This window comes from Kitasatospora dryopteridis, assembly GCF_050749075.1.
Lineage (GTDB): Bacteria > Actinomycetota > Actinomycetes > Streptomycetales > Streptomycetaceae > Kitasatospora.
This window is the reverse complement of the sequence record NZ_CP192749.1, coordinates 6,164,209-6,220,469: the sequence shown is the minus strand read 5'-3', so window position 1 is coordinate 6,220,469 and position 56,261 is coordinate 6,164,209. Positions and strand designations below refer to the sequence as shown.

Genomic DNA, 56,261 nt, shown 5'->3' with positions numbered 1-56,261 from the left:
TCGGCTGCGCCGAGCGGGCCGTCCCGTACAAGTGCACCGCCGGGCTGCACCACGCCGTCCGGCACACCGACCCGGAGACCGGCTTCGAGCACCACGGCTTCCTCAACGTGCTGCTGGCCGCCGCCGCGGGCGACCGGGCGGGTGCCGTGGAGGCGCTGGACGAACGCTCGCCCGCCGTCCTCGTCTCCGCGCTCGACGCCCTGACGGCCGATCAGGTTTCCGCTGCACGGCGTTCGTTCACCTCCTTCGGCACCTGCAGCATCGCCGAACCCCTCGCCGACCTGGCCGACCTCGGCCTGCTCCGCCCACCCACGCTGGAGGACCGTTGACCTGGCTCGACATCCCGCAGGACTCCCCCTACGGCATCCACAACCTGCCGTACGGCGTGTTCAGCGCGAACGACCAGCCCGGCCGCCGCCGGATCGGCGTCCGGATCGGCGACCGCGTGCTGGACGCGGGCGCGGCCGCCCGCGGCGTCGGCGCGCCGTCGGCGCTGCTCGACGCCGACTCGCTCAACCCGCTGATGGCGGCCGGGCACCGCACCTGGCGCGAGGTGCGCGGCGCCCTCACCGAGTGGCTGACCGACGAGACCCACCGCCCGGCGGTCGGGCCCTGCCTGCTGCCGCTCGCCGAGGTCGAACTGCACCTGCCGTTCGAGGTCGCCGACTACGTCGACTTCTACGCCTCCGAGCACCACGCCACCAACCTGGGCCGCCTGTTCCGCCCCGGCTCGGAGCCGCTCACCCCCAACTGGAAGCACCTGCCGATCGGCTACCACGGCCGGGCCGGCACGGTGGTGGTCTCCGGCACCCCGGTCGTCCGCCCGAGCGGCCAGCGCAAGGCGCCCGCCGACGCGGCGCCGACCTTCGGCCCGTCCCGCCGGCTCGACATCGAGGCCGAGGTCGCCTTCGTGGTCGGCACCCCGAGCGAGCTCGGCACCGCCGTGCCGATGTCGGCCTTCCGCGAGCACGTCTTCGGCGTCTGCCTGCTCAACGACTGGTCCGCGCGCGACATCCAGGCCTGGGAGTACGTGCCGCTCGGCCCGTTCCTCGGCAAGTCCTTCGCCACCTCCGTCTCGCCGTGGGTCGTCCCGCTGGACGCCCTGGAGCACGCCCGGGTCGCCCCGCCGGCCCGCGACGTGGAACCGCTCGGCTACCTGGACGACCGCGGCGGCGAGCCCTGGGGCCTGGACATCGCCCTGGAGGTCGCGCTCAACGGCCACCCGGTCTCCCGGCCGCCGTTCGCCGCCATGTACTGGACGGCCGCCCAGCAGCTCGCCCACATGACGGTCAACGGCGCCTCGCTGCGCACCGGCGACCTGTACGCCTCCGGCACCGTCAGCGGCCCGGAGCCGGACACCCGCGGCGCGCTGATCGAGCTCACCTGGAACGGCGAGCACCCGATCAAGCTCCCCGACGGCACCACCCGCACCTTCCTGGAGGACGGCGACGAGGTGACCATCACCGCGACCGCACCCGGCGCCGAGGGCAGCCGGATCGGCTTCGGCGAGGTCACCGGCCGGATCCTGCCCTGACGGGCGGCCGCCGTTCCGCACGGTCCGCCGCTCAGGTGTGGACCGGGCAGAACGGCGGCCGGAACGGCCGCTTCGGCCCGTTCACCGGCCGCAGGTCGGCGTGCCACCGGCCGTCGATCGTGCCGCGGCGCAGCTCCACCAGCCGGTTGATTCCCCCGCCGACCTGGCTCCGGTAGGCGGCGACCACCGGGGCCTCCGGTCCGACCAGCGCGTCCACCGTCTCCTCCACGAAGCAGAGCGGGCAGCCGTAGGTCAGCACCACGGCGCCGGGCCGGACGCCCTGGAGCATGACGGCTCCGGTCGGCGCGACCGCCAGCACCATCTGCTCCGGCGCCGCCGACTCCCGGCCCGCCAGGCCGAGGACCTCCGCGCGCAGCTCCTCCGGGTCGGCGGGCCGGATCCGGCGGCCCACCGCGAAGGCCAGCCCCAGCTGCCCGACCGTCACCAGCAGCGCGACCACGGTCAGCACCACCAGCCAGCCCGGCCCGGCGCCCAGCCCCCGCCACAGGCCGAGCCCGGTCACCGCCAGGGCGGCCAGCAGGCCGAGCGGCGTCGTCCCCCGCCCGGCCAGGGCCCGCAGCACCAGTCCCACCAGGACCACCGTCACAACGACGTCCAGCACCGTCCCCACCGCTCCCCCTCCGGGCCTCGACCGGCCCGCCGCCGGTCACCCGTATCGTTTCCAGCGGCGCGGCATTCGAGACACGAGAGAAGAGCCCATGAGTACGGAGTTCCGGCGGGACGGCATGGCCGGGCGGATCGTCCTGGACCGGCCGAGGGCGCTCAACGCGCTCACCCACGGGATGCTCCTGGAGATCAGGGACGTGCTGCTGGCCTGGGCCGAGGACGACGCCGTCCGCACCGTGGTGCTCACCGGCGCCGGGGAGCGCGGGTTGTGCGCGGGCGCCGACATCCGGGCGCTGCACGACGAGGCACGGGCCGGCGGGGCCGGCGCCCGCGTCTTCTTCGCCGACGAGTACCGGCTGAACCACCTGATCTCCCGCTACCCCAAGCCGTACGTCGCCGTGATGGACGGCATCACCATGGGCGGCGGCGTCGGCCTCTCCGCGCACGGCTCCGTCCGGGTCGTCACCGAGCGGTCGAACGTCGCCATGCCGGAGACCAGGATCGGCCTGGTGCCCGACGTCGGCGGCAGCCGGCTGCTCGCCCTCGCCCCCGGCGAACTCGGCACCCACCTGGCGCTCACCTCCGGCTCGATGGGCCCCGGCGACGCCCTGCTCTGCGGCTTCGCCGACCACTTCGTGCCCAGCACCGCTCTGGACTCCTTCACCGCGGCCCTCGCCGACACCTCCCCCGAGGAGGCGCTCGCCGCCCACACCGCCGAGCCGCCCGCCGCCGCCCTCGCCGGCCGACGGGAGTGGATCGACCGCTGCTACGCCGCCGACACCGTCGAGGAGATCCTCGACCGGCTGGACACCGCCGACGAGGCGGGGGCCGCGGCCGCCGCCGCGGAGATCCGCAGCAAGTCGCCGACCGCCCTCAAGGCCACCCTCGCCGCACTGCGCCGCGCCCGCGGCCACCGCAGCCTCGGCGAGACCCTGGAGCAGGAGTACCTGGTCTCCTGCGCCGCCCTGGACTCGCACGACCTGGTCGAGGGCATCCGCGCCCAGGTGGTGGACAAGGACCGCAACCCGCAGTGGAAGCCGGCCGCGCTCGCCGACGTCACGGAGGAGGACGTGGCACGCTACTTCGCGCCGGCCGGCGACCCGCTCGGCCTGGCGAGACTGGCGCACCGACCGGCCGGTCGGAGATCGTATCCACCGTCAGGGTGCGCGCCGAGCCGCGGCGCCGCGAAGGGAGTCAACGACGATGACCGAGTACGAGACGATCCTGGTGGACCGCAAGGACCGCGTCGGGATCATCACGCTCAACCGGCCGAAGGCGCTCAACGCGCTGAACACCCAGGTGATGAAGGAGGTCGTGGCCGCCGCCACCGCCTTCGACCGCGACCCGGGGATCGGCTGTCTGATCATCACCGGCTCGGAGAAGGCCTTCGCGGCCGGCGCCGACATCAAGGAGATGCAGGACAACCGCTTCCCCGACGTCTACCTGGACGACTGGCTGGGCCCCTGGGACCGCCTGGGCGACCTGCGCAAGCCGGTCGTGGCCGCCGTCGCCGGCTACGCCCTGGGCGGCGGCTGCGAGCTGGCGATGCTCTGCGACATCCTGCTCGCCGCCGACACCGCGAAGTTCGGCCAGCCCGAGATCAAGCTCGGCGTCATCCCCGGCATCGGCGGCTCCCAGCGCCTCACCCGCGCCGTCGGCAAGGCCAAGGCCATGGAGCTGTGCCTCACCGGCCGCATGATGGACGCCGAGGAGGCCGAGCGGGCCGGCCTGGTCTCCCGCATCGTCCCCGCCGCCGACCTGATGTCGGAGGCGATGGCCGTCGCCGAGACCGTCGCCGCCATGTCGGCCCCGGCCGCCGTGATGATGAAGGAGAGCGTCAACCGCGCCTTCGAGACCACCCTCGCCGAGGGCGTCCGCTTCGAGCGCCGCATGTTCCACGCCGCCTTCGCCACCGCCGACCAGAAGGAAGGCATGGCCGCCTTCGCCGAGAAGCGCAAGCCGGACTTCCAGAACCGCTGACACCCCGCGGCCCGGCCCCGGAGCGCAGTCGTTGCGCCCGGGGCCGCTGCCTGCGACGATCGCACCCCGTACGAGACCAGGGGGGTCCGAGCATGTGGATGTTCTTCCGGCGGCGCAGGCGCGGCAAGGCGGCCCCGGCCGCGGCCCCCACGACTCCGGCGCCGGCCTCGTCCGGGACGTCCGTCCGCGCGGGCACCGGGGCCGGACCGGCCATCAGCCTGACCAAGCTTCAGGCCACCGCCCCCACCCTGGTCTCCCTCTACAAGACCGCCGGCGTCTCCCTGCGCAAGCAGGGCCTGGACGGCCGCCGCGCCGCCGTCTACCTGGTGCTCGACCACTCCGCCTCGATGAGCGGCCTCTACCGGGACGGCTCCGTGCAGCGCCTCGCCGAGCAGTCGCTGGCGCTCTCCGCCAACCTCGACGACGACGGCACGGTGCCCGTGGTGCTCTTCAACGACCGGGCGTACGAGCCGCAGGAGGTCGTGATCGGCCGCCACGAGGGCGCCGTGCAGCAGGTCCGGACGGCGGTCGGGGCGAAGTTCGGCGGCACCCGCTACGCACCGGCCATGCGGGCCGTCCTCGCGCACTACCGCGCGTGCGGGGCCACCGACCCGGCCTTCGTCGTCTTCCAGACGGACGGCGCGGCCTTCGACAAGAAGGACGTCGCCGCGCTGCTCCGGGAGAGCTCCGAGCTGCCCGTCTTCTGGCAGTTCCTGGGCTTCGGCGAGTACGACGCCAAGCACTTCGCCTTCCTCCGCTCGCTGGCCGGCCTGGACGGCCGGGCCACCCCGAACGCCGGGTTCTGCGCCACCGGCAAGAACCCCCGCTCGCTGGCCGACGACGCCCTGTACGGGCGGCTGCTGGCCGCCTACCCTGCCTGGCTGGAGGCTGCGCGGGCGGCCGGCATCACGGGCTGAGCTGCTCCTCCGCGGGTGGTTCCGGCTGCCGCGGCAGGCCGTTCCGGCCGTTCCGACCGGGCGGACCCGGCGCGGGCTCGGGCGCCGACGGCGGGCCGAGGCGGGCCAGGCCGCTGCGGGTGGCCGCCACCACGATCCGGTCCCCGGCCTCCAGCCGGTGGCCCCGATCGGCGAAGTTCCACTGCAGGTCGCCGGGGTGGCGGGCGAGGCGGACGGCGATCACCCGCACGCCGTCCGGCGCCTCGATGCTCCGCAGGTCCCGGCCGACCAGCCCGGAGGCGTCGTCCGCGACCAGCTCGGCGATCAGCAGCACATGGCGGTAGACCGACAGCGTGCCCAGCACCTCGCGGCCCATCAGCGCCGCCGCGAAGGCCGGTGCGGAGAGGTAGGACACCGAGCGGGAGGCGACGTTGCCGAGCGTCGCGTACACGTGGTGGGCGAAGTCGTCGTCGAAGAGCCGGACGACGATCCGCACGTCCGGACGGACGGCCCGGGCCTCCAGTGCGGCCTCCAGGTTGGCCGCGTCGTCACTGGTGACCGCCGCCAGGGCGCGGGCCCGGTGGATGCGGGCGCGGCGCAGCTGGCTCTCCAGCGGGGCGTCGCCGACCAGCACCGGGATGCCCAGGGCGCGGACGGCCGCGATGCCGCGGGCCTGCGGGTCGCGCTCCACGCAGACCACCGGCACCCCGGTCTCGTGCACCAGTGCGGCCACCCGGATGCCGACGCTGCCGAGGCCGACCACGACGACGTGCCCGCGCACGCCGGCCCCCGGGGCCCGCGGCACCCCGCGCCGTCCGCTGGCCAGCGCCTCGACCACGATCGCGGTGGCCACCGGCATGAAGGTGATCCCACAGAAGGTGATCACCACCTGCGCCAGCCTGGTCCACGGCCCGCCCTGCCCGGGGTCGTCCGGCTGGGCCGCCCCCGCGAGGTCGAGCAGGGCGAGGTAGAGCGTCCAGCCGAGGTCGCGGTGGGCCAGGTAGAGCACGGCGGTGCTCAGCAGGACGGCGGCCAGCGCGGTGCTCAGGACGAGCCGCATCCGGGCGCCGGTGACGTACCGCAGGGCGTCGAGCAGGGTCCAGCGCAGCCGGGAGGTCCAGGGGATGCGCAGCGGGGGTTCGGAGGCCAGCGCCTGCAGGGCGGCGAGGCCGCCCTGCTCCCCGGTCGGCGGGGGCGGGGCCGAGGGGTCCGCGCCGGGCGGGCCGTTGTCGCCGAATCTTCGGGCCAGCGCGATGAATTCGGCCGCCCGGCCGGCGGTCTCGGGCAGCAGGCGGAGCCGCGAGAGGTCCTGCCGGTCGATCCGGTCGGCGACCAGGCAGAGCCGCCCCTCGCCGATGTCCTCGTCGTACGCCACGTACAGGTAGCGTCCGCCGACGGGCACCGAGTTGGGGCGGCCGAGGACGCCGTTGGCGAAGGCGGGGGCGGCGGTCGCGGAGCCGGAGAGCGCCGCGCAGTTGGGCAGCAGCCGTTCGATGTGCTCGCCGAGCCGCTGGTTGAACATCCGCAGCACGATCCGGATGCCCGGGTTGGCGCCCTGTGCGGTGAGCGCGGCATGGATGTTCTGCTGGTCGTCGCCGTCCACCAGCGCGATGCCGAGCGCCCCGGCCACCCCGGCGGCCCGCAGCGCCTCCTCGGTCACCGACCCGTGCTCCAGCACCGCCGCCACCCCGGGCAGCCGCCCGATCCGCGGCCCGTGGTCCCGCGCCAGGTCCGGCACCACCGCGACCACCGGAACCTCGTAGTGCTCGGTCAGCTCCAGCACCAGCCGGTGCGCCAGCGCATTCCCCCCGCACACGATGTAGTGCCCGCGGTGTCCGTCCCCTGTCATACCGATGAAGCGTATGCGCCCCACCCGTCCACCGGGCGGCGGAAAGGTGTCTGACGCGTGATCAGTTGTGGCCTGCGCCACGGGTGCTCGGCCGTCAGCCGTGCTCAGGCGGTGGCGGTGATGCCGGAGACCAAGAGAAGGAGGAGGGCGGAGACGGCGGTCATGCGGCGGGCGGCGGTGGGGGTGGAGCCGAGGGAGCTGCGGGCGCGGCCGGCGGCGAGGGCGACGGCGGTGTAGACGGCGGCGCAGCTGAGGACGTTGAGGGCACCGAGGGTGAGGACCTGGCCGGCGACGGGGAGGGCGGCGTCGGGGTCGACGAACTGCGGGACGAGGGAGAGGTAGAGCAGCAGGCCCTTGGGGTTGAGCAGGGCGGTGAGCACGCTCTGCCGCAGGACGGCGCGGGCGGGCTGGGGCCGGGCCTCGGGGAGGCGGCCGCCGTCGCGGCGCAGCGAGAGGAGCATGGTGACGGCGAGGACGGCGAGGTAGGCGGCGCCGGCCCAGCGGAGGGTGGGGAGGGCGGCGGGGACGGCGCGCAGGGCGGCGGCGAGGCCGGCGGCGGAGAGCAGGGTGTGGACGGCGTAGCCGGCGCAGACACCGGCCACGGCGAGCAGGGCGGTGCGGCGGCCCTGGCCGAGCCCGCGGGCGGCGATGAGCAGCCAGTCGGGCCCGGGGGTGCAGACCAGGAGGAGGTCGACCCCCAGAAAGAGCAGCAGGGCGTGTGCGTCCATGGGTTTCGGTGTCTCCGCGGTGCCTGGGGGCGGGAATGTCGCTGTCGGTGACGACGCTAGCGGCGGAGGCGAGGCAGCCGATGACCTGTTTGTGCAGTTCAGCGGGGTCCTTTGGCAGAATATTGCGCCATGGACCGCACTGACCGCAGAATCCTCCACGAGCTCCAGCAGGACGGCCGGCTGACCAATGCCGAGCTGGCCGGGCGGGTGGGCCTGACGCCGTCCCCGTGCCTGCGCCGGGTACGGCAGCTGGAGCAGGACGGGGTGATCCGCGGCTACCGGGCACTGCTGGACGGCGCGGCGGTCGGCCGGGGCTTCCAGCCGTTCGTGACGGTGGTGATGCGGCACGAGGACCGGGCGACGGTGGCGGAGTTCGAGGAGCGGGTCGCCGCGCTGCCGGAGGTGGTGGAGGCGCACCGGCTGTTCGGCGAGCCGGACTACCTGCTGCGGATCGCGGTCGCCGACATCGCCGCGTACGAGCGCTTCATCACCGACGTACTGTCCGGTCTGCCGGGGATCGCGCAGGTCAACTCGCTGATGACGATGAAGCGGGTGAAGGGCGACGCGGGCCTGCCGGTGCTGCCCTCCGCACCGGGCCGCCCCTGACGCGCCGCCGTTCGGCAGCTCCCCGATTGCCGCCTCCGCGGACCGGCCGGACACTCGGAGAGCCCCGGGAACACGGACGACGGAACGAGGTGGAGACCATGGCGGTCTGCGTGGTGTGCAAGAACGACTACTGGCTGTCCTTCGAGATCAAGACGGTCAGCGGCGACACGTACACCTTCGACAGCTTCGAGTGCGCGATGGAGAAGCTTGCCCCGCGCTGCGAGCACTGCAGTGTGCGGATCGTCGGCCACGGTGTCGAGGTGGCCGGCATGTTCTTCTGCTGCGGCAACTGTGCGCGGGCCAACGGCGGGCTGGGCGACCAGATCCGCGACGCGGTCGGCGCCCACCCCGGCGGCTGAGCCATCGGGGCCCGGCCGCCGGCCGGCCAGGACCGCGGCGGCCGGGTTTCAGGCTTGACCCGGCGGTCAGACCCGGGCGTGCGAGCCGATGTCGGCCGTGAACTCCTCGGTCATCGCGGGGGTGACCGTCGGCCGGCACTGGGCGATCGCGGCGAGGTAGTCCTCCGTCCCCGCACCGGCCTGCCCGGGCACCGCCGCTCCCCCGTCCCCGCCGAGATCACGTTCGAACGCCGCCTGGGCCGCGATCCGGGCGGCGTGTTCGATGTCTGCGGGGGTGAACAGTTCGCTGGCCGTGACGAGCGCGGCGAGGTCGACACCGGGCCGGTGGGCCGCGTACCGGGACCAGATCGCGGTGCGGGCGGCGGCGTCCGGGGTGCCGATCGGGATGAGGTAGTCGAAGCGGCCGTGCCGCAGGAACGCCGGGTCGAGCGAGCGGATCGAGTTGGTGGCGCACACCAGCAGCCGTTCCTCGCCCTCGCGGAAGCCGGGGATCAGCTTCAGCAGTTCGTTGGTGACCCCGTGCATGCCGCCGGTCGCGCCCTCCCTGCGCACCGGCGCGATCTCCTCGACCTCGTCGACGAAGACCAGCACCCGCTCCAGCTCGGCGATCCGGGCGAAGGCGGTGCGCAGCGCGGCGGCGAGGTTCCCCTCGTCGGCGAGCCGGGAGGGCAGCAGTTCGACGAACGGCCAGCCCAGCCGGGAGGCGACGGCCCGGGCGAAGGTGGTCTTGCCGGTGCCGGGCGGACCGAACAGGGCGACGGCCCGCGGCGGGCGGACGCCGTGCCGGGCGGCCCGCTCCGGTTCGGCGAGCGGCAGCACCACCCGCCGTTCGATCAGCGACTTCTCGGCCTCCATCCCGGCCACCTTCTGCCACAGGTCGCCGGGCAGCACCCGCCCGCCGAGCTCCTCCAGCAGGCCGGCGGACGGCCCGTGCTGCGGTTCGGACTTCTCGAAGTACGCGACGGCCGGGCGGCGGCCGTACCCGGCGTTCTGCAGCCCCTCGCCGAGCTGCTCCTCCTCCGGCAGGACGTAGGCGATGCGGCGGACCCGCCGCTCCACCAGGCGGCGTTCGAGTTCGCGCAGCAGGGCGCTGGCCAGGCCGCGGCCGCGCCAGCCGGGGGCGATGGCGATCCGCATCACCCAGGCCCGCTCCCCGGCGACGTGGGCGAGCGCGGCGCCGATCGGTGTGCCGCGGCTGACCGCGACGACCGCGGGCTGGCGGGAGGTCAGTGCGGTGATGCACTCGGCGATGGAGAACACCGACTCCTGGCCGAGCCCGGCGGTGGTGTCGATGAGGTGGACGACCGCCGCCAGGTCGTCCTCGCGGTAGTCGTGGATCAGCCAGTCGGTGGTGGAATGCTGCACGGTGCGCGCCTCTCGTCCGTCCCGGGTGGTGCCTGGACGGTAGGGGGCGGCCGCGGGCGGCGGCGTCCGCCGCGGCGGACAACCGGCGGGGCACGAACCGTACGGACTGCGGGTGGCGCGGGCGTCGGGAACGGGCAGGTCAGAACGTGAAGCGCAGCGAGCGGACCCGGTGGTCGAAGCTGGACGGGATCAGCGCGGGCGCACCGGTCGAACGCAGCTCGGGCAGGCGGGTGAACAGCTCGCGGTAGAGCACCTTCATCTCCTGCCGGGCGAGGTAGGCGCCGAGGCAGAAGTGCGGGCCGCCGCCCCCGAACCCGAGGTGCGGATTGGGCGAGCGGGTGATGTCGAAGGCGTCCGGCTCGGTGAAGACGGCCTCGTCGCGGTTGGCGGAGGCGAAGAACAGCACCACCTTCTCGCCCTGGACGAGGCGGGTGCCGTTGAGGTCGTGGTCGGCGGCCACGGTGCGGCGGAACTGGATGATCGGCGTGGAGTGCCGGACGATCTCCTCCACCGCGTCGCCGATCCGTGCGTCGAAGTCGCCCATCAGCAGGGCGCGCTGATCGGGGTGCCGGGTGAGCAGGTGCAGGCCGTGGGCGAGCGCGTTGCGGGTGGTCTCGACGCCGGCGACCAGCAGCAGCGAGAAGAAGGCGCCCAGCTCGCGGGAGTTGAGGTGCCGGCCGTCGATGTCCGCGGTGACCAGGGCGGAGATCAGGTCGTCGGTCGGCCGGCGGCGGCGCTCCCGGCCGAGGGCGGCGATCACCAACTGCATCCGGGCGAGCGCCCGCAGGCCGCGGCCGGGCACGCGGAGGCGGCTGCGGGCCACGCCGGTGTGCTCGGAGGCGTGGTTGACCTGGGCCAGGATCTGCCGGCGCTGCCGCTCGGGGACGCCCATCATGTTGCAGATCACCTGGTACGGAAGCTCCGCCGCGACCGCGGCGACGAAGTCCTCCGGCCTGCGGTCGACCACCTCGTCGACGATCCGCACGGCCACCCGGCGGATGTCCTGCTCGACCCGGGAGATCAGCCGCGGCGTGAAGGCGCGGGAGACGATCCTCCGCAGGTCGGCATGGTGCGGGTCGTCCAGGTTGACCATCGAGTCGCCGAACAGCGTCCTTACCCAGCGGGCCGGTTCGGGCGTGGTGACGCCGGGGCCGCTGATGAACACCTCGGGGGTGCGGCTGGCGGCGACGACGTCGGCGTGCCGGACGAGCGCGAGGAAGCTGCGGCCGGTGGCCCGGTGCGTGAAACGCACCGGGCCGTCAAGGCGGCGGAGTTCGGCGAAGGCCGCGGCACGGTCGGCCTCCGGCAGCCGCCAGAAGCCGGGGTCGCCGAGGTCGACGCCGGCCGGGGCCGGCGGGGTCGCGGTGGCCTGGGTGCCTGCCGGTGCGCTCATGACGGCTTTTATCTTCCACCCGGTGGCGGAAAGTCAAATCGCCGTCACTCCTTGTGGTTTCACTTGCCGAAGTCGATGGCGTGATCCGATCGGTACCCGGCCGCGGCGGCGTCCTCGGCAGCGTCGTCCTCGTCGTCCTCCGGCTCGGCAGCAGGCTCCGCCGGGGCGAGGTCCCGGCCCAGCAGGGTCGCTCCGGCCACCGCGCCCGGCATGGCCAGCACCGTCACGAACGGCACCAGGAACAGCAGGACGAGCGGGGCGCCGAAGCCGAGCGCCAGGCCGAGGCGGGAGCGCAGCAGGCGAAGCCGCTCCTTCTGCGGGATGCCGCGCCGCTGCAGCGCGACGGCGGACAGCTCGACCGTGAGGAAGTATCCGGACACGCAGATGCCGACCGCCGGGACGACCGTCTGGCCGACCACCGGCAGGAACCCGCACAGGAACAGCACCAGACCGATCGCGGCCACCCGCACCAGCACGTACAGGCTGTCCCGGGCGGAGATCCACAGTTCGCGCCAGAGCGGGACGTCGGGGCCGGCCGGTGCGCCGCCCTCGGTCTCGTCGACCTTCTCGCACAGCGACTCGTAGAACGGCTGGCCGACGAGCAGCGTCGCCGCGGTGAAGGTGATCACCGAGAGCAGGCCGCCGACGGCTACGGCGGCGACGGCCAGCGCACCGCGGAGCAGCCCCTGCCACGGGGAGCCCCAGTCGTCGGCGAACGGGGTCGCCCAGTCGGCGACGTCGCCGGACCAGACGATCAGTGCGGCCATCACCGCGACGTACCCGACCAGGGCGATGAGCGCCGGGATCATCCCGAAGAGCCACCAGCGCCCGTGCCGCGCCACCCAGCGCTGTCCCTTGAGGAGGTATCCGATCCCCGCCGCAAAATCTCGCATGGGCCAAGCCTACGGGTCGGCCCTGCACCATGATCGGGGGAGTTGTGCGAGGTGCAAGGCACGGCGCCCCTACCGGATGCCCGACTGCCTCTGACGGGACATCCGTGCCGGTCTGCGCGGGGTGGTGCGGGGGGCCTGCAGCAGGCGGTGGGCGCAGGTGGCGAGGAGCAGTTCGGCCTGGAGTTCGGGGTCGGCGACCTCGATGCCGAGCAGCCGCTCGATCCGTTCCAGCCGCTGGTAGAGCGACTGCCGGCCGATGTGCAGCAGGGCGGCGGTGCGGGTGGGCGAGCAGCCGTGCCGCAGGTGCACCTCCAGGGTGCGCACCAGGTCGCTGGCATGCCGGGACTCCCACTCCAGCACCGGGCCGAGCGCGTCCTCGGCCAGCCGGGTCCACCGTTCGCGGCCCCCGGACCGGCTCAGCTCCCGTTCCAGGGTGAAGGCCCGCGCGGTGGCCACGTACGGCTGCGGCGGGCCGGGGCGGCGGGGCTCGGCCGGCGGCACGGTGGCGGCGAGTTCGAGGGTGGCGGCAGCCTCGCGCAGGCTCTCGCCGTACCGCTCCCAGCCGGCCCCGGCGGGCACCGCGGGCCCGAGCCCGACCAGCGCGGTCGCCGGGGCGGTCTCCTGCAGCACGGCCCGGACGGCGCGCACCGGATCCGGGGCCGCCGGGACGGCCAGCAGGGCGAGGATCCCGCCGCGCATCGCGGCCGCCAGGGCGGTGCCGCTGAGCCGGCCGAGCAGCGGGGCGGTCATCCGGGCCGGCAGCGCCTCGGGCAGGCCGCGGGCCGCCAGGCCCAGCAGCCGGTGCCCCGGCGGGACCCGGAACCCGGCCGCCTCCGCGCGGGTGGCGGCCGCGGCGCGGCCCGTCCTCGCCCCGTCGCCCGTGCTGACGCCGTCCAGCAGGTCGCCGAGCAGCGCCCGGCCGTGGTCGGCGGGGTCGGACGGGATCCGCGGGGCGTCCCGGGGTCCGCGGGCCGTCCGCTCGGCCGGTGCGAGGGAGGAGTTCGCGGCGTTGACCGCCTCGGCGACCCGCGCGAACGGCACGACCCGGCGCAGCACCACCAGCGGCAGGCCGAGCCGTTCGGCCTCGGCCGTCACGGCGGCCGGCATCCGCGGCAGCGCCCGGCCCACCTCCGCGAAGAGCGCGGCCGCGCCCCGGCCGGCGAGCTCCCGGACGAACGCCCGCTGCCGCTCCGGCGTGGAGCGGGCCAGGCCGCGCCCGTCGGTGAGCAGCAGCTCGCCGCCGTTCAGGAAGGACCAGCCGTCGTGCACCTCGCCGGCGTGCACCCGCCGGACGGGCCGGTCCAGCGCGCCGCGGCCGGCCAGCAGCAGCGGGGCGGCGGGCCCCAGGACGTCGAGGGAGAGGACCTCGCGGACGGTGAGAACGGGCACGGCGGCCTCCCGGCGGAGTCTGTACGGGGTGGGTCTCTGTGGTGGGTGCGGCTCACTGCGGGTCGGGCGCGGGGCGGCGGGCGGGATGCCGCCGGGCGGGGAATCGGGCGGGCCGATCGGTCGGACAGGGCGCCAGGGAGGGTACGCACCCTTCGTTGCCACGGTGTTTCGGAACGGGAGGTGGAGCCGGTGGATCTGCAGCGGATGCTCGCGGTCGCGGTCGAGGAGGCCAGGGCCGGACTGGCGGAGGGAGGCATCCCGATCGGTGCGGCGCTCTTCGACGAGCACGGCGAACTGCTCGGACGCGGCCGCAACCGCCGTGTCCAGGACGGCGATCCGTCCATGCACGCCGAGACCGCCGCCTTCCGGGCGGCGGGGCGGATGCGCGGCTACGGCCGCACCACGATGGTCACCACGCTGTCGCCCTGCTGGTACTGCTCCGGCCTGGTACGCCAGTTCGGGATCGGCCGGGTGGTCGTCGGCGAGGCCCGGACGTTCAGCGGCGGCCACGACTGGCTGGCCGAACACGGCGTCGGCGTCACGGTGCTGGACGACCCCGAGTGCGTCCGGCTGATGACGGACTTCATCGCGGCCCGGCCCGAGCTGTGGTTCGAGGACATCGGCGAATGACGCGGACAGGAGCGCACGGCATGGCAGAGGTACGGATTCCCACGGTCGACCTCGGCGCGTGGACCGGCGGCACGGCGGAGGAACGGGCCCGGATCGCCCGCAGCGTCGACGAGGCGCTCGGCCGGGCGGGCTTCCTGCTGCTCACCGGCCACGGGGTGACCGAACGGGAGCGGGCCGAGGTGCGGGCCGCCGCCCGCGGGTTCTTCGCCCTGCCGGAGGAGGTGAAGCAGCGGTACGCGGTGAAGGTCGGCGGCCGCGGCTGGCTCGGCCCCGGCGCCGAGGCCAACGGCTACGCGGAGGGCACCGAGACCCCGCCCGACCTCAAGGAGTCGTGGTCGGTCGGCGCCGACCGGGCCACCGGGGACCCGGAGTTGGACGACTTCTGGTTCCGGCCCAACGTCTGGCCGACCGCCGAGGCACCGCGCCTGCAGGGGCTGGTGGAGGCGTACACGGCGCGGATGCGCACCGCCGCCGACGAGACCCTGCGGCTGCTCGCGGCGGCCCTCGGACAGCCCGAGGACTTCTTCACCCGGCACACCGGGGCACCCACCTACACCTGCAACATCAACTGGTACCCGTCCGCCGACACCGTCGGCCCGCCGCTGCCCGGCCAGTACCGGATCGGCCCGCACACCGACTTCGGCACCGTCACCCTGCTCGACCGGCAGCAGGGCCGCGGCGGACTCCAGGTGTGGACGGAGGAACAGGGCTGGGCGGACGCCCCCTGGGACCCGGCCGCGCTCACCGTCAACATCGGCGACCTGATGGCCCGCTGGACCGGCGACCGCTGGCGGTCCGGGCGGCACCGGGTCCTGCCGCCCTCCCCCGAGGCCCCCGACGAGGAACTCATGTCGCTGGTCTACTTCTACGAGTGCGACCCGCACACCGCCGTCAGCCCGCTCCCGGCCCCCGTCGGGCGGGTGGCGCACCCACCGGTCGACTCCACCGCGTACCTGCGGGCCAAGCTGGACGCCATCACCGTCGGCTGACCGCCCCCGGACACGCCCGTGCCCGCAGGCCCCGGACGGGGACCTGCGGGCACGGGCCCTGATCGGCGGGGCCGGGTCAGCCGCGGACCTCGGCCACGGCGGCGCCCAGCGCCTCCTTGATGCGCGGGCCGAGGCGGGTGAAGCCCAGCTCCTTCATCGCGGCGCGCAGCAGCTCGTCGTCGCTGCGCTCGGTGCCGTCCCCGTCCAGCCAGCCCACCAGGGCCGCCAGCTCGGCCGGAGTGTAGGCCGTGACGGCCTTGCCCGCGACGATCTCCGGCTTCTCCGGACGGCCGGCCGCAGCCGCAACGGGCTCCGGCTCGGCCTCGGCCTCGGCCTCGACGGCGGGCTCTTCCACCGCAACGGGCTCGGGCTCGACCTCGGCCACCGGCTCAGGCTCGACGACAGGCTCAGGCTCGACCTCGACCACCGGCTCCTCGACGGCGACGGGCTCGGGCTCGACCTCGACGACGGGCTCGACCTCGGCCACCGGCTCAGGCTCGACGACAGGCTCAGGCTCGACCTCGACCACCGGCTCCTCGACGGCGACGGGCTCGGGCTCCGCCTCGACAACCGGCTCGACCTCAGCCACCGGCTCAGGCTCGACGACAGGCTCAGGCTCGACCTCGACCACCGGCTCCTCGACGGCGACGGGCTCGGGCTCCGCCTCGACAACCGGCTCGACCTCAGCCACCGGCTCGGCCTCGGCGACGGGCTCCGGCTCCTCGACGACAAGCTCGGGCTCGGCAGCCTCGACAACCGCAACGGGCTCCTCGGCAACCGCAACGGGCTCCTCGGCAACCGGCTCCGCCTCGACCTCGGTCACGACCTCGGCCGCGGAATCAGCCTCGACCTCAGCCTCGGGCTCGACGTCCGTCTCGACGGGCTCCTCAGCAACCGCCTCGGTCTCGACCTCGACCGCAACCTCGACCACGGCCTCCGCCGCAGGCTCGGCCTCGACCTCAGTCTCGACCTCGACCTCAGCCTCAGGCTCCGCCTCGACGGCAACCTCGGCCTCAATCTCGACCTCGGTCTCCACCGCGACCTCGACCGCGACCTCGGCGGCCTCGACCGCGGCCTCGGCCGCCTGCTCGCCGCCGTCCCGCGGGCCGGCCGCCAGCGCCTGGCGGGCGGCCTCCTCCGCGTCGGTGCCGTCCTCGGCGGTGGAGGCGGTGTGCCGGTCGTACGCGGCGAGGGCGGCCTCGCGGTCGGCCTGGCGCTCCGTCAGTTCGGTGAGCAGCTCGTCCAGGCCCTGCGCGGCGAGAGCGGTGCGCAGGGAGGCGAGGGCGGGCAGGCGGAAGAGGGTGCCCTCGTCGGCGGCCAGGCGGTCGACCAGGTCGGCGAGTTCACCGAGCGGGAGGGACTCCGGGTCCTGGCCGGGCAGCAGGCGGCCGAGCGCGCGGACGGCGGTGCCGAGCGAGTCGATGGCCTGGGCGGTCTCGGCGAGGAGGGCGCCGTCGACCGGGACGGCGGGGGCCGCGTCGCCGGTGGCGAGCGCGGACCAGTCGGTGCGGGCGGTGGCGGCCGCGGCGAGGGCGGCGTGCAGGTCGGCGCGGCCGATCTTCTTGCCGCCGGTCAGGCCGCGGGCCTGCGAGCGCAGCGTCCAGCGGCGGCCGAACGACAGCTTGACGTTCTGCTCCGTGCGCCAGGCCCGGGTGCCGGTGGCGGCCGCGAGGGCGTCGAGGTCGGCGGAGAATGCGTCGGCGCTCAGCGTGGCGGTTGCGGAATGCACGCGCTGCAGGACGTCGAGGAGGGTGCCGAGGCCGAGCAGGGTGTCGGGGACGTCGAGTCCGGCCTTGGCGGCGATGCCGGTGACGGCGCCGCCGATGTCGCGGATGTTGAGGCTGCGCAGCTCCGCGAGGACGGTGGAGGCGGCACGCGCCTCCTCGCCCTCGGTGACGGTGTCTGCCGCGGCCAGCCAGGGGTTGGCGTCGGGGGTCAGGGTGAAGCCGCCCTGTTCGGCGTAGCGGCCGAGTTCCTCGCGGGTGTCCGGCCCGGCTTCGCCGTCCGGAGTGGCAGCCGGGGCCGGCACCGAGGCGTCGGCGTCGTTCAGGTAGCGCACTGTCATGTGGAAGTCCGGTTCGTGGCGGGGTGACGGGAGGGGGTTGGCGGAGAAGGGCGCCGAGGTGCGGCTCGGCGGATACGGCGCGAGGGCCAGAATACGGGTGCTCGTTCGACGGATGCACCCTCCCGGCGGGTTGTTGCGGGACTGTGCCGTGTCATGGCCCGGTCCGGGGTGCGAGGTGCCGGACGTCGCTGAGCGTGACGGGCGGCAGGAAGTCGCGCAGGGGTTCGCGGTGCCACCACTCGCCCGTTGTCCTGAGCCTGCGCCAACTGCTGTACCGGTAGCGGTAGAGGCGCGCGCGGACGAAGGTGGGCGGGCCGTCCGGGAAGGGGTTGTGGCGCAGCAGCCGGAGGGTGTCGGGGTCGTTGACGAGCAGCCGCGCGACGAGCGGGGCGAACCAGGGCCTGGCGTAGGAGGGCGAGATGGCGGCGAACCACATCAGCCAGTCCAGCCGGAGGTGATAGGGGGCGATCTGTCGTGGCATTCGCCGGAGTTCGCCCGGTTTGCCCCGGAATCCGTAGGCCTGCCAGCGGGTCCCGGGGCCGGGGAGTTCGGCGTCGGTGCCCTCCAGGACGATCTCGTGCCGGATGCGGGTGACGGAGCCGAAGGCGCCGTAGGTGTTCACCAGGTGCAGTCGGTCGAAGGAGCGGTTCATCACCTGGTGGCGGGAGAGCAGGTTGCGGGCGGGCCGGTAGCTGAGGACGAGGACGCCGGCGGTGAGGGCGAGCACGAGGACCTCGTACCAGACGGGCGGGCCCGGGTAGTGCGGTGCGGCGGGCAGCGGGAGCAGCCGGTCGGCGGTGCCGGCGTCGATGACGGAGAGGGCGAGGGCGATGGTGATCCAGTTCAGCCAGGCGAAGTTGCCGGAGAGCACCAGCCAGAGCTGGGTGACGGCCATCAGGGCGGCGGCGATGCTCGCGATCGGCTGCGGCAGGAAGAGTGCGAACGGTACGGCGAGTTGCACGAAGTGGTTGGCGCCCGCCTCGATCCGGTGCAGCGGCCTGGGCAGGTGGTGGAAGAACCAGCTGAGCGGACCCGGCATCGGCTGGGTCTCGTGGTGGTAGTAGAGGCAGGTCAGGTCGCGCCAGCACGCGTCGCCGCGCCACTTGATCAGGCCTGCGCCGAACTCGACGCGGAAGAGCAGCCAGCGCAGCAGCCACATCACGGTGACCGGCGGCGCGACGTCGCCGTTGCCGAGGAAGACGGCGAGCACGCCGGTCTCCAGCAGCAGCGACTCCCAGCCGAAGGCGTACCAGGTCTGGCCGACGTTGACGATGGAGAGGTAGAGCACCCAGAGCAGCGCCCACCAGAGCATGGCCGCCCAGAGCGGGACGAGTTCGCCGGCGCCGGCGGCGAGGGCGGCGGCGAGGGCGGCGCCCGTCCAGGCGGTCGCGGCGAAGGCCCGGTCGCTGTAGTGGAGGTGGAAGAGGCTGGGTGAGCGCCGCATCGGGACGCGGGCGGTGAACTGCGGGACGGGGAGGATGCCGCGCTCGCCGATCAGGGCCCGGAACTGGTTGGCGGCGGCGACGAATCCGACCGTGTAGAGCAGGGCGAGCAGCCGCTGGAAGACCTGGCGGGCGAGCCAGTAGTCGGGTGCCGCGAACCACTCCACCTCGTGCGCTCTCCTCGGTCGCCCGCGCTCGGACCGTCCCATGCCTACCACTCCCGCGGGGAATCCGCTCGCGGGGGCGTCCGTCCGGGCCGCCGACTTCATCCGGAAGGCGCACCGGGCGCGGGGGTGCGGCGCGACCGCGGGGTGGGACGGGTCTCCCGCGGGGCGGCCGGACTGTGATCTCATACCAGGTGTTCAGCACCGAAACCGGGAGACACCCATGACATCGGCTTCGCCGCAGCCTGCCGCCGACCCGTCCTGTCCAGATCCGTCCCGATCCGTCCCCGCCGACCGCATCGCACCCCTCGATGCGGCCGGAACCTCCGACACCGTCCCCGCGGCCGGGACCACCGGTCGGCGCGGCATCTCCGGTGCGGTGTGGGGTGCGCTCGGCATCGTCTACGTGGTGTGGGGTTCGACCTACCTGGCGATCCGGGTGGTGGTGGAGACCATGCCGCCGTTCCTGTCCGGATCGATGCGCTTCGTCGCGGCCGGCCTGGTGCTGGCGGCGCTGATCGCGGTACGGCAGGGGCCGGCCGCGCTGCTGGTGCGGCCGCGCGAACTGGCCTCGGCGGCGGTGGTCGGCGTGCTGCTGCTGGTCGGCGGCAACGGCCTGGTGGTGCTGGCGGAGCAGTCGGTGCCGTCCGGGCTGACCGCGCTGATGGTGGCGAGCGTGCCGCTGTGGGTGGTGGTGCTGCGCCGGCTGACGGGGCACCGGACCCCGCTATCCACCCTGGGCGGCGTGCTGGTCGGCCTGCTCGGACTGGTGGTGCTGAGCGCGCCCGGACTGACCGGCGAGGTGCGGCTGCTGGGCCTGGTCGCAGTGCTGGTCGCCGCGCTGCTGTGGGCCTGCGGCTCGGTGCTGGCCGGCCTGCTGCCGATGCCGGCCAACCCGCTGACGGCCAGCGTGTACGAGATGCTCGCGGGCGGCGCCGGCGCGCTGGCGCTGGCCTTCGTCCGGCACGAGCCGCAGGAGTTCCACCCGGCCTCGGTGTCGACCGCGTCCTGGGCCGGGCTGGCGTACCTGGTGGTCTTCGGCTCGCTGGTCGCGTTCAGCGCGTACGCCTGGCTGCTGCAGCGCGCGCCGCTGCCGCTGGTGGCGACCTACGCGTACGTGAACCCGGTGGTGGCCGTGCTGCTCGGGTGGCTGGTGCTCTCCGAGGCGCTGACCTGGCCGATCGTCCTCGGCGGTGCCGTGGTGGTGGCCGGGGTGTGCCTGGTGGTGCGCACCGAGCGCCGATAGGTCCGGTGCGGGGCGCCGGCCGCCGGGCCGCGCACATGAGTTGAGAAGTTGTCGGCTACCCGGGCCAGCAAGGCGCTCTGACGGGATCATGTATTCAACAAGATAACAATGTGGTCGAGAAATCTTAGTGAACGTTTTACTTGTTGACGGGCCGCGGCGACGGCGGATTGACTGCCTCGTCGCCGCACTCCGCGGCGCTGTCAGGGAGGCACCACCCACCATGAACGCATTGACGCGTCGCATCCTCGCCGGCACGGCCGCTGTGTCGGCGGCGTTGTCGCTGGCCGCATGTGGCTCGGGTTCCGACGCGGGCTCCTCCTCCGGGACGAAGACCATCGGTCTGCTGCTCCCGGAGAAGTCCTCGTCCACGCGGTACGAGAGCTTCGACAAGCCGCTGATCGAGGCCTCGGTCGCCGCACTGTGCACCAAGTGCGAGGTCGACTACGCCAACGCGGACGGCGACGAGGCCGTCCAGAAGCAGCAGTTCGACGACCTGCTGGCCAAGGGCGTCAAGGTCATCCTCCTCGACCCGGTGAACTCGGGCGCCACCGCACCCTGGGTGGACGCCGCCAACAAGAAGGGCGTCAAGGTCATCGCCTACGACCGGCTCGCCGCCGGCAAGGTGTCCGCCTACATCTCCTTCGACAACGAGCGCACCGGCGAGCTGCAGGGCCAGGCCCTGCTCGACGCGCTCGGCAGCAAGGCGTCCAACGCGAACGTCGTCATGATCAACGGTGCCGAGTCGGACCCGAACGCCGCCCAGTTCAAGAAGGGTGCGCACAAGATCCTCGACGAGAAGGTCAAGAAGATCGTCTACGAGCAGTCGGGCGAGTGGAAGCCCGAACTCGCGGCGACCAAGGTCAACGAGGCGATCAGCCACTTCGGCAAGAACGGCATCCAGGCCGTGTACTCGGCCAACGACGGCATGGCCACCTCCATCATCGGCGCCCTCAAGGGTGCCGGGATGAACGTGCCCGTCGGCGGCCAGGACGCCTCCCTGGATGCGATCCAGCGCATCCTGGCCGGCGAGCAGACCTACACCATCTACAAGCCGTACAAGCCCGAGGCCGACGCCGCCGCCACCATGGCCGTCTACCTCGTGAAGGGCCTGGACATCACCTCGGTCGCCAGCGCCATGACCGAGAGCGGCGGCCTGCAGATCCCGTCGATGCTGCTCAGCCCGATCGTCGTCACCAAGGACAAGGTGGCCTCGACCGTCATCGCCGGCAACCTCTACAAGGCCTCCGAGGTCTGCACCCCGCAGTACGCCGAGGCCTGCAAGGCCGCCGGCGTCGAGGTGCACTGAGCCGCACCCCCGCCGCCCGGCGGGCGCGTCAGCCGCGCGCCCGCTGGGTGGCCGCGATGCAGCCCAGCACCGCCAGCGCCGCCACCGGAGCCGCCGCCGGCAGCCGCTCCCCCAGCACCAGCACCGCCCAGCCCAGCGTGAGCAGCGGCTGGGCGAGCTGCAGCTGACTGGCCTTCGGCACCCCGATCTCCGCCATCCCCCGGTACCACAGCACGAAGCCGCCGAACTGCGAGACCGCCGCCGTGTACGCGAGGCCGGCCAGCGCCCGCGGCCCGGCGTGCACCGGCTCGGCCGCCAGCGCCAGACCGGCCGTCAGCGCGGACACCGGGAACGCCGCGACCACGCCCCAGGCGATCACCTGCCAGCCGGGCATCACCCGGGCCAGCCGCCCGCCCTCCGCATAGCCCGCCGCGCACACCGCCAGCGCCGCGAACAGGAACACGTCCGCGCGGCCCAGGGCGCCCCGGCTCTGCTGCACCGTGAAGGCGAGCACCACCGCCGCCCCGGCCAGCGCCGCCCACCAGAAGCCGCGGGACGGCCGCCCGCCCGAACGCAGCGCCGCCACGGCGGCGGTCGCCAGCGGCAGCAACCCGATCACCACCGCCGAGTGCGCCGTCGACGAGCTCTGCAGGGCCAGCGTGGTGAGCAGCGGGAAGCCGACGACGCAGCCGGCCGCGACGGTCAGCAGTCCGGGCCAGGTGCCGCGGTCGGGCAGCGGGACGCGGCAGGCCAGCAGGCAGGCGCCGGCCACCACCGCGGCGAGCACCCCGCGCAGGCCGGCGGCCGTCCACGGGCCGAAGCCGCCGAGGGACCAGGCGGTGGCCGGGAAGCTGAAGGAGAAGGCGAGGACGCCGAGCGCGGCGAGAGCGGTGCCGCCGACTGCTACCGGCCGGGCGGGGATAGCGCTATCGTGTGCTGTCATGCACGAGCGTAGCAGTACGGCCGATCTGGCCGCTGTTCTCCGGAGCGAGCTGAACCGCTACCCGGTGGGCGCCCGGCTGCCCTCCAGCCGCGCCCTGATGGAACGCCACCAGGTGAGCCCGGGGACGGTCGCCCGGGCGATCGCCCTGCTGGCCGCCGAGGGGCTGGTGGTCTCCCGGCCGGGCGCCGGGGTGTTCCGCGCGGCCCCGCCCCGGCCCGCCCCGGCCGCCGGCGACACCTCCTGGCAGGAGGTCGCGCTCAGCGCCGAGGCGGGGGTGCCGCCCGCCCGCTCCGCCGACGCCTCGGGTGTGCTGCGCGCCCTCGCCACCCCGCCCGCCGAGGTGGTCGACCTCAACGGCGGCTACCTGCACGCCTCGCTCCAGCCCGAACAGGCCATGGCCGCGGCCCTCGCCCGGGCCGGGCGGCGGCCGGGGGCCTGGAGCAGGCCGTCGCTGGAGGGCCTGCCGGAACTGCGCGCCTGGTTCGCCCGGGACATCGGCGGCACGGTCGGCGCCGCCGAGGTGCTGGTGGCCGCCGGCGGGCAGAGCGCCCTGACCACCGCCCTGCGCTCGCTCGCCGCGCCCGGCGCCCCGGTGCTGGTGGAGTCGCCGACCTACCCGGGGCTGCTCGCCGTGGCGCGGGCGGCCGGCCTGCGGCCCGTACCGGTGCCGGTGGACGCGGACGGGGTGCGGCCCGGGCTGCTCGCGGAGGCCTTCGCCGCCACCGGGGCACGGGTGTTCGTCTGCCAGCCGCTCTTCCAGAACCCGACCGGCGCGGTGCTCTCCGCCGCCCGGCGGCCGGAGGTGCTGCGGATCGCCCGGGAGGCCGGGGCGTTCGTGGTGGAGGACGACTTCGCCCGGCGGCTGGTGCACGCGGACGCCCCGCCGCCCGCCCCGCCGCTGGCCGCCGACGACCCGGACGGGGTGGTGGTGCACGTCCGCTCGCTGACCAAGCCGACCTCGCCCAACCTGCGGGTGGCGGCACTGACCGCACGCGGACCGGCCTTCGAACGGCTGCGCGCCGTCCAGGCGGTGGACAGTTTCTTCGTCCCGCGGCCGCTCCAGGACGCCGCACTCGAACTGGTCGGCGCACCGGCCTGGGGCCACCACCTGCGCACCCTCGCCGGACGGCTCCAGGAGCGCCGCAGGGCGCTGGCGGGCACCCTGCAGCGGCTGCGGCCGGACGTGCTCGCCCCGCGGCTGCCGGCCGGCGGCCACCACCTGTGGCTGCGGCTCCCCGAGGGCACCGATCCGCAGGAGACCACCGCCGCCGCACTGCGCGCCGGGGTCGCGGTCACCCCGGGAGGGGCGTACTTCACCGCCGAGCCGCCGGCCCCCTACCTGCGGGTCGGCTACGGCGCCGCGGAGAGCACCGAGCAGCTGGTGGCGGGGGCGGAGCGGCTGGCCGGGGTGCTCGGCGGCACGGCCTGAGCCGCACGGCACCCACTGCCCGGGCCGGGGCGCCGGACGGGCGCCCCGGCCGGAACGCGGGTCAGCCCGACAGCCCCGGGCGGCCCGGCTGGAACGGCGGCAGCATGTCGCCGGGGCCGCGCCCGGACTGCTGCAGGCGGTCCACCAGCAGCGCGGCCAGCGTGCCGAGCTCCTCCTCGGTGCGGGACTGCGCGGTGACGTCCATGCCGACCGTCAGCACGCCGTTGACCATGCCGGTGCGCGCATTGCGCAGCGGCGTGCAGGTGAAGGTATACACCTGCTCCGCGCGCCGGGCCCCGGGCAGGTAGGACTGCACCCGGATGTCCTTGAGCACGGTGCCCCGGCCGGTGCGGTACGCCTCGGTGACGGCGAGCGGCAGCCCGGCGGCGGCCAGCTGCGGGTAGGCGTGGCCGAGGCCCACGAACGGGCCGGGGGCGCCGAAGATGCCGGCGTGCTCGGCGTTGGCGTAGCGGATCTCGTGCTCGGGCCCGTCGGTGAGCATGATCGGGAAGGGCGAGCCGTCGAACGCGGCGAACATCTCCTGCTGCTGGGCGAGCAGGTTGTCGCGCAGGCGGATCTCGGAGAGCAGCGCCTCGGCCAGGTGCTGGATGTCCTTCAGCCGCTCGCGGCCCCACTGGCGGGGCTCGCGGTCGAGCACGCACACCGTGCCGATGATGGTGTTGGTGTCGTCCACCAGCGGCGCACCCAGGTAGGCGCGGACGCCCAGCTCGTCGACGACCGGGTTACCGGCGAACCGGGGGTAGGCGAGGATGTCGTCCAGGGCGAGCGGCGAGCGCTGGGCGACGACGTGCGGGCAGAAGCCGTGGCTGAGCGGCATCTCCCGGGCCGGCAGGTCGAAGGCGATCCCGCGGTCCGCCCAGGCGTCGTCCTCGACCGGCTGGGCCTGTGCGGGATTTGGCGGAATGTAGAGCCCCCGGAACATCTGGCGCTCGTCGTTGATGAAGTTGACCATCGCAATCGGCGCGCGGGTGATGCTGGCGGCCAGGTGGGCGAATCGGTCGAAAGCCTCGTCCGGACTCGGGTCGTTGAGACCCAGGCTGCGGAGCCGGCGCGTCCGGTCGGACTCGCCCCCACCGCCCGGATAGGCGTTCTGAGCGCTCATCACATCAGTCATGGCCGACATGGTGTCAGACCCGGGTGGCCTCCGGACCGGCGGAGTCTCATCAGATGGACGAAATCCGGAGGCGAAGATCCATTCCCCGATGACGCCCGGTCAAATCCTGCCACGAAAAGGTCACATACAGATCTCGCCATTTCATGATCACGCTCTGGAGGTGCGCAGTGACGCATATGACAATGTTTCCTTGCCGAGGGCGGGAGACCGCCCATCCGCGCGCGGCCCTCAACGGCGCGGCGGCCGACTCGACCACCCCTTCCCCTGCGGCGGCCCCTGCCCGGGGACGGGGCGGCGGCGAATCCGACCGACGAGAGGACGCCCCATGCTGGGCCAGGACTACTTCACCGACGAGCGGCACGAGCAGCTCCGTGCCGAGGTGCGCGAGTTCGCGGAGAAGGAGGTGCGGCCACAGATCGCCAGGATGGAGGCGGAGCGCTCGATCGAGCACGACCTCGCCCGGGAGATCGCCCGGAGAGGGTGGATCGGCGTCACCATCCCCAGGGTGTACGGCGGTATGGGGCTCGGCCACCTGGCCAAGACCGTCGTCATCGAGGAACTCTCCCGGGTCAGCGGCGCGATGGGCGCGATCGCCCAGGCCTCCCAGCTCGGCGTCGCCAAGGTGATCCACTTCGGCTCCGAGCAGCAGCGCCGCCAGTGGCTGCCCCAGTTCGCCGACGGGCGCGCGCTGCCGACCATCGCGGTCACCGAGCCGGAGTCCGGCGGCCACGTCCTCGGCATGGCCGGCACCGCCCGCAAGCGCGGCCGCGAGTACGTGCTCAACGGCCGGAAGTGGTTCGTCGGCAACTCGCACATCGGCGACGTGCACGGCGTGGTGTTCCGCACCGGCAAGGGATCGCGCGGCCTGTCCGCCTTCCTGGTGCCCAGCGACGCACCCGGCTTCCGGCTCGGCGACCCGGGCAGCCAGAGCGGCCTGCACGGCTTCAGCTTCGGCGAGCTGATATTCGAGAACTGCCGCATCCCGGTCGACAACCGGCTCGGCCCCGAGGGCGCCGGCCTGGACGTGGCGTACTCCTCCAGCATCCTCTACGGCCGGCCGAACCTCGCCGCCGTCGCCCTGGGCATCCACCGGGCGATCGTGGAGGACACCGTGCGCTTCGCCGAGGACCGCTCGCTCTACGGCAAGCCGCTCACCGAACTCCCCAACATCAGCCTGAAGATCGGCGAGATGCAGTCCCGGCTGATGACCGCGCGGCTGGCCGCCTACCACGCCGCGCACCTGCTCGACCTCGGCCGGCCCTGCGACGCCGAACTGATGAACTCCAAGCTGGTGAACACCGAGTACGCCCTGGACTCGGCCCGCAACGCCATGGAGATCCACGCAGCCCGGGGCCTGCAGGCCGACTTCAGGATCGAGCGCTACCTGCGCGACGCCACCCACGTCTACCCGCCCGCCGGCACCTCCGACGTGCAGCGGCTCCGGCTCGGCCAGGTCGCCGCCGGCAGCTACGGCGTGCAGTGGTCGGAGAAGCTCGCCGAACTGGCCAAGCTCTCGAGCACGGCGTGGACACCCCAGGCGCTCGCGGTCTGACGGACGCCCCGCGGCCGCCCGGCGCTCCGGCGCCGGGCGGCTCGAACACGTATCGCACAACTCACTTTCAGTCAGATGATGTTGCTCATCGGGGTGTCCGGGCTGGTAGCGTTCAGCAGTCGACGGCACAGCCATGCGAATCCGCTTGATGACGGTCAGTCAACAAACGGATGTCCTTGCTGGTCAACGCCTTTGACACACCGTCTCCACCACACGGGCACACGCCGCTTGCACCCGCACGAGGACTCAGATGCCAGGCATACCGGCCCAGCGCCCCGGCCACCGCGCCGACCGCACCGGCTCGCTCCGAACCTCCCTCCTCCCCCTGGTGCTGGTGCCCTGCGCCGGCCTCGCCGTCGCCTGGGGCTACGCCGGGGTGTTGCTGCTGAACAGCGGCCACCGGCTCGCGCTCGCCCTCGGCAGCGCCGCGGTCGCCGGGGTACTGGCCTGGAGCCTCGTCCAGGGCCGGCGCACCGCCCGGGTGCTCACCGCCCGCGTGGACGGGCTGCGGGAGATCACCCGCACCCTCGCCGAGACCGAACTGCCCGGCGTCGTCCGGCAGATCGAGGCGGGCGAGTCCGTCGCCCCGGTGGCCGACGGCCGTACCGCCCGGCGCTCCGGCGGGGACGAGATCCAGCAGGTCGCCGAGGCGGTGGACGCCGTCCGGCGCACCGCCGTCGCCGCGATCGTCCAGCAGGCGCAGAGCCGCGAGGGCACCAAGAAGGTCTTCCTCAACATCGCGCGCCGCACCCAGATCCTGATCCACCGCCAGATCACCATGCTGGACGAGCTGGAGCGCCAGCACGAGGAGCCGGAGCTGCTCAAGGAGCTGTTCGCGGTCGACCACCTGGCGACCCGGATGCGGCGCAACGCCGAGAACCTGGTCATCCTCGGCGGTGCGCTGCCGGCCCGCCGCTGGCGCAACGCCGTGCCGATGGTCAACGTGCTGCGCTCGGCGGTCTCCGAGACCGAGAACTACGCCCGGGTCGCCGTCCAGGGCGTGCCGCGCACCGCGCTCAGCGGGCAGGCCGTCGCCGACGTCATCCACCTGGTCGCCGAGCTGATCGAGAACGGCACCACCTTCTCGCCGCCGTACACCCAGGTCCTGGTCTCGGCGCAGGAGGTCCCCAAGGGCCTCGCCGTCGAGGTCGAGGACCGCGGCCTCGGCATGTCCGAGGAGGAGTACGAGCGGCTGAACGCCTACCTCGCCGACCCGCCCGAGCTGGACGTCGCCGCGCTCGGCGACGACCTGCGGCTGGGCCTGTTCGTGGTCTCCCGGCTCGCCGCCCGGCACGACGTCCAGGTCACCCTGCGGCCCTCCCCGTACGGCGGCACCCGGGCCGTGGTGCTGCTGCCCGCCGCGCTGCTGGAGGCCGCACCGGCCCCGGCCGGCTTCCCGGGGCTGCCGTTCGGCGCCCGGGTGGCCGAGCAGGGCGCCGGGCCGTCCGGCGGACAGGGCGGCGGGCTCACCGCCGGGGCGCCGATCCCCGGACTGCCGGGCGCCGTGGTCTCCGCGACGCCCTTCCACCGCCCGACCGCACCGGCCGCACCCGCACTGTTCGCCGAGCCGGCCGAGCAGCCCGTCCACGAGGCCGCGCCCGAGCCGCTGCAGCTGCCGACCCGGCGGCCCGAGGCCCCCGCGCTGCCCGCCGCACCCGCCTTCCGGCCCGCGGCCCCCGCCGCCCCGGCCCCGATGCAGGTGCCTGACGTCCAGGAGCTGCAGGACCCGCAGGAGCTCACGGCCGACGGCGAGCTGCGCACGCCGAAGGTGCTGCCCAAGCGGGTGCGCAACGCCAGCCTGGCCGACCAGCTCCGGGAGGCGGCCGCCGCCGAGCGCACCCCCGCCGCCGGCACGGCGATCCCCCGGCCGGCCCGCCCGGCACCCGACGACGACCCCTCGCCGCAGCGCTCGCGCGCCACCATGGCCGCCATCCAGCGCGGCACCCGCACCGCCCGCGACTCCGCACCGCAGCCGCAGCCCCCCGCGGCCGCCGAGCCCGACCACGCACCCGACCACGCCCCTGCTCGCGAGGACCAGCCCTGATGACGACCCAGCCCACCGAAACCCAGCGCGACCTCAACTGGCTGCTGGACGAGTTGGTCTCCCGGGTACCGGAGACCCGGCACGCCGTGGTGCTGTCCGAGGACGGCCTGCTGGTCGGCATGGACAAGAACCTCGACCGCGCCGACGGCGAGCACCTGTCCGCCGTCGCCTCCGGCCTGCAGAGCCTCGCCCGCGGCGCCGGCCAGCGCTTCGACGGCGGCCGCGTCCGGCAGACCGTGATCGAGATGGACCACCTGTTCCTCTTCGTCACCACCGCGGGCCAGGGCGCCCGTCTCGCCGTGCTCACCTCCGAGGCGGTCGACGCCGGCCTGATGGCGTACGAGATCAACATGCTGGTCAAACAGGTCGGTGCGTACCTCACCGCCGCGCCGCGCAGCGATGCCGGCCGGGAGCGGGCGGGTGACCTTGCGTGACCCCCGAGGAGGCCTGGTTCGACCGGGAGGCGGGGCACCTCGTCCGCCCTTACGCGATCACCGGCGGGCGGACCGAGTCGGGCCGCACTGAGTACTCGCTGATCACCCTGGTGGTGACCACCGACCCGCGGGCCGACACCGCCCGGCTGGCCCCCGAGCCGGCCGCGATCCTGGCCATGTGCCGGGAACGTCCGCTCGCGGTGGCCGAGATCGCCGCCCAGCTCGACCTGCCGGTGAGCGTGGTCAAGGTGCTGCTGGGCGATCTCGCCGACGCCGCGCTGATCATCACGCGGGCGCCGGTACCGCTGGCCGAGGTGCCCGACCTGGCCCTCGTCCAGGCCGTCATAGACGGTGTGCGCAATCTCTGAGAACAGCTGAGGAGCAAGCACGATGACCCAGAGCCTGGTCCCCGGGGCGGTCAAGATCCTGGTGGCGGGCGGTTTCGGCGTGGGCAAGACCACCATGGTCGGCTCGGTCAGCGAGATCGAACCGCTGTCGACCGAGGAGCGGATCACCCAGGCCAGCGTCGGCGTGGACAACCTGGACGGCATCCGCGACAAGGCCACCACCACGGTCGCCATGGACTTCGGCCGGATCACCCTCCGCGACGACCTGGTGCTCTACCTCTTCGGCACGCCCGGGCAGTTCCGCTTCTGGTTCATGTGGGACGACCTGGCGCTGGGCGCGCTCGGTGCGATCGTCCTCGCGGACACCCGGCGGCTGGAGTCCAGCTTCGCCGCGGTCGACTACTTCGAGCAGCGCGGGGTGCCGTTCGCGGTCGGCGTCAACTGCTTCCACGGCCGCCGGGAGGCGACCGCCGAGGACGTCCGCGCCGCACTCGACCTGGACGAGTCGGTGCCGGTGGTGCTCTGCGACGTCCGCGAGCGGGCCTCCAGCAAGGAGGTGCTGCTGGCCCTGCTGGACCGCGTCCGCAGCGGAGCGCTGGCGGCAGCGGGGCAGTCGGCCTGACCGGCGCGGCGGTTCCCACGGCCTGTCCTCAAGGGCACTTGGGTGACCACTCAGGGGGGCACACCTCTGTGCCTTGAGGACTCTCCCTAGGGCTTGTCTGACAATTCGCGTCGTATTGGCACGCGGCGTCGGGCGCCCGGCTGGGCGTGCCGCCGTATCGGCCTCGTACTGGACGTACTCGGGCGATGCGGCGGCACGTCCAGGCGGGATGATCCGGCGTCGTGTGCGCGGCGGGAATTGTCAGACAAGCCCTAGAGCGGGGCGAGTTGGAGGACGGCGATGCCTGCCACCACCACTGCCCCGGCGGCCATCCGGGCTGCGCCGAGGCGCTCGCGGAAGACCAGCGCGCCGATCAGTGCGGCGATCAGGATGCTGGTCTCCCGCAGGGCGGCGATCGTCGCCAGGTCGCCGTGCGCCTGGGCCCACACCACCAGGCCGTAGGCGGTCAGCGAGAGCACCCCGCCGGCCACCCCCTGCACCCAGCCGGGGCCCGGCTGGCAGAACAGCGAGGGGCCGCGCAGCACCACCGCGGTCAGCAGCATCCCGGCGCCCTGCAGGACGAACAGCCAGGCGATGTAGCCGAGAACGGTGTTGGAGGTGCGCACGCCCGTCCCGTCGACCACGGTGTACCCGGCGATCATGGCGCCGGTGCCGAGGGCCGCCGCGACGGCGGGCAGCTGCCCGCGGCCCGGCACACCGTCGGCGAACGCCAGCCCGGCCAGGCCGACCGAGATCACCAGCACCCCGGCCCACTGCGCGGTGCCGAGCGGCCGGCCCAGCACCAGGACGGACAGCGCGGCCACCAGCCAGGGGGCGGTGCCCCTGGCCAGCGGGTACATCTGGCCGAAGTCGCCGAGCCGGTAGGCCTGCAGGAGCAACAGCTGGTAGAGCACCTGGAGGACGGCCGAGGCGGCCAGGTAGGGCCAGGCGCGGGCGTCGGGCAGCGGGGCGAGGCAGGCCAGCAGGACGCCGCCGGCCAGGAAGGCCGCGTTGATCAGCGCGAAGCCGACCACCTTGTCGGGGAGGGCGTGGGCCAGGGCGTTCCACACCGCGTGCAATGCCGCCGCCACCAGCACGACCACCGGCACCATCGTCGCGTCCATGCCCGCTCCCGTCCCCTCGGAGACGTCCGAGGGTACCAACCAGTGCGAACGTGACGAATCATCAACGCGGCTGCAGGAAGATCGCGTTACGGTCACGGTCTTGGCAGGATGGCGGCATGTCCACCACCCTCGGGCCCGTCCCCGCCCAGCCGTCCCCGCCCGCCGCGGCGGCACCGGGCGCGCCGACCGAACAGACCGCCCCGGCCGAGCCCTCCCCGCGGGCGGAGGAGGGCGGGCACATGATCGTCTGCGGCCAGGACACCCTGGCCTTCCGGCTGGCCGTGGAACTCACCACCCTGTACGGGCGGCGGGTCACCGTGGTGGTGCGCTCCCTGCAGGAGGGGCAGAGCCCGCAGATCGCCGCACTGGCCGCCGAACGGCGCCTGCCGGTACGGGTGGTGGAGGCCGCCGAGCCCAGCACCGCCGTGCTGGCCGAGGCCGGTGTCCGGGAGGCCGCGGCGCTCGCCCTGACCGGCTCGGACGACCAGGCCAATGTGCAGGCCGCGTTGCGCGCCCGCCGGCTCAACCCCGGTGTCCGGCTGGTGCTGCGGGTCTACAACCGCCGGCTCGGCAAGCGGGTCGGCCAGCTGCTGGACCGGGCCGCCGCCGCCCGCACTGCGGAGGGCGCGGCCGTGCCGGAGGCGTCCACCACCGTGCTGTCCACATCGGCCACCGCCGCTCCCGCGCTGGTCTCCGCCGCCGTCGCCGGCCACCCGGCCGTGGTGCACGTGGACGGCCGGCTGCTGCGCGCCGCCGAACTCCCCGCGGGCGAACGGCCCCAGGGCACCGAGCTGGCCACCCTGGCACTGCTGCCGGACGGCCTGCGGGGCCGTCCGGCGGTGCTGCTGCCCGGCCCGGAGGAGGCCCTGCCGGAGGGCGGCCGGCGACTCGTCCTGGAACTCCTCGGGGTGCCCGAGGAGCACCGGGCGCGGCGGCGGCTGCCCGGCCTGTCCGCGCTGCCGATCGCCGCGCTGTTCTCCCGTCGGCTGCGGGTCGCCCTCGCCTCACTGGCCGCTCTGCTCGCCCTGTTCGCCGGCCTCACCTCGGCCCTCACCGGCGAGAACCCGCTGCACACCGCCTACCTCGCGGTGCTGGACGTGATCGCGATCGCCGACCCGGCCACCGCCGACACCCCGGCCCGCAAGGTGCTGCAGATCCTCACCGCACTCAGCGGGCTGCTGCTGATGCCGCTGCTGACCGCGCTCACCCTGGAGGCGCTCGGCACCTTCCGGGCCGCCTCGGCGCTGCGGCGGCCGCCGCGCGGCATCTCCGGGCACGTGGTGCTGCTGGGGCTCGGCCGGGTCGGCAGCCGGGTGCTGGACCGGCTGCGCGAGCTGGACCTGCCGGTGGTCTGCGTGGAGAGCGACCCGACCGCCCGCGGGGTGGCCAGGGCCCGCGCCTACGGGGTGCCGGTGGTGCTCGGCGACGCCACCCAGGAGGGCGTCCTGGAGGCCGCCCGGGTCGGCCGGGCCCGCGCCATGCTGGCGCTCACCAGCAACGACTCGACCAACCTGGAGGCGGCGCTCTCCGCCCGCGAGTGCAATCCGGCGCTGCGGGTGGTGATGGGCCTGTTCGACGACGACTTCGCCGGGGACGTCTACCGGGCGCTGCGCGACTCGTACCCGGACGCGGAGACCCGCAGCCACAGCGTGTCGTTCCTGTCCGCACCGGCGTTCGCCTCGGCGATGATGGGCCGCGAGGTGCTCGGCGCGATCGCGGTCGGCCGGCAGGTGCTGCTGGTCGCGGCGGTCGACGTGGGCGACCACCCGGAGCTGGCCGGGCGGACGGTCTCCGCGGCACACCGCCCCGGCGCCTGGCAGGTGCTCGCGCTGGACATCGCCGAGCCCTCCCGGCGCGCCCGCGACCTCGGCCTGGTCTACCGGGCCCGCCCGGAACTCCGCTGGAACCCGCCCGCCGATCACGTGCTGGGCGCCGGCGACCTGGTGGTCGTCGCGGCGACCCGGGAGGGCCTGGGCCGGCTGCTGCGGGTGTGACGGAACGCCGCGGGCCCGGCCGCCGGGGTCGTCCCTCGGCGGCCGGGCCCGCGGCCGGCGGTCAGCCCTGCTGGATCGTCCAGAACTCGTCCCAGTTCAGGAGACCGTCCTTGCTGGTGTCGGCCTTGGCGATGACGGCCTGGGCCACCGGAACGGTCACGTACGGGTCGCCCATCTCGGCCATGACCTTGGAGTACTCCTCCGGCGAGATGAATCCGTCCCCGTTCACGTCGAAGCGCGCGAACGTCGTCTTGGCCTTCTCGATGTCCATCTCGGCAGGTGCTCCTTCTGGGTGATGCGATGACGCCCGTACGATACCGGCGCCGGGCGGCCGCGAGGAGCCCGGCCACCCCTGCGGGGGATGCGATGGCCGGGCGGGCCGGCCCCGGCCAGACTGGGGGCGTGCCCGAACTTCCGGAGGTGCAGGCGCTCGCGGAGCGCATGGCCGAGGCCTGCGCGGGCCGCTCGGTGGCCCGCGTCGACGTGCTGTCGGTGCAGGTCCTGAAGACCTTCGACCCGCCGCCGCAGGCCCTCCACGACCGCGCGGTGGCCGGGGTCGGGCGGCACGGCAAGTTCCTCGACCTCACCGCCGACGGCGGGCCGCACCTGGTGCTGCACCTCGCCCGGGCCGGCTGGGTGCACCGCCGGGCGTCCTTCCCGGCGAAGCCGCCGAGCAGGCGCGGCCCGCTGGCGCTGCGCCTGGTGCTCGACGACGGCTCCGGTTTCGACGTCACCGAGCAGGGCACCACCAAGCGGCTGGCCGCGTACGTGGTCGCCGACCCGGCCCGGGTGCCCGGCATCGCCCGGCTCGGGCCCGACGCCCTGGCCGTCACCGGGGAGGAGCTGGCCCGGCTGGCCTCCGGGGCCCGGCAGCGGCTGAAGACCTTCCTCACCGACCAGGCGGTGCTGGCCGGGGTCGGCAACGCCTACTCGGACGAGATCCTGCACCGGGCCCGGCTCTCGCCCTACGCACTGGCCGCCTCGCTGAGGCCGGGGCAGACGGCCGCCCTGCACGCGGCGCTGCGGGCGGTGCTCGGCGAGGCGCTGGAGCACGCCCGGGCGGTGCCCGCGGACGGCCTGAAGGCCGAGAAGAAGGCCGGCCTCGCGGTGCACGGCCGGGCCGGCGAGACCTGCCCGGTCTGCGGGGACACCGTGCGGTCGGTCGATTTCGTGGACTCCTCGCTGCAGTACTGCCCCACCTGCCAGACCGGCGGCCGGATCCTGGCCGACCGCAGGCTCTCCCGCCTGCTCAAGTAGTGTGCTTGAGTCTGCTCGATAGAAGCATGTTCCGAGCAGAGTCACGCAGATCGAGGGGCACCGACCGTGCTGCTGGTCGTCACACCCAATCCGGCCCTGGACATCACCTACAGCGTGCGGGCGCTGCGGCCGCACACCACCCACCGGGTCGGCGCGGTCGCCTCCCGGGCCGGCGGCAAGGGCGTCAACGTGGCCCGGGTGCTCACCGCCCTGGGGCACCGGGCGGTCTCGGTGCTGCCGCTCGGCGGCCCCACCGGCGCCACCGTCGCGGCCGACCTGGCCGCCGCCGGGCTGCCCCACCGGGCGGTGCCGATAGCCGGCGACACCCGGCGCACCGTCGCGGTCGCCGACCCGTCCGACGCCACCCTGTTCAACGAGCCGGGCCCGCCGCTCACCCCCGGCGAATGGCGGCACCTGGTCTCCGCCGTCGACGAGGCGCTGCCCTCGGCCGGGGTGCTGGTGCTCTCCGGCAGCCTCCCGCCCGGCTGCCCCGAGGACGCCTACGCCGAACTCGTCGCCCTCGCCCGCCGCCGCGGCACACCGACCGTCCTGGACGCCGACGGGCCCGCGCTGACCGCCGCCCTCGCGGCCGGGCCCACCGTGGTCAAGCCCAATGCCGCGGAACTCCGCGCCGCCACCGGCAGCGCCGACGTGCCCGCCGCCGCGGCCGAGCTGCGCCGCCGCGGCGCCGGCGCCGTGGTCGCCTCGCTCGGCCCGGACGGGCTGTACGCCCTCACCGGCACGGGCGCCTGGCGCTGCGCACCGCCCGAGGCCGCCACCGGGAACCCGACCGGCGCCGGCGACGCCGTGGTGGCCGCACTCGCGGCCGGGCTGCTCGCCGGCACCGACTGGCCCGGGATGCTCGCCGAGGCGGTCGCCCTCTCCGCCGCCACCGTCCTCGCACCGCTGGCCGGGGACTTCGACCGCGCCGCCCACCGGCGCCTGCGGAATGCAACCGACGCCCGGCCGGTGCCCGGCTGACGACGAGTCAGCGCGCCGAGGCCTCGCCCAGCCAGCCCAGGGCTGCGACCTGGATACCGGCCTGGAAGCGGCTGCGCGCGTCCATCCGCACCATCAGGTCGGCCATCATCCGGCGCACCGTGCGCAGCGAGACGCCGAGGCGCTGGCCGGCCCGCTCGTCGGTGAGGCCCTCGGCGAGCAGCCGCAGCAGCTCGCGTTCCTGGGCGGTGAGGCCGCGCGGGTCCCGCTGGACGCTCTCGCCGAGCGGCCTGGCCTGCTCCCACATCTGCTCGAACAGGGCCCGCAGGGCCGCGATCACCCCGGGGCTGCGCAGCAGCACCGCGCCCTTGCGCGGGTCCTCCGGGTCGATCGGGACGATGGCGGTGGCGTTGTCGACCAGGATCATCCGCAGCGGCAGCGTGGGCATCGTGCGGACGGCTCCGCCGAGGCCGTGCAGCCAGCGGGCGTACTGCACGGTGGCCGGGTCGTTGCGGACGCTGTCCTGGTAGACGGTGCGCATCCGCACCCCGCGCTCCAGGGTCTCCTGGTCGAGCACCCGGCTGGCCTCCATGACCTGCGGCGGCTGCGGGCCGCCCGGGGCGAAGGAGAGCACCTCGGCGGCGGCGTCGGAGGCGAGCTGGACGAGGCGGTCGCGCACCTCGTCGAGACTGCTGATCAGTTCGATGCCGGGCTGGTTGGCCGGCGCGTGGACGCTGGCGTACTCGGCGATCAGGCCGGCCATCGCGGCACGGCTGCGTTCGATCTCCTGCTGGCGGCGGGCGGCCTCGGCCTCCTGCCGGGCGAGTAAGGTCGCCAGGCCGAGTTCGGGATTGACGGCGCGCCAGCGGTCCGAGGAGCCGGTGGGTCTGGTGAGGGCGAGGTCGGCCAGGCGGTCGAGCGCGGCCCGCACCTCGGACTCGTCGGACTCCAGGCGCTCCGCGATGCCCCGCGTGTCCAGCTCCGGGTGCAGGAGCATGGTGCGGTAGACCGCTTCGCCGAACGGGTCGAGGCCGATCGGCACAGCCCCGCTCAACAGCACGCCACCAGAAGTGCGAACACCATCACACCCTCCTGAGAGCGGGTCGACCGGCTGTTCCGACAGGGCGTGAGCATATCGCCACACGGAGGAACACAGAACACTCTTGCGAGCAATCCCGGCGGTCCGATGGATGAACTGTGAACGGGACGGAACCCCCGTCGCGCATTCTCCACGGTGGCGGGGCCCGACCCGCGCCGAACCGGCCGTGGCATCTTGCTGCCTGGCGAAGATCTGACACCGGTCCAGACCGCCAAGACTGTTGTACATCCGTCAGTCTGGAGGCCGTGTATGCGATCCGCGTCCACCTGGAGGCGCGGGGCGGCCGGCCGCTCCGCGCACCGGTGGCACCCGCCGTGCGGGCCGGACTCGAGCGAGGGCTCCGGGCACCCGCCCGGCTGAGCCACGCCCGCATCCGGCAGTCCGCGGACTCGCTGGACGCGGTGGTGTTCGTCGCCGCCCGCTCGCTGCTCGAGGCCGAGGACCGGCTGCGCGACGCCTGCGGCGAACTCGTCGGAGAGGAAGGCGAACTGAGCGGCTGGGAGCTGCGCTCCTGCGAGGCCGACTCCTGGTTCGCACTGGGCCTGCACGGCCTGCCCAGCCGCCCCTGAGCGCCCCCCGCACCCGCCGCCGGGCGGCCGGCCGAGCTGGCCTCAGGGTGTCACGGCACTCTGGTGCCAGCTCCGACTGCTGACACGGACCGGCCGGAGCGGCCACTCTCATGGTGTCGGCGGAACGACGGACCGGCAGCCGGGACAGCAGCCCCCACGGGGCCCGGCACCGGCCACCCGTCACCCGCCAGTGGACACCACACGACCCCGGAGGCAGCCCGGGGTCCAGTCGAACGCGAGAGGATCGGGCATCCCCATGACGCAGAAGGTCCGTTTCATCACGATTGTCGCTCTGGGTCTCGGTGTTCTGACCGGCGTCGCCGCCACCGCACAGACCGACGGCAGCGGGTCGGCAGGCCTCCGGGCCGACGGCGGCACCTCGTCCGGGCCCACGTCCACCCCCACCCCGCTCCCCCCGCTGCCCACCGGCCACCAGGACACCTGGGGCTGGGGCTGAGCCGAATCCACCGGCCCCGCACCACGGCGCCGGCCCCCGCAACCCGGCCGGCCGGACGACCCCGCAGACCGAGACGTCGACGCCCACGAGGTAGCCGGATGACCACCCTCCTGGAAAGCCCGCTCCACCCGGCGGCCCCCACCGCCACCGGCGGCACCGCCGCCGTCCGCGTCCTGCTCGCCGACGGACACCACCTGTTCCGCAGCGGGCTCGGCGCCCTGCTCGACCGGGAGAGCGACCTCGCCGTGGTCGCCGAATCCCCCACCGCCGAAGAGGCCGCCGAGGAGGCCGCCAGGACCAGGCCCGCCGTCGCCGTCCTCGACCCCGACCTCCCCGGGCCCGGCGGCAGCGCCACCGCCGCCCTGATCCGCGACCGGGCGCCGGCCACCGCCGTCCTCCTGCTCACCGCACAACCGCGCACCGCCGACCTGCAGCGCGCAGTCGCCGACGGGGTGGCCGGCGTCCTGCTCAAGGACGTGCCGCCGGCCGCACTGATCTCCGCCGTCCGCGAACTCGCCCGCGGCGGGCGGGTGTACGACCCGCGGCTGGTGGTCGACGCGGTCCGCGGGGGCGGCACGTCGCCGCTCACCCCGCGCGAGGTCACCGTGCTCGGGCACATCGCGGACGGCTCCACCATCAACGAGGTCGCCGCCGCACTCTCGCTCTCCCCCGGCACCGTCCGCAACTACGTCTCCGCAGCCATCGCCAAGACCCGGGCCCGCAACCGCTGCGACGCCATCCGCATCGCCCGCGAACGCGGCTGGCTCTGACACTTGGAACACAGCACGGGGTAACCGATCAGGGGCGCGGGGAACTGCGCAATTCGGATGTGGTCCACCTGCCGGAATCGCGCCGACCCGAAACGGGGTCGGCCCGACTCGACAGGTGCACCTTCTCCGAGTTGCGCAGTTCCCCGCGCCCCTTGGGGTTGGCCTTGGGCCCCTCGGGGTTATCCCCGGGCCTGGGGGACCATGTCGGCGAAGCCGTGGGCGGTGCGGGGGATGTCGGCCGGGCGGCTGCCGATCAGGAATTCGCCGACGGAGGACTCGGCCGTCCAGTCCAGGCCGAGGGCCCGGGCGGCTGCGTCGGTGTCGCCGGAGCCGAGCCCGCAGGGGGCCAGCCCCATGGCCGTCGCCACCAGGTAGAGCGTCTGGTAGACCACGCCGACGTGCTTGAGCGTCAGCGCGTACGCGATCTGGCTGTACTTCCAGGAGAGCCGGCCGAACCGCGAGGTCACCGTCAGGAGGACCTGCGGGTCGACGCTGCAGCCGGTCGCCCGCCAGGCGGCGGTCATCAGTTCGCGGAAGGCCGCCTCGTCGCCCGGTCCGGAGAACGGCCGGGGCCGCAGCCGGTGCGCCGCCGCGTCGTACCGGTAGACGCCCGGCACCAGGCCGTCGCACCGCACCACCGAGAGGTAGACCTCCAGTTCGCCGGTGGCGCCGCCGGCCGGGTAGGGGCGGTCGACGATGTCGTAGCCGTGCGGGTCGGCCGGGTCGCCGGGGATCACCCGCCGCACCCGGGCCACCCGGTAGAGGAGTTCACCGAGCTGGTCGAGGGTGACCGGGGTCTCGGCGTACGTCCGCACCGAGCGGCGTCCCTCCAGCACCTCGGAGAGGGCCGGGTCGCGGGCCAGCACCTCGTCCCAGTCGGGGACGGGCAGGTCGATGCCGGTGCCCTCCTCGCGCGGGCCGGTGCCCGGGATCGCCGGCAGCTGGGCGGCCTCGGGGTGGGCGAAGACGCCGCCGCTGGGGTAGTCGTGCCGGCCGGGGCGGCTGCGGGCGTGGAAGAGCAGGTCGTGGAAGTCCCAGAGCGGGGGCTCGCCCTGCGCGGTGTCGTCCAGGAAGCCGGCCCCGGCGAGCAGCCCGGCGAGCGACCGCCCGGCCGCTGGGGCGAGGCCGGCCAGCAGTGCCGCCTCCTCCACCGAGCGGGAGGCGGTGACGGCCGCCACGAAGGCGCCCGCGGCCGGGCGGTGCAGGGTGAGCCGGAACGGCGCCATCGGCGACTCGAGGACGCACGCCCCGGCGTGCTCCTCGGGCAGTCGGCGCAGGTAGGCGAAGCGGGAGAGGACCGCGGTGTCGGCGGACCGGGTGAGCCCGGGCAGGCCGGCCGAGCGGGCGATCGGCACGGCGGTGGCCAGTGGCACGCCGAGCGGGTCGGCGAGGGTGGTGGTGACCAGGTACGGGAAGCGCCGCAGCAGGTGCAGCAGCCTGCCGCCGGCGGGGAGTTCGTCGAGGTCGACCTCGGTACGGGTGAGTTCGGCGAGGCGTTCGACGGTGTCGGCGCCGAGGGCGTGCACCCGCTGGCGGCCCCAGGGGTGGCTGAGTTCGAGGTCGTCGCCCTGGGCGGTGACGACGACCTCCGGGCGCAGCCGCAGCAGGGTGCGCAGGGGGCCGCCGCCGGCCGCGAGGTCGGGTGGCAGCTGTTCGGTCACGGTCATGCGGAGTACCTCCTCCGGGAGGGGCGGGCCGCCGAGCAGCACGGCGGCCCGGCACGTCGTCAGATGAAGATCGGGACGGGGTTGAGGTCTTCCTCCCGGGTCGGCCGGTCGAGCCAGCCGAGGGCGAGCGGCACGTCGTAGAGGCGGCCGGGGGCGAAGCGGGCCCAGAAGTGCCGCATGCCGGGGACGATCACCTTGGCGACCGGCAGGCCGACGTCGGGGCGGGTCTGGTCGAGCACCAGGAACTCCATGCCGCGTTCCTCGACCAGGCGCTGGGCCAGCGCGAGGTCGTCGGCGAGGTCGGTGCCGGCGAGCTTCGCCCAGCGGCCGGGGCCGGCGGCCGCGGCGGCGGGGTCGGGCAGCAGGTGGGGGTTGCCCGCGATGGTGGCCGTGGTCCACCAGGCCTTCTGCTCGGGGTCGGCGCCGGCGTAGTTGACCCGGCCCTCGGCGTCACCGGCGACCGGGCCGAGGAACTGGTTCATCTCGGTGAGTGCCCGGGTGAGCGCGATGTGCGGGTCGAGGTGGGCGCCGAAGGCGATCAGGATGTCCTCGGCGGGCTTGTCCAGGCGCCGGGAGAACGCACCGACCACCGGGATGCCGAAGTCCGAGGTGAGGTCGAGCGCCCAGATCTCGCGGCGCAGCCCCCGGTAGATGCCGCGGAGTTCGGCGATGTACGGGTCACCGAAGGCGTCCAGGTCGACGGCGGGCCGCTGCACCCGGTTGTACCACCAGAGGGCGACGGCGTCGCGTTCGACGAGCTCCAGGAAGCCCTGCAGGGCGGCGTCCTCGAAGGAGGTGCCTGCCGCGCAGCCGTTGGAGTCGCCGGCGGCGAAGAAGCCGTTGCGGTGCCGGTAGCCGTAGTAGAGCGACATGGTGGGCAGCCAGCGGGTGCGCTGCTCGGTGAGCGACCAGGCGGGCGACCATTCGATCGTGTCGTCCTCGCGGAACCGCTCGGGGACGGTGTTGAACATCGAGCGGCGGGCGTTCCAGCGGGCCCGCTCCTCGTACTGGCGGTCGCTGTAGAGCAGGGTTCGGGCGGGGTGGATCGCGGCGTCGCCGAGTTCGGTGAAGCTGGCGGTGCGGCGGGCTTCGTCGCCCTGGAAGACGCCGGAGTAGCGTTCCATCGCCTCGCCGAGTGCGCTGGCCCGGGCCTGTACGTCGGTGCGGCCCTTGCCGCAGCTCACCGAGCGCAGGCCGGTGCGCAGTTGGCGCAGGTCGCCGCTCTGCCGGGAGAGGTTCTGCCCGGAGACGTACACCCGCAGGCCGGTGGGGGTGCGGGCGGCGGGCACCAGGGAGGTCACCACGCCGGTCACCGGGGAGAGTTGGGGCCGGTAGCGGTCGAGCATGTCCTCCGGGGAGGCGGAGCGGTGGCCGCCGTCGGCGGTGAACGTCTTCGGCCGGGAGGTGAACTCGACGGGGGTGAGCTGGCGTTCGGCCATCAGTCCGGCCTCGCCGCAGGCCGGGCACTGCGGACGGCGCACCAGCCTGTGGCGTTCGGCCTCCAGCAGGACCGTGTCGAAGGTGAGCACCACCGGCTCCGAAGGGCGCACCCCGGCGAGCCACTTGGCGGCCTCCAGGGCGGCGAGCTGGGCGCCGGTGCCGAGGGTGGGTGCGAGGTGGGCGCCGGCGGTGGAGATCGGGGTGTCCTGGCCGAGCCGGTGCTGCAGGTAGCTGAGCGACTGACGGTTGGCGGAGAGCCGGTGGGCGAGGCACTCCCAGCAGCCGGTGGCCGCCTCCGGGGGGCCGGGGACGAAGACCGGGCCGACCCAGACGATGGAGCCGACCGGGCGGGCGAGCAGCCAGGGGCGGCCGCTCTCCCGGGCGGCGCGGTCGCGGTCGGCGAGGCCGGGGTGCAGGTAGTCCTCGGTGAGGGCGACGGTGAACTCGGCGTCCTCGTCGACGGTGACGCCCGCGGCGGCGAGCGCGTCGAGGAAGGGCTGCGGATCGAGGTCGCCGTACACCTCGACCCGGGCCCGGGAGGTGCGCAGCGCGGCGGAGGCGGCGGCGCCGTCCAGGCCGGCCATCTCCAGGTAGGCGGCGCCGGCCGGGTCGTCCACGGGCCCGGCGGGTGCGAGGTAGCCGCGTTCGCGGAGCGTGCCGACGGCGCCGAGCACCTTGTCGGCGGGGACGGTGCCGTCCAGGGCGGCGCCGATCTGCTCGGCGCTGCGGGTGCCGTCCAGCAGCGGGGCGAGGCGCTGGGCGAGTGCGCCGTCGACCACGGAGACGCCGCGCTCGGAGACCAGGTAGACGGCCTCGCCGTCGACGACGTACGGGGTGTAGTGGCGTTTGAAGCCGATCGCGGTGGTGTCGGACATGGTGGTCCCTCGGGTCTCGGGCGGTCAGCGCAGGGTGGCGAGCGGGGCGGTGGCGGGGTCGAGCAGGCGCAGCAGCAGCAGGCCGACGGCGGCGGTGCCGTCCAGGGCTCCGGGGTTGATCCGGTCGGCGGCGGCCCGGTCGGCGTACCAGCGGCCGGTGGCCCCGTGCCGGGCGATCAGCTCGCCGACGAGCAGCCCGGCGGCCTCCCGGCCGTCGTAGAACGGGCCGGGCAGCAGCGCGTCGGCGCCGTCGGGGACGGTGTGCAGCAGGCCCGCCTCGGCGGCGGTGAGCGCCTCGCCGGCGGTGGCGACCAGGTCGCGGGTGGTGCGGCCGGCGATCTGCGCGGCGCCCACCGGCGGGGTGAGGGCGCCGAGTTCGGCCGGGTCGACGCTGCCGGCGCCGAGCGAGACGGCGGTGTCCAGGCAGGCGAGCCGGCCGGCCCGGGTGGCGGTGGCGAAGCGGTGGCCGCGCAGCCGTTCCCGGACGGTCTCCGGGGCGGCGAGCAGGGCGGGCGCCTCGGCGAGGGCGCGGGCGAGGGCGGCGGCGACCGAGTCGGGTCCGGCCGGGACGAGGTCGAGGAAGCCGGGGTCGACCGACTCCGCGGACGGTTCGGCGGTCTCGGCGGCGAGGGCGTCCAGGGCGGCGACGGCCAGGGTGCGGATGCCGTCCTCGGTCGGGGTGTGGCCGGGGCCGGCGGCGCGGCGCAGCCGCAGCAGGTTGAGCAGCAGGCCGGCACTGCCCATCGGGGTGTCCGGGTGCGGGGTGCGGACGGGGCGTCCGGGGCGGGCCGGGGCGGGAGTGGCCACGGCGAGCGCGCCGGGCACCAGGGCCTGGGCCCTGGCGAGGAGTTCGGGCTCGCCGAGCAGGACGCCGGCCCGGGCGAGGGCGTGGATCAGCGAGCCGGGGCCGGCCAGCCCGCCGGGGACGGGGGCGCCGGCGGCGAGCCGGCTGTCGGCGGCGAAGGCGAAGCCGCGCGGGGAGTCGGGGTCGATGAGGCCGGCGGCCGCGGTGAGGGTGTGCAGGGCGGCCCGGTGGAAGCGGGGTTCGCCGGTGGCGGCCCAGAGTTCGGCGAGCAGCACGGCGATGCCGGGGGTGCCGGTGACCAGGTCGAGGCCGAGCACCTCGACCTGGCGCAGGCCGGTGCCGGGGTACCAGCTCTGGCCTAGCCAGCCCCGGCCGCGCCGGTCGGCGAGGATGCGGTCGCCGATGGCGACGGCGTGGCCGAGGAGTTCGCCGGAGGAGGGGGCGGTGGTGCGGCGGGTGCGGGCGGCCGGGGCGGGCAGTTCGGTGCCGGCCCGGGCGGCGTCGATGCAGCCGGTGAGGACGGCGAGGTGGGCGTCCAGGTCGAAGCCGTCGAGTTCGGCGACGCGGTGCTGGAGGCGCTGCCAGCCGGTGCCCTGGAAGTGGCCGCGGATCTCCCGGCCGTCCGCGGTGAAGACCGAGGAGGAGGTGGTGAGCGAGCGGAAGAACGGGATGTCCAGGACGCGGTAGGAGTCGAGTTCGGCGAGGACAACGTCCAGCAGGTCGCCGCGGCCGGGGTCGCCGGCGCGGGCGGTGACGGCGCCGTGCAGGGCGCCGGCGATGACCGTTTCGCGGGTGGCGCCGTCGTCCAGGGCGAGCGGGCTGGTCGAGGCCCGGACGATCTTGTAGCCGTCCCAGGTGTGCCGCCAGATGTAGCGCACCCAGATGCCCCGGAAGGGCGCCAGCGGTCCCTCGGCGGAGGCGAGTTCGCCGCGCAGCTCGTGCAGCACGGCGTGCATCTCGCGGTAGCCGGCGGTCAGCTCGTCGGTGTACTCCCACGGGTCGGCGGTCTCGCCGTCGTGGACGGGCCGGTACGGGGGCAGCGGCAGCGCGGGCACGCCCGGGGCGACCTCCAGGCTGCCGATCCGGGACAGGCAGCCGATGTCCAGGGCGCCGGAGTGCTTGGCCGGCGTCCAGGCCTGGAAGGCCATCGCGGTGCGCACCACGGTGGACTCAAGCTCGTCCAGCAGGCCGTGCTGGTCGGCGCTGAGCACCGGCGGCGCCTGCACCCGCGGGTAGAGCAGGCACTCCAGGTCGATCAGCGCGGGGTGCTCACCGTCGGCGAGCAGGTTGTCGGCCCACAGGTCGCGGCCCTCCAGCAGCTGGACGAGCCGGATCGTCATGCCGAGCCGCCGGTAGAAGCGGGCGAAGCCGCCGCGGTCCGCGCAGGGGCGGTGCGGGACGAGCTCCTCCCAGCCGTAGTCGCTCTCGCAGTCGGCGGCCAGCGAGGCGCCGTGGCCGTCGTCGCCGCGGTCGCTGCGCAGCAGCACGGTGCGGACCGGCAGGTCGAGCGAGAGCTCGCGGTTGAGCCGGCGCACCAGGCCGAGGTAGGCGGTGGCGTGCCGCATGTCCTTGGGCTTGTAGACCACGGCCCGGCCGTCGGCGAAGTGCAGCAGGGCGACCGAGCGGCCGCCGGCGTGCCGGTCGCCGGCGTCGCCGCGGACCTGGTCGAGCGGGCCCGGGTCCACGCCCTGCCACAGCTGCTCGACGAGCAGCGCGCGGTCGGCGGCGAGCCGGGCGAACAGCTCGGTCTGCACGTGCTGCCACTGCCGGCAGACCGTGCCGACCAGGTACGCGAGGGCGGGCAGCCGCTCCAGCCGGGCCAGCCAGCCCTCGGCGGAGGTGTCGAGGCCGCCGGCGGCGTCCCAGTCGGTGGCGCGGGGGCGGCCGGTGGCGGCCTGCAGTTCGTGGCAGAGCGACAGGTTGCAGGCCTCGGTGAGCCGGGCGGTCAGGGTGCCGGCCAGGTCGGCGCGGGCCCGGTCGGTGACGGGCACGCCGAGGATGCCGCCGGGGCCGTCGGGCAGCAGCGCCCCGGCGGCGTTCGCGAAGGCGGCGGTGAGCGCGCCGGGCGCGGCGGTCTCCGGGCCGGGCGCGGCGGGCAGGGTGCGCAGGAAGGCGGCCAGGGCGAGCGCCCAGGGCGGCAGTTTGGCCGGGTCGGCGAGGACGACGGGGCGCAGGCCGTCGCCGAGCGGCCGGCCAGTCTCGGCGAGGTGGTCGAGCAGGACGCCGGCGCCGCCGTGCTCGCCGGCCGCGCGGCGCAGCCAGGTGTCGACGGCGGCGGCGCGGCGGCGCCGGTCCTCGTCCGGGTCGGGGGCGAAGTACGCGGTGCCGTCGGGCCGGGCGGCGGCCCTGTCGTCGAAGGAGGCCGCGGCGGCCACCACGGCGAGCAGCCGCTCGTCGCCCCGGGCGGTGCCGGGGAGCAGCCGGGCGGGGCCGTCGTTCCCGGCGGTGTCGGCGGGGCGGAGCCAGGTCTGCAGGTCGAGCGACATCTCACATCTCCTGGAGTCGGGCGAGGCGGGTGAACAGCGGGTCGGTGCCGAGCAGTTCGTCGTACGTGCCGGTGGCGGTGACCCGCCCGCCGGAGAGCACGTGGATGCGGTCGGCGGTGCGGACGGTGCTGAGCCGGTGGGCGATGACGACACGGGTGGTGTCGAGGCCTGCGACGGCCTCGGCGACCTTGCGCTGGGTGCGGTTGTCGAGGGCGGAGGTGGCCTCGTCCAGCAGCAGGACGGCGGGCCGGCGGACGAGCGCGCGGGCCAGCAGCAGCCGCTGGACCTGTCCGCCGGAGAAGCCCTGGGCGTCCTCGCCGATCCGGGTGCCGAGGCCGAGCGGCAGGCGGCGCAGGTCGTCGGCGATGCCGGCGAGTTCGGCGGCCTCCCAGACCTGGTCCTCGGTGACCTCGGTGTCGGTGCCGGCGAGGTTCTCCAGCAGTGAGCCGCGCAGCATCCGGCCGTGCTGGAGGACGGCGCCGATCCGGCGGCGGACCAGCCGGGCGTCGAGCGTCGCGAGGTCCCGGCCGTCGTAGCGGACCGTCCCGGACTCCGGCTGTTCGAAGCCGAGCAGCAGCCGTACCAGGGTGGACTTGCCGGCGCCGGACGGGCCGACCACGGCGACGAGTTCGCCGGGTGCGGCGTGCAGCGAGACGCCGTCCAGGGCGGGGGCCGCGGTGCCCGGGTAGCGGAACACCACGTCCTCCAGGGCGACTTCGCCGCGGAGCGGGCCTGGGTCGGCAGTAGCCTCCGGCCGCTCGCGCGGGCCGGTCTCGGCGAGGATCGGCCGGAGGCGGTCGAGGACGGGGGCGATGCCGTAGGCACCGGCCGCGGCGTGGGTGACCTGGCCGAGCGCCATGGCGACCTGGCCGGCCGCGACACCGGCGGCCATCAGGTGCCCGGACGGGGTGTCCCCGGCGGCCGTCGCGCCGGCCAGCAGCACCGCCAGCAGCAGCGGTTGCAGGGCGGCGGTGAGGGCGCCGGCCGCGGCGTCGGCCCGCTGGGCGGCGGCGTCGGCGCGCTTCTGCGCGGCGAAGGGCACCGCCCAGCGGGCGAAGGCCTGGATCTCCCGGCCCGCGGTCTGGATCTTGTCGATGCCGAGCAGCAGCCCGTACAGCACGCCGTGCAGCCGGCCGTGCAGCTCGAACACCTCGCTCTCGTGCCGCTGCCGGCGGCGGCCGAGGGCCAGCAGCAGCCCGGTGGCCGCCAGCACGGTGAGCAGCAGCAGCCCGCCGAGCCACGGGTCGACCAGCAGCAGCACGGTCAGCCCCGAGGTGGCGAACACGGCGCCGAGCACCGCGCCGACCAGCACCTCGGACATCGCCTGCCGGGCCTGGGCGACCGCGTTCGCCCGGTGCACCAGGTCTCCGGTGCTGAAGTCGCGGAAGAACCGGGCGTCGTGGCCCAGCAGCCGGTCCCAGACGGCCGGTTCCAGTGCGCTCTGCACCCGCCCGGTGAGCCGGACGGCCGCGGTGTTGCGGACGAGCACCAGCAGCCAGGAGGCCGCCACCGCCGACCCCAGCAGCAGGGCCAGCCAGCGGACGGGGTGCCGGTCGGCCGCCAGCAGCTGCGGCAGCAGCACCCCGGTGCTCAGCGGGACGAGCAGGCCCAGCAGCGCCGCGCCCAGCCCGGCCGCGGTGAGCCGGGCGAGGTCCCGGCGGGCACCGGGGACGGCCAGCACGAACCGGGCGAGACCGGCCGGGCCCAACTCCCCCGGCGGCAGCGGCGGGTACAGCAGCAGGGCCTTCCGCTGCAGCGCCACCCGGTGCCTGCGACCGGCCCTCCCTGCGGCCGGGTCGTACGGGCGGTGCCCGCCGGCCGGGCGGGGCACCAGGGCGATCGGCCGGCCGTCGTCCGCGGCGAAGCCGACCATCGGGCCGGCCAGCCCGGTGGCGTCGCCGTGCCCGTCCGGGCCGGCCGGCAGGGTGACCGGGCGGGACCGCACCCCGGCCGACCGCAGCAGCGCGGCCAGCGGGTCACGGGCGGTGCGCACGGCCGCCGGCAGCTCGACCGACAGGCCGCCCGCCGGGCCGAGGCCGAGCGCGGCCAGCACGGCACGGGCCTGCCCGGCGGGGTCGTCCGCGGTGTGCCGCGGCGCGGCGGCCGGGCCGGCGGCGTGCAGCTCGCCGAGAGCGGCGGCGAGCGCGGCCCGGTTGGCGGCGGCAGTGGCGGCCGGGCGGTCCGGCGCGGTGCCGGCCGTATCGGTGCCGGCTGTGTCGTGGACGGTGGCCGGGGTGGCGGTCATGCCTCCTCCTGGGTGCCGGTCGCCCGGTCGGCGAGCAGGTTGCGGTAGGGGCCGGGCACGGCGGCGAGTTCGGCCGGGGTGCCCTGCTGGACGATCCGGCCGCCGGAGAGCACCACCACCCGGTCGGCGGCCCGGATGGTGCTCAGCCGGTGGGCCAGCACCAGGCAGGTGGTGCCGCGGCGGCGCAGGTGCCCATTGACGGCGGCCTCGGTGTGCGCGTCGAGCGCCGAGGTGGCCTCGTCCAGCACCAGCAGCGCCGGGTCGAGGGCGAGGGCGCGGGCGAGTTCCAGCCGCTGCCGCTCGCCGCCGGAGAGGTTGCGGGCGTCCTCCTCGATCCGGGCGCCGTCCATGCCGCCGCGGCGGCGCACCAGGTCGGCGGCCTCGGCGTCGGCGAGCGCCCGCTCCAGGGCGTCCTCGTCGGCGGCCGGGTCCCAGAGCGTCAGGTTCTCCCGGACGGTGCCCTCGAAGAGGCGCAACTGCTGCTCCACGTAGGCGACCTGGCCGGTGACCACGGCGCGGTGCCAGTCCTCGCGGGGGCGGCCGTCGAGCAGCACCCGGCCGCTCCACGGACGGAGCACCCCGGCGGCGAGGCGGGCCACCGTCGACTTGCCGCTGCCGCTGGTGCCGACCACCGCGACCCACTCCCCCGGGCGGAGGTGCAGCGAGATGCCGGAGAGCGCGGGCGGGCGGTTGGGGTCGTAGCCGAAGGAGACGTCCTGCAGCTCCAGCTCGCCGCGGAGCCGGACGGGTTCGGCCGGCGCGTCGAGCACCGGCGCGAGGTACGGGTCGGGCTCGGTGGTCTCGACGTCCTCCAGCAGGGCGTTCTGCGCCCGGGCGACGGTGAACTCCGACCCGGTGCCGACCAGTTGGCCGACCGGCAGGAGGAAGCCGTTGAGCAGCAGCAGGAAGGCCACCAGGGTGCCGAGCGAGAGCGAGCCGCCGAGCAGCAGCGAGGTGCCGGCCACCACGACCACCGCGGTGGCCGCCGAGTTGAGCGCGCCCGGCAGCGACATCGGGACGATCACCGCGGCCGTCACCTTCTGGCCGGTCTCCATCGCCCGGGCCTGCCAGCCCGCCCAGGAGCGGAAGAAGGAGTCCTCGGCGCCCTCCGCCTTGACCGTCTCGATCGCCGACACCCCGGCGAAGGCCACGCCGTCGCGCTTGTACTGCTCGGCGTGCAGCCGGTGCACCAGGCCGCCGCGCCGCCGGTCGGCGGTGCGCAGCGCCAGCACGTCCAGCACGGCCACCGCGACCGGCACCGCGACGAGCTTCGGCTCCAGCCAGGCCAGCGCGCCCAGGTGGACGGAGGCGGAAGCGGCCGCGGCGGCCGCGCCCGCGGCCCGGTGCGAGAGCAGGGCGGCCAGGCCGTCGTTCATCTGCACCCGCGTCACCAGGCCGCCGAGCTGGCGCCGGTGGAAGAAGGAGCCCGGCAGCCGCAGCATCCGCCACAGGAAGCCGGACGAGCCGCGGGCCGCCATCGCCTCCAGCACCCGGTTGACCAGGCTCTGCTGCAGCCAGGTGCCGAGCAGCACGGTGGCGGCGACGGCAGCGGCGGTGAGGGTCAGCGGCAGCGCCCAGGAGGTGCTGCCGGCCAGGGTGACCGAGGCGAGGTAGGCGCGCAGCAGGAAGGCCGCCGCCACGCCGGGCACCGCCAGCAGCACCGCCAGCAGGACGGCGAGCAGCAGCGGGCCGGCGAACGGGCGCATCCGGCCGCCGAGGGCCCGCAGCAGCGGGAAGCGGCGGCCGCCGCGCTCGAAGTCCGGGCCCGGTTCGAAGCCGACGGCGATCCCGGCGAAGGACTCCCAGAACTCCTCCGGGGTGGCCGAGTAGGAGCCCAGCGAGGGGTCGTTGACGTGGATGCGGCCGCGCCGCACGCCCTCGAAGACCGCGAAGTGCGGGCCGGTGACCAGCACCATGGACGGCACCGGCACCTTCTCCAGCCCCTGCAGCCTCCCCTCGCCGCGGACCACCCGGCGGCCGCGGGCGACCAGCCCGTAGCGGCCGGCGGCGCGGGCCACCGCGGCGGCGCTCACCCCGTCCCGGCTGACCCCGCAGGCCCTGGACGCCTCCTGCAGGGTCACCCGGCGGCCGAAGGCGCCGAGCACCACGGCCAGGCAGGCGGCGCCGCAGTCCTGTTCCTCCATCTGCGGGACGACGGGCGTGCGCAGGTAGCGGCGCGGCTTGGACTTCCGCTGCTGCGGCCCTGCGCCGGCACTCTTCGGGCCTGCGGTTCTCGCGTCTGCGGTCGGGTCTGCAGCGGTCGCGGCCTCCCGTACATCGAGGCTCATGAACCGCTCCCCTTCCCGAGCACCGCCTGGTAGGGGTGGCGGGCACCGAGGTCGATGTCGGCGGTCACCGGCAGCGGGCCGGGCAGTGCCGCCGCCGACTGCTGTGCCTCCGGCGGGAGTTCGGCGTAGGCCGTCCAGACCGGGGCCGCCCCCGCGGGCAGGCCGGGCAGCGGGACGGGCAGGGTGCCGTCCAGTGAGTCGGCGCGGGCGGGCAGCGGGTCGACGGCGGTGATCACCGCGCGGACGGCGCCGGCCCCGGGGACGGGGACCAGGACGGTCCGGCCGGGCCGCAGCTCCCGCGCCTCTCCCGGATCGGTGGCGAACAGCCGGACGGTGAGCGGGAGTCCGGCCGAGTCCAGGGCGAGGACGGGTGCGCCGGGCGCCAGTTCGTCGCCGGGCCGGGCCAGCAGGGCGGTGACGGTGCCGGCCGACGCGGCCCGCAGCTCGACTTGGCGGCCTTCCCCGGTGTGCAGCACTGCGAGCGGCTGCCCGGCCGTGACCCGTTCCCCCGGGCGGACCAGGAGCCGGGCGAGCGTGCCGGGCCCGTCGGCCCGGACGGTCGCGGGGGCGGGGCCGTGGGCGACGACGGCGTCCACGGCGAGGGTGTGCGGGAGGGTGCCGAAGACCGTCCACGCCGTTCCTGCGCCGACCGCGAGCAGCAGCGCCCCGGCAGCGGCCGAGAGGCGGGCCCCGACCAGCCCGACGGGACGGTCGAGCCCGGGTTCAAGGACGGCTGCGGCGCGCCCGGCGGCGAGCGCGATGGCCGCCCTGGAGGCGTTCTCCGGCTTCGGGGCCGTCCTCACCTCCTGCCCGGACTCCGGCGGCGCGCCCTCGGTCGGATCAACAGCTTCGGTCGGCTCGACGGCTTCGGTCTGCTCGGCGGCTTCCGTCGGCGCGGCGGTTGCCGTCCCGCCGTTCCTGCGGCGGTCGTTGCGCTTCCTGGTGGCCGTTCCGCTCATGACCGCCCCACCCCCGCGAGGGCCGGGCCGTCGACTGCGGCGGCCAGGGGCGGGCAGTGCAGCGGGAGTTCGCGCAGTCCGCCGAAGACGAACTGGGTGCTCCAGGGTGCGGTGGCCGCAGTCAGCGGGGTGCTCAGCTCCCGGTCCGCGCCGGCGGCGGCAAGGCCGCGCAGTACGGCGGCGCCGGCCATCAGCGAGAGCGGTGCGCCGAGGCAGTGGTGCGGGCCGTGGCCGAACGCCAGGTGGCGCAGATCGGCCCGGTCCGGATCGAAGCGGTCCGGGTCGGTGAAGCGGCGCGGGTCGCGGTTGGCGGCGGCGTACAGCAGCAGGGCCACCCGGCCGGCCGGGACGACGGTGCCGCCGACCTCGACGTCGCGGGTGAGGGCGCGGGCGCTGGCGCGGACGGGGCTGCCGAGGCGCTGGGCCTCGTCGAAGACGGCCGCGGCGTCGGCGGGCTTGCTGCGCAGGCGTTCGGCGAGGCCGGGGGTGTGCAGCAACTGCCAGACGGCGACGGCCAGTCCGGAGGTGAGCGTCTCCAGGCCGTTGGCGAGCAGCATGACCACGAAGGCGAGCAGGTCCTCGTCGTCGAGCCGGCCGTCGGCGCGGGCGGCGGTGAGCCGGCTGATCAGGTCGTCGCCGGGATCGGCCGCCCGGGCGGCGCAGAGCGTCTCCACATAGGCGCGGAACTCCTCGAACTCGGTGTCGAGTTCGGCGATGCGGGCGGCAGCGGCGTCGGTACCGTCGGCGCCGTCCTGGCTGCCGAAGTCGTCGAGCAGGGAGCGGGCGACCAGGCGGGCCCAGCCGGTGACGCGCTGCTGCTCGGAGTCGGGGATGTCGAGGATCGCGCAGGAGACGGCAACCGGCAGCGGCACCGCCAGGTCGGCGACGACGTCGAACGAGCCTGCGGCGAGCAGCGGTTCGAGCAGCCGCTCGGCGGTGGACTCGATGCGTCCGCGCATCTGCTCCAGCCGGCGGGCGCTGAAGGCGGTGGTGGCGAGCCGCTTGAGGCGGGTGTGGTCGGCGCCGTCGCGCATCGGCAGCATCCGGTCGACCACCCGCGAGAGTGCGGTGGCGCCGGCCCGGGGCAGGCCGACGGCGGCGGGGTCGACGGCGGTGCCGGGGTGCATCAGGACGGTGACGATCTCCTCGTAGCCGGAGACGACGTGCACCCGGCCGAGGTCGAGCACCGGGGCCTCGGCCAGCAGTCGGCGGTAGAGCGCGGGTGGGTCCTGCTGCGCGGCGGGCTGTTGGATGAACCGCGTCAGCTCGTGCCGGAGGCTGTCCATGCCCGGCTCTCCTCAACTGGGGTCGGTGGGGGCGGAGTTCGGTGCAGAAACAGGGGTGCCGCGGTGGAACCCGCCAGGCGGGCCCACCGCGGCACGGAACCCGTTACTCCGCGGCGGTCTCGGCGACCGAGTTGGACACGGAGCTGAAGCTGGAGACCGGGCAGGCGGCGCAGGCCAGCGAGCTGACGCTGATGCCACCGTTGACGGTGTCGAGCTCCTCGACCTCGATGTCGAACTGCTCGTTCTCGGTGATCTCGTTCTCGGCCATGGGGGTCTCCCTCCGATGTGCGGCGCCGTTCCCCGGCCGGGGCCCGGTCACCGTTCTCCGCCGTTCGTCCGCCGGCCTTTTCCCCGGCTCGCTCTCGGCGACGAGAAAAATATGCACCCGGGGCACAGGCGTACGACAGTACGGGATGTCAGGAATTCCCCCGTGGAAAATGACACACCCCCTCACATGACATTTTGAATACCCTCTGACCTGCATTGATGCTGACTCTTGCATTCAATGCCGGGCACCCCTCACGCTGTATTCCATGACATCCACCATCAGCTCCGGAATTCCCGGGACAGCGGCCGTGGAAGTGCGGGACCTGCACCGCCGCTACGGCGACTACGAGGCGGTGCGCGGTGTGTCCTTCACCGTCGCCCGCGGCGAACTCTTCGCCCTGCTCGGCACCAACGGCGCCGGCAAGACGACCACGCTCGAGGTGCTGGAGGGCTACAGCACGCCGAGCTCCGGCACCGTCCGGGTGTTCGGCCTGGATCCGTACGCGCAGGGGCGCGAGGTCCGCCGGCGCACCGGTGTGATGCTCCAGGAGGGCGGCTTCTTCAAGGAGCTGACCGTCCGGGAGACGGTCGACTCCTGGCGGTCCTTCATCACCGGTGCCCGTCCGACCGCGGAGGTGCTCGGCCGGGTCGGTCTCACCGAGCGGGCGGGCACCCGTGTCGCCCAGCTGTCCGGCGGCGAACGGCGCCGCCTCGACCTCGCCCTGGCCGTGCTGGGCGGCCCCGAACTGCTCTTCCTGGACGAGCCGACCACCGGCATGGACCCGGAGGCCCGCCGGATCACCTGGCGGATCGTCAAGGAGCTGCAGGCGGCCGGCACCACCGTCCTGCTGACCACCCACTACCTGGAGGAGGCCCAGCAGCTGGCCGACCGGGTGGCCATCATGGACAAGGGCCGGCTGGCCGCCGTCGGCACGGTGGACGAGGTGCTGGCCGGGCACGGCACCCGGATCAGCTTCCCGCTGCCCGATGGCATCAGCGCCCGGCAACTCCCGGTGGTGCTGGGCGAGTCGGCCGCGGTCGCCGACGGCGTCGCGGTCTACACGGCGGCCCGTACCGCGCCCGCGCTGGCCGCACTGCACAGCTGGGCGGCCGAGTGGTCGGTGGAGCTGGACGGCATCGAGGTGCGGTCCGCCTCCCTGGAGGACGTCTTCCTGGAACTGGCGCACGAGGGCCGCCCCACCGGCGCGGCACACGAAGGGGCGGGTGCACGATGACCACCACCGACACGACCGGCGCGCTCGTCGCCGCGGCCCCCGCGAGGGGCGGGGCGGAACCTGCGGCGCTCGGCTGGCTCAGCTGTGCGCGCGGCCAGTTCCTGCTCTCCTGGCGGGTGTTCTGGCGCAACCGGCGTTCCACCTTCATCGGCTTCCTGCTGCCGGTGCTGCTCAACCTGGTGGTCGCGGCGCCGCTGCGCACCAAGGAGATCGCCGGGGTGAACGCCGCCGGCTACACCACCGTCGGCTTCATCGGCCTGGCCCTGGTGACCTCCTTCATCAACCTGCTCAACGGCGTGGTCGCGCGCCGCGACGACCTGGTGCTCAAGCGGCTGCGCGGCACCGAGGTCCCCGCCACGGCCATCTTCGCCGGGCAGATCGGCGCCGGCGGCGCCGTGGTGCTGCTCCAGGTCCTGGTGCTGGGCGGGGTGTCGGTGGGCTGGTTCGGCACCCCGCTGCCCGCCGATCCGCTGCTGTTCCTGCTGGTCCTGGCCGGCGGGTACCTGCTGTTCGCGGTGCTGGCGGTCGCGCTGTCCGGGGTGACGCCGAGCGCGGAGGCCGCACCGATGGTGGCCACGCCGGTGCTGCTGGTGTGCATGTTCGGCAGCGGGGTGGTCGCGCCGCTGGCGTCGATGCCCGGGTGGCTGCAGACGCCCGCGCACGTGCTGCCGCTGGCGCCGGTGGTGGAGAGCCTGCGGACGGCCTGGTTCGGCCGCGGATTCGGCCACGAGTCGTGGTCCGGTGCGCCGCTCGCCGAGCTCGACCTGCTGCACGGCTGGCTGCACGCGGCGCCGTCGCTGCTGATGATCGCCGCCTGGGTGGCGGCCGCGGCCGTGCTCGGCCGGCGGCTGTTCCGCTGGGAGCCCCGCCGGGGATGACCGGCGCGGCGCCGGAACCCGGTGCGCCGCCCCTCCGCCGCGCTGTGCCAGAGTGCGGGCAGAGGATCCTTGCGCGGGCGCAGGGCCGGGCGGGAGAGGTGGGCGCGGTGGCGGGGCACGTTTCCACGGGTTCGGCGGGCTCCACGGGCCCGGCGGGCACGGCCGGCCGGGTGGACGCCGTCGTGGTCGGCGCCGGCCCGAACGGGCTGGCCGCCGCACTGCTGATGGCCGCGGCCGGCCTGGAGACCGTCGTGTACGAGGCGGCGGACACCGTCGGCGGCGGGATGCGGACCGCCGAGCCCACCCTCCCCGGCTTCCGGCACGACCTCTGCTCGGTGGCCCACCCGATGGCGCTGGCCTCGCCGTTCTTCCGGGCCTTCGGGCTCGCCGACCGGGTCGACCTGCTGCAGCCGCCGGCCCCGTACGCACAGCCGCTGGACGGCGCCCCGGCCGGCATCGCCTACCGGGACCTCGACCGCACCGCCGAGCGGCTCGGCCGCGACGGACGGGCCTGGCGGGCGCTGTTCGGCCCGCTGGTGGAGCGCTGGCAGGGCATGGCCGAGGCCGCCCTGTCCGACCAGCGGCGGTTCCCCTCGGACCTGCCGACCGCCGCCCGGCTCGGCCTGCGGATCGCCGAGTTCGGCACCCCCGCCTGGGCCGCGCGGTTTCGCGAACCGGCCGCCCGGGCCATGCTCGCCGGCGTCGCCGCGCACGCGGTCGCCCCGCCCCGCGCCCTCGCCCCGGCCGGCGCCGGCATCCTCCTCGCCGCCCTCGCCCACGCCGTCGGCTGGCCGGTGCCGCGGGGCGGCAGCCAGACGATCGCGGACGCCATGGCCGCCGAGCTGGTGCGCCGCGGCGGCCGCGTCCTCACCGGCCACCGGATCGAGTCCCTCGCCGAGCTCCCGGCCGCCCGCGCCGTCCTGCTGGACGTCACCCCCGCCGGCCTGCTCCACCTGGCCGGCCGGGCACTGCCCGAGGGCTACGCCCGGCGGCTGCGGGCCTTCCGGTACGGCTCCGCCGCCTGCAAGGTCGACTTCGCCCTCTCCGGGCCGGTGCCCTGGGCGGACCCGGCCTGTGCGGAGGCCGGCACCCTGCACCTGTCCGGCACCCGCGAGGAGACCGTCGCCGTCGAACGCGAGGTCGCCGCGGGCCGCCACCCGTCCCGCCCGTACGTGCTCGCCGTGCAGCCCGGCGTCGTCGACCCCGGCCGGGCACCCGCCGGAATGCACACCCTGTACAGCTACGCCCACGTGCCGCACGGCTCCACGGTGGACGTCGGCGACGCCGTGGAACGGCAGGTCGAACGCTTCGCCCCGGGCTTCCGCGACCTCGTCCTGGCCCGCTCGGTCACCACCGCAGCCGACCAGCAGCTGCACAACCCCAACTACGTGGGCGGCGACATCAGCGGCGGCGCGATGTCGCTGCGGCAGACGGCCTTCCGCCCGGTCCCCGCCCTCGACCCGTACGCCACCCCGCTCGACGGCGTCTACCTCTGCTCGTCCTCCACCCCGCCCGGCCCCGGCGTCCACGGCATGTCCGGCCTGCACGCCGCCCGCCGCGCCCTCCGCCACCGCTTCGGCCTCACCGGCGACCCCCTGGCGCGCCTGGCGTAGGGGCCGGGACCCCGGCCGGTCCTCTCAGCCCCAGGGCGGTTCGGCGACGACGACCTCGGCGGGCCGCAGCAGCTGGTCGCCGA

At 75.0% G+C, this 56,261-nt stretch carries 48 protein-coding genes and 1 pseudogene (2 of these 49 only partly in view); 26 read left to right on the top strand and 23 right to left on the bottom strand.

Going from position 1 to position 56,261, the window contains the following annotated elements; genetic code table 11:
• On the top strand, positions 1–329 hold the 3' portion of the coding sequence (locus ACQ614_RS28005) for a hypothetical protein (RefSeq protein WP_431681550.1). The gene continues 484 nt to the left of window position 1, outside the view; 329 of the gene's 813 nt are visible here — the last part of the coding sequence; its start codon lies off the left edge, out of view; the stop codon is at positions 327–329.
• The gene (fahA, locus tag ACQ614_RS28000; RefSeq protein ID WP_431681548.1) at positions 326–1,534 is read left to right on the top strand and encodes a fumarylacetoacetase; all 1,209 of its coding nucleotides are present in this window, start codon (positions 326–328) and stop codon (positions 1,532–1,534) included. The genes ACQ614_RS28005 and fahA overlap by 4 nt, the downstream gene beginning before the upstream one ends.
• Before the next feature lie 31 nt (positions 1,535–1,565).
• Here the strand turns inward: fahA and ACQ614_RS27995 are convergent, their stop codons facing one another.
• On the bottom strand, positions 1,566–2,156 hold the full coding sequence (locus ACQ614_RS27995) for a hypothetical protein (protein ID WP_431681547.1): 591 nt from the start codon (positions 2,154–2,156) through the stop codon (positions 1,566–1,568).
• A gap of 97 nt (positions 2,157–2,253) precedes the next feature.
• Here ACQ614_RS27995 and ACQ614_RS27990 point away from each other — a divergent pair.
• From ACQ614_RS27990 to ACQ614_RS27980, 3 genes and pseudogenes are all read left to right on the top strand, one after another.
• Positions 2,254–3,261 (top strand): annotated as a pseudogene (locus tag ACQ614_RS27990) (enoyl-CoA hydratase/isomerase family protein); the annotation flags it as partial.
• 103 nt (positions 3,262–3,364) lie between these two features.
• Positions 3,365–4,141 (top strand): enoyl-CoA hydratase, encoded by a 777-nt coding sequence (locus ACQ614_RS27985; protein WP_431681546.1) that lies wholly within the window; start codon positions 3,365–3,367, stop codon positions 4,139–4,141.
• A gap of 92 nt (positions 4,142–4,233) precedes the next feature.
• Positions 4,234–5,058, top strand: a complete 825-nt coding sequence (locus ACQ614_RS27980) for a VWA domain-containing protein (RefSeq protein WP_431684046.1) — start codon at positions 4,234–4,236, stop codon at positions 5,056–5,058.
• On the opposite strand, the gene ACQ614_RS27975 is transcribed toward ACQ614_RS27980, so the two are convergent.
• Positions 5,048–6,886 carry an NAD-binding protein gene (locus ACQ614_RS27975; protein ID WP_431681544.1) on the bottom strand — a complete coding sequence of 613 codons (1,839 nt, stop codon included), beginning with the start codon at positions 6,884–6,886 and terminating at the stop codon, positions 5,048–5,050. The genes ACQ614_RS27980 and ACQ614_RS27975 overlap by 11 nt on opposite strands.
• A gap of 104 nt (positions 6,887–6,990) precedes the next feature.
• Entirely contained in the window at positions 6,991–7,614 is a 624-nt protein-coding gene (locus ACQ614_RS27970) for a LysE family translocator (protein ID WP_431681543.1), read from the bottom strand.
• Positions 7,615–7,743: 129 nt separating this feature from the next.
• Here ACQ614_RS27970 and ACQ614_RS27965 point away from each other — a divergent pair, with 129 nt between their 5' ends.
• Together ACQ614_RS27965 and ACQ614_RS27960 are read left to right on the top strand one after the other, a co-directional pair.
• Positions 7,744–8,220, top strand: coding sequence for an Lrp/AsnC family transcriptional regulator (locus ACQ614_RS27965; RefSeq protein WP_363488322.1), 477 nt, complete (start codon positions 7,744–7,746; stop codon positions 8,218–8,220).
• Between the two features lie 98 nt (positions 8,221–8,318).
• The gene (locus ACQ614_RS27960; protein ID WP_095875323.1) at positions 8,319–8,579 is read left to right on the top strand and encodes a Prokaryotic metallothionein; all 261 of its coding nucleotides are present in this window, start codon (positions 8,319–8,321) and stop codon (positions 8,577–8,579) included.
• Positions 8,580–8,645: 66 nt separating this feature from the next.
• Here the strand turns inward: ACQ614_RS27960 and ACQ614_RS27955 are convergent, their stop codons facing one another.
• The 4 genes from ACQ614_RS27955 to ACQ614_RS27940 form a co-directional block, all read right to left on the bottom strand.
• A complete protein-coding gene (locus tag ACQ614_RS27955) occupies positions 8,646–9,944 on the bottom strand; it encodes an ATP-binding protein (protein WP_431681542.1) in 1,299 nt (432 codons plus the stop codon).
• A gap of 139 nt (positions 9,945–10,083) precedes the next feature.
• Complete coding sequence (locus tag ACQ614_RS27950; RefSeq protein ID WP_431681541.1) at positions 10,084–11,337, bottom strand: cytochrome P450; 1,254 nt, start codon at positions 11,335–11,337, stop codon at positions 10,084–10,086.
• A gap of 59 nt (positions 11,338–11,396) precedes the next feature.
• Positions 11,397–12,230: an EI24 domain-containing protein gene (locus ACQ614_RS27945; RefSeq protein ID WP_431681540.1), complete on the bottom strand. Its 834-nt coding sequence runs from the start codon at positions 12,228–12,230 to the stop codon at positions 11,397–11,399.
• A 69-nt stretch (positions 12,231–12,299) separates the two neighbouring features.
• The gene (locus ACQ614_RS27940; RefSeq protein WP_431681539.1) at positions 12,300–13,619 is read right to left on the bottom strand and encodes a PucR family transcriptional regulator; all 1,320 of its coding nucleotides are present in this window, start codon (positions 13,617–13,619) and stop codon (positions 12,300–12,302) included.
• Positions 13,620–13,823: 204 nt separating this feature from the next.
• On the opposite strand from ACQ614_RS27940, the gene ACQ614_RS27935 reads away from it, so the two are divergent.
• Entirely contained in the window at positions 13,824–14,249 is a 426-nt protein-coding gene (locus ACQ614_RS27935; protein WP_431684045.1) for a nucleoside deaminase, read from the top strand.
• A gap of 20 nt (positions 14,250–14,269) precedes the next feature.
• Complete coding sequence (locus ACQ614_RS27930) at positions 14,270–15,238, top strand: isopenicillin N synthase family dioxygenase (RefSeq protein WP_431681538.1); 969 nt, start codon at positions 14,270–14,272, stop codon at positions 15,236–15,238.
• 76 nt (positions 15,239–15,314) lie between these two features.
• Here the strand turns inward: ACQ614_RS27930 and ACQ614_RS27925 are convergent, their stop codons facing one another.
• Positions 15,315–17,303: a hypothetical protein gene (locus ACQ614_RS27925; RefSeq protein ID WP_431681537.1), complete on the bottom strand. Its 1,989-nt coding sequence runs from the start codon at positions 17,301–17,303 to the stop codon at positions 15,315–15,317.
• A 151-nt stretch (positions 17,304–17,454) separates the two neighbouring features.
• On the bottom strand, positions 17,455–18,912 hold the full coding sequence (locus ACQ614_RS27920) for a lipase maturation factor family protein (RefSeq protein ID WP_431681535.1): 1,458 nt from the start codon (positions 18,910–18,912) through the stop codon (positions 17,455–17,457).
• A 220-nt stretch (positions 18,913–19,132) separates the two neighbouring features.
• Between ACQ614_RS27920 and ACQ614_RS27915 the strand changes: the two genes are divergently transcribed.
• Together ACQ614_RS27915 and ACQ614_RS27910 are read left to right on the top strand one after the other, a co-directional pair.
• The gene (locus tag ACQ614_RS27915; protein ID WP_431681534.1) at positions 19,133–20,155 is read left to right on the top strand and encodes an EamA family transporter; all 1,023 of its coding nucleotides are present in this window, start codon (positions 19,133–19,135) and stop codon (positions 20,153–20,155) included.
• 220 nt (positions 20,156–20,375) lie between these two features.
• Positions 20,376–21,461, top strand: a complete 1,086-nt coding sequence (locus ACQ614_RS27910) for a sugar ABC transporter substrate-binding protein (protein WP_431681532.1) — start codon at positions 20,376–20,378, stop codon at positions 21,459–21,461.
• 28 nt (positions 21,462–21,489) lie between these two features.
• Here the strand turns inward: ACQ614_RS27910 and ACQ614_RS27905 are convergent, their stop codons facing one another.
• Positions 21,490–22,383, bottom strand: a complete 894-nt coding sequence (locus ACQ614_RS27905; RefSeq protein ID WP_431681530.1) for a DMT family transporter — start codon at positions 22,381–22,383, stop codon at positions 21,490–21,492.
• On the opposite strand from ACQ614_RS27905, the gene ACQ614_RS27900 reads away from it, so the two are divergent.
• On the top strand, positions 22,382–23,812 hold the full coding sequence (locus ACQ614_RS27900) for a PLP-dependent aminotransferase family protein (protein WP_431681529.1): 1,431 nt from the start codon (positions 22,382–22,384) through the stop codon (positions 23,810–23,812). The genes ACQ614_RS27905 and ACQ614_RS27900 overlap by 2 nt on opposite strands.
• 61 nt (positions 23,813–23,873) lie before the next feature.
• On the opposite strand, the gene ACQ614_RS27895 is transcribed toward ACQ614_RS27900, so the two are convergent.
• Positions 23,874–24,947, bottom strand: coding sequence for a GAF domain-containing protein (locus ACQ614_RS27895; protein ID WP_431681528.1), 1,074 nt, complete (start codon positions 24,945–24,947; stop codon positions 23,874–23,876).
• Between the two features lie 325 nt (positions 24,948–25,272).
• On the opposite strand from ACQ614_RS27895, the gene ACQ614_RS27890 reads away from it, so the two are divergent.
• From ACQ614_RS27890 to ACQ614_RS27870, 5 genes are all read left to right on the top strand, one after another.
• Positions 25,273–26,499, top strand: coding sequence for an acyl-CoA dehydrogenase family protein (locus ACQ614_RS27890; protein WP_431681526.1), 1,227 nt, complete (start codon positions 25,273–25,275; stop codon positions 26,497–26,499).
• A gap of 250 nt (positions 26,500–26,749) precedes the next feature.
• The gene (locus tag ACQ614_RS27885; protein ID WP_431681524.1) at positions 26,750–28,543 is read left to right on the top strand and encodes a sensor histidine kinase; all 1,794 of its coding nucleotides are present in this window, start codon (positions 26,750–26,752) and stop codon (positions 28,541–28,543) included.
• Positions 28,543–28,977: a roadblock/LC7 domain-containing protein gene (locus ACQ614_RS27880; protein ID WP_363488296.1), complete on the top strand. Its 435-nt coding sequence runs from the start codon at positions 28,543–28,545 to the stop codon at positions 28,975–28,977. Before ACQ614_RS27885 ends, ACQ614_RS27880 begins: the two co-directional genes overlap by 1 nt.
• Positions 28,974–29,345: a DUF742 domain-containing protein gene (locus ACQ614_RS27875; protein ID WP_363488294.1), complete on the top strand. Its 372-nt coding sequence runs from the start codon at positions 28,974–28,976 to the stop codon at positions 29,343–29,345. The genes ACQ614_RS27880 and ACQ614_RS27875 overlap by 4 nt, the downstream gene beginning before the upstream one ends.
• Before the next feature lie 22 nt (positions 29,346–29,367).
• On the top strand, positions 29,368–29,946 hold the full coding sequence (locus ACQ614_RS27870; RefSeq protein WP_431681522.1) for a GTP-binding protein: 579 nt from the start codon (positions 29,368–29,370) through the stop codon (positions 29,944–29,946).
• Between the two features lie 251 nt (positions 29,947–30,197).
• Here ACQ614_RS27870 and ACQ614_RS27865 read toward each other — a convergent pair whose 3' ends face one another.
• Positions 30,198–31,049, bottom strand: coding sequence for an EamA family transporter (locus tag ACQ614_RS27865; RefSeq protein WP_431681520.1), 852 nt, complete (start codon positions 31,047–31,049; stop codon positions 30,198–30,200).
• A 239-nt stretch (positions 31,050–31,288) separates the two neighbouring features.
• Between ACQ614_RS27865 and ACQ614_RS27860 the strand changes: the two genes are divergently transcribed.
• A complete protein-coding gene (locus ACQ614_RS27860) occupies positions 31,289–33,043 on the top strand; it encodes an NAD-binding protein (RefSeq protein WP_431684044.1) in 1,755 nt (584 codons plus the stop codon).
• A gap of 61 nt (positions 33,044–33,104) precedes the next feature.
• Here ACQ614_RS27860 and ACQ614_RS27855 read toward each other — a convergent pair whose 3' ends face one another.
• Positions 33,105–33,314, bottom strand: a complete 210-nt coding sequence (locus tag ACQ614_RS27855) for an EF-hand domain-containing protein (RefSeq protein ID WP_363488286.1) — start codon at positions 33,312–33,314, stop codon at positions 33,105–33,107.
• 131 nt (positions 33,315–33,445) lie between these two features.
• Here ACQ614_RS27855 and ACQ614_RS27850 point away from each other — a divergent pair, with 131 nt between their 5' ends.
• Both ACQ614_RS27850 and ACQ614_RS27845 read left to right on the top strand, forming a co-directional pair.
• Positions 33,446–34,300, top strand: coding sequence for an Fpg/Nei family DNA glycosylase (locus ACQ614_RS27850; RefSeq protein ID WP_431681519.1), 855 nt, complete (start codon positions 33,446–33,448; stop codon positions 34,298–34,300).
• Between the two features lie 66 nt (positions 34,301–34,366).
• Complete coding sequence (locus tag ACQ614_RS27845; protein WP_431681518.1) at positions 34,367–35,281, top strand: 1-phosphofructokinase family hexose kinase; 915 nt, start codon at positions 34,367–34,369, stop codon at positions 35,279–35,281.
• A gap of 7 nt (positions 35,282–35,288) precedes the next feature.
• Here ACQ614_RS27845 and ACQ614_RS27840 read toward each other — a convergent pair whose 3' ends face one another.
• A complete protein-coding gene (locus ACQ614_RS27840) occupies positions 35,289–36,293 on the bottom strand; it encodes a LuxR C-terminal-related transcriptional regulator (protein ID WP_431681517.1) in 1,005 nt (334 codons plus the stop codon).
• Positions 36,294–36,583: 290 nt separating this feature from the next.
• On the opposite strand from ACQ614_RS27840, the gene ACQ614_RS27835 reads away from it, so the two are divergent.
• The 3 genes from ACQ614_RS27835 to ACQ614_RS27825 all read left to right on the top strand — a co-directional run bounded on the left by ACQ614_RS27835 (position 36,584) and on the right by ACQ614_RS27825 (position 38,134).
• Complete coding sequence (locus tag ACQ614_RS27835; RefSeq protein WP_431681516.1) at positions 36,584–36,907, top strand: hypothetical protein; 324 nt, start codon at positions 36,584–36,586, stop codon at positions 36,905–36,907.
• A 256-nt stretch (positions 36,908–37,163) separates the two neighbouring features.
• Positions 37,164–37,364, top strand: a complete 201-nt coding sequence (locus ACQ614_RS27830) for a hypothetical protein (RefSeq protein WP_363488276.1) — start codon at positions 37,164–37,166, stop codon at positions 37,362–37,364.
• Between the two features lie 98 nt (positions 37,365–37,462).
• Positions 37,463–38,134: a response regulator transcription factor gene (locus tag ACQ614_RS27825; protein WP_431681514.1), complete on the top strand. Its 672-nt coding sequence runs from the start codon at positions 37,463–37,465 to the stop codon at positions 38,132–38,134.
• Between the two features lie 179 nt (positions 38,135–38,313).
• Here ACQ614_RS27825 and ACQ614_RS27820 read toward each other — a convergent pair whose 3' ends face one another.
• The 8 genes from ACQ614_RS27820 to ACQ614_RS27785 all read right to left on the bottom strand — a co-directional run bounded on the left by ACQ614_RS27820 (position 38,314) and on the right by ACQ614_RS27785 (position 52,453).
• Positions 38,314–39,801: a SagB family peptide dehydrogenase gene (locus tag ACQ614_RS27820; RefSeq protein WP_431681512.1), complete on the bottom strand. Its 1,488-nt coding sequence runs from the start codon at positions 39,799–39,801 to the stop codon at positions 38,314–38,316.
• Between the two features lie 59 nt (positions 39,802–39,860).
• Positions 39,861–42,116 (bottom strand): TOMM precursor leader peptide-binding protein, encoded by a 2,256-nt coding sequence (locus tag ACQ614_RS27815; protein ID WP_431681511.1) that lies wholly within the window; start codon positions 42,114–42,116, stop codon positions 39,861–39,863.
• 24 nt (positions 42,117–42,140) lie between these two features.
• Complete coding sequence (locus tag ACQ614_RS27810) at positions 42,141–45,407, bottom strand: DUF4135 domain-containing protein (RefSeq protein WP_431681509.1); 3,267 nt, start codon at positions 45,405–45,407, stop codon at positions 42,141–42,143.
• A gap of 1 nt (position 45,408) precedes the next feature.
• On the bottom strand, positions 45,409–47,652 hold the full coding sequence (locus ACQ614_RS27805; RefSeq protein WP_431681508.1) for an ATP-binding cassette domain-containing protein: 2,244 nt from the start codon (positions 47,650–47,652) through the stop codon (positions 45,409–45,411).
• Positions 47,649–49,940: an ATP-binding cassette domain-containing protein gene (locus ACQ614_RS27800; protein ID WP_431681506.1), complete on the bottom strand. Its 2,292-nt coding sequence runs from the start codon at positions 49,938–49,940 to the stop codon at positions 47,649–47,651. Before ACQ614_RS27800 ends, ACQ614_RS27805 begins: the two co-directional genes overlap by 4 nt.
• Positions 49,937–50,899: an acetyl-CoA carboxylase biotin carboxyl carrier protein subunit gene (locus ACQ614_RS27795; protein WP_431681504.1), complete on the bottom strand. Its 963-nt coding sequence runs from the start codon at positions 50,897–50,899 to the stop codon at positions 49,937–49,939. Before ACQ614_RS27795 ends, ACQ614_RS27800 begins: the two co-directional genes overlap by 4 nt.
• Complete coding sequence (locus tag ACQ614_RS27790; protein WP_431681502.1) at positions 50,896–52,185, bottom strand: cytochrome P450; 1,290 nt, start codon at positions 52,183–52,185, stop codon at positions 50,896–50,898. Before ACQ614_RS27790 ends, ACQ614_RS27795 begins: the two co-directional genes overlap by 4 nt.
• 103 nt (positions 52,186–52,288) lie before the next feature.
• Positions 52,289–52,453 (bottom strand): hypothetical protein, encoded by a 165-nt coding sequence (locus ACQ614_RS27785; protein WP_179419324.1) that lies wholly within the window; start codon positions 52,451–52,453, stop codon positions 52,289–52,291.
• Positions 52,454–52,718: 265 nt separating this feature from the next.
• Here ACQ614_RS27785 and ACQ614_RS27780 point away from each other — a divergent pair, with 265 nt between their 5' ends.
• The 3 genes from ACQ614_RS27780 (at position 52,719) to ACQ614_RS27770 (ending at position 56,178) form a co-directional block, all read left to right on the top strand.
• A complete protein-coding gene (locus ACQ614_RS27780) occupies positions 52,719–53,687 on the top strand; it encodes an ABC transporter ATP-binding protein (protein WP_431681500.1) in 969 nt (322 codons plus the stop codon).
• Positions 53,684–54,565, top strand: a complete 882-nt coding sequence (locus tag ACQ614_RS27775) for an ABC transporter permease (protein ID WP_431681498.1) — start codon at positions 53,684–53,686, stop codon at positions 54,563–54,565. Before ACQ614_RS27780 ends, ACQ614_RS27775 begins: the two co-directional genes overlap by 4 nt.
• 107 nt (positions 54,566–54,672) lie before the next feature.
• A complete protein-coding gene (locus ACQ614_RS27770; RefSeq protein WP_431681497.1) occupies positions 54,673–56,178 on the top strand; it encodes a phytoene desaturase family protein in 1,506 nt (501 codons plus the stop codon).
• Between the two features lie 24 nt (positions 56,179–56,202).
• Here ACQ614_RS27770 and grpE read toward each other — a convergent pair whose 3' ends face one another.
• A protein-coding gene (grpE, locus tag ACQ614_RS27765) for a nucleotide exchange factor GrpE (RefSeq protein ID WP_431681496.1) crosses the window boundary here: on the bottom strand, positions 56,203–56,261 show its 3' portion. 385 nt of this gene lie beyond the right edge of the window; 59 of the gene's 444 nt are visible here — the last part of the coding sequence; its start codon lies off the right edge, out of view — the gene reads right to left on this strand; its stop codon occupies positions 56,203–56,205.

Bases quoted from the DNA above. Each gene is read 5' to 3' on its own strand.
- ACQ614_RS27785 (WP_179419324.1), bottom strand. From the start codon at position 52,453: ATGGCCGAGAACGAGATCACCGAGAACGAGCAGTTCGACATCGAGGTC.
- ACQ614_RS27910 (WP_431681532.1), top strand. From the start codon at position 20,376: ATGAACGCATTGACGCGTCGCATCCTCGCCGGCACGGCCGCTGTGTCG.
- ACQ614_RS27985 (WP_431681546.1), top strand. From the start codon at position 3,365: ATGACCGAGTACGAGACGATCCTGGTGGACCGCAAGGACCGCGTCGGG.
- ACQ614_RS27780 (WP_431681500.1), top strand. From the start codon at position 52,719: ATGACATCCACCATCAGCTCCGGAATTCCCGGGACAGCGGCCGTGGAA.
- ACQ614_RS27880 (WP_363488296.1), top strand. From the start codon at position 28,543: ATGACGACCCAGCCCACCGAAACCCAGCGCGACCTCAACTGGCTGCTG.
- ACQ614_RS27790 (WP_431681502.1), bottom strand. From the start codon at position 52,185: ATGGACAGCCTCCGGCACGAGCTGACGCGGTTCATCCAACAGCCCGCC.
- ACQ614_RS27830 (WP_363488276.1), top strand. From the start codon at position 37,164: ATGACGCAGAAGGTCCGTTTCATCACGATTGTCGCTCTGGGTCTCGGT.
- ACQ614_RS27950 (WP_431681541.1), bottom strand. From the start codon at position 11,337: ATGAGCGCACCGGCAGGCACCCAGGCCACCGCGACCCCGCCGGCCCCG.
- ACQ614_RS27820 (WP_431681512.1), bottom strand. From the start codon at position 39,801: ATGACCGTGACCGAACAGCTGCCACCCGACCTCGCGGCCGGCGGCGGC.
- ACQ614_RS27890 (WP_431681526.1), top strand. From the start codon at position 25,273: ATGCTGGGCCAGGACTACTTCACCGACGAGCGGCACGAGCAGCTCCGT.
- ACQ614_RS27965 (WP_363488322.1), top strand. From the start codon at position 7,744: ATGGACCGCACTGACCGCAGAATCCTCCACGAGCTCCAGCAGGACGGC.
- ACQ614_RS27935 (WP_431684045.1), top strand. From the start codon at position 13,824: ATGCTCGCGGTCGCGGTCGAGGAGGCCAGGGCCGGACTGGCGGAGGGA.
- ACQ614_RS27825 (WP_431681514.1), top strand. From the start codon at position 37,463: ATGACCACCCTCCTGGAAAGCCCGCTCCACCCGGCGGCCCCCACCGCC.
- ACQ614_RS27815 (WP_431681511.1), bottom strand. From the start codon at position 42,116: ATGTCCGACACCACCGCGATCGGCTTCAAACGCCACTACACCCCGTAC.
- ACQ614_RS27870 (WP_431681522.1), top strand. From the start codon at position 29,368: ATGACCCAGAGCCTGGTCCCCGGGGCGGTCAAGATCCTGGTGGCGGGC.
- ACQ614_RS27945 (WP_431681540.1), bottom strand. From the start codon at position 12,230: ATGCGAGATTTTGCGGCGGGGATCGGATACCTCCTCAAGGGACAGCGC.
- ACQ614_RS27885 (WP_431681524.1), top strand. From the start codon at position 26,750: ATGCCAGGCATACCGGCCCAGCGCCCCGGCCACCGCGCCGACCGCACC.
- ACQ614_RS27915 (WP_431681534.1), top strand. From the start codon at position 19,133: ATGACATCGGCTTCGCCGCAGCCTGCCGCCGACCCGTCCTGTCCAGAT.
- ACQ614_RS27775 (WP_431681498.1), top strand. From the start codon at position 53,684: ATGACCACCACCGACACGACCGGCGCGCTCGTCGCCGCGGCCCCCGCG.
- ACQ614_RS27800 (WP_431681506.1), bottom strand. From the start codon at position 49,940: ATGAGCCTCGATGTACGGGAGGCCGCGACCGCTGCAGACCCGACCGCA.
- ACQ614_RS27895 (WP_431681528.1), bottom strand. From the start codon at position 24,947: ATGACTGATGTGATGAGCGCTCAGAACGCCTATCCGGGCGGTGGGGGC.
- ACQ614_RS27970 (WP_431681543.1), bottom strand. From the start codon at position 7,614: ATGGACGCACACGCCCTGCTGCTCTTTCTGGGGGTCGACCTCCTCCTG.
- ACQ614_RS27810 (WP_431681509.1), bottom strand. From the start codon at position 45,407: ATGTCGCTCGACCTGCAGACCTGGCTCCGCCCCGCCGACACCGCCGGG.
- ACQ614_RS27865 (WP_431681520.1), bottom strand. From the start codon at position 31,049: ATGGACGCGACGATGGTGCCGGTGGTCGTGCTGGTGGCGGCGGCATTG.
- ACQ614_RS27960 (WP_095875323.1), top strand. From the start codon at position 8,319: ATGGCGGTCTGCGTGGTGTGCAAGAACGACTACTGGCTGTCCTTCGAG.
- ACQ614_RS27925 (WP_431681537.1), bottom strand. From the start codon at position 17,303: ATGACAGTGCGCTACCTGAACGACGCCGACGCCTCGGTGCCGGCCCCG.
- ACQ614_RS27805 (WP_431681508.1), bottom strand. From the start codon at position 47,652: ATGACCGCCACCCCGGCCACCGTCCACGACACAGCCGGCACCGATACG.
- ACQ614_RS27795 (WP_431681504.1), bottom strand. From the start codon at position 50,899: ATGAGCGGAACGGCCACCAGGAAGCGCAACGACCGCCGCAGGAACGGC.
- ACQ614_RS27930 (WP_431681538.1), top strand. From the start codon at position 14,270: ATGGCAGAGGTACGGATTCCCACGGTCGACCTCGGCGCGTGGACCGGC.
- ACQ614_RS27855 (WP_363488286.1), bottom strand. From the start codon at position 33,314: ATGGACATCGAGAAGGCCAAGACGACGTTCGCGCGCTTCGACGTGAAC.
- ACQ614_RS27905 (WP_431681530.1), bottom strand. From the start codon at position 22,383: ATGACAGCACACGATAGCGCTATCCCCGCCCGGCCGGTAGCAGTCGGC.
- ACQ614_RS27900 (WP_431681529.1), top strand. From the start codon at position 22,382: ATGCACGAGCGTAGCAGTACGGCCGATCTGGCCGCTGTTCTCCGGAGC.
- ACQ614_RS27860 (WP_431684044.1), top strand. From the start codon at position 31,289: ATGATCGTCTGCGGCCAGGACACCCTGGCCTTCCGGCTGGCCGTGGAA.
- ACQ614_RS27980 (WP_431684046.1), top strand. From the start codon at position 4,234: ATGTGGATGTTCTTCCGGCGGCGCAGGCGCGGCAAGGCGGCCCCGGCC.
- ACQ614_RS27975 (WP_431681544.1), bottom strand. From the start codon at position 6,886: ATGACAGGGGACGGACACCGCGGGCACTACATCGTGTGCGGGGGGAAT.